The following is a 44,824-nucleotide window of genomic DNA, read 5'->3' on the forward strand; positions in this document are numbered from 1 at the left end:
GACGGCGGGCGCAGTCCCGGGCTATTGACGGCGCGTATTGTACGGTCACGCGCCGCTCGTGCGCGAGCAATTCCCGCTACTAGCTGCAAACGCCTGAAAGCAGACGGTCACGCAGGTTACCGTCGGTCCTGTGTTTGCTGCAGAACGTCGCCAGTTGATCCTCGAAATGGTGCGCGCCAACGGAGCCGTCTCGCTCCGGGAGTTGGCCCGCGTCGTCCAGACCTCCGAAGTGACCGTGCGCCGTGACGTGCGGGCGCTGGAGGCAGAAGGGCTCCTCGACCGCCGGCACGGCGGCGCGGTGCTCCCCGGCGGCTTCAGCCGCGAACCCGGCTACCCGCAGAAGACCCACCTGTCCGCGGCGGAGAAGAGCGCCATCGCGGACCTCGCCGCCGGCCTGGTGGAGGAGGGTGACGCGGTGGTGGTCGGCGCCGGCACCACCACCCAGGAGCTGGCCCGCAGACTGGCCCGGGTGCCCGGGCTGACGGTGGTCACCAACTCGCTGCTGGTCGCCCAGGCGCTGGCGCACGCCAACCGGGTCGAGGTGGTGATGACCGGCGGCACCCTGCGCGGCTCCAACTACGCCCTGGTGGGCAGCGGCGCCGAGCAGTCGCTGCAGGGGCTGCGGGTCACCAAGGCCTTCATCTCCGGCAGCGGGCTGACCGCCGAGCGCGGGCTGTCGACCGCGAACATGCTGTCCGCGAGCGTGGACCGGGCCATGGTGCTGGCGGCCGCCGAGGTCATCGTCCTCGCCGACCACACCAAGCTCGGCGCGGCCGGCATGTTCCAGACCGTCGCCACCGAGACGATCACCCGGCTGGTCACCGACGAGCAGGCCACCGCGGACGACACCACCGCCCGCGAGCTGGACGCGCTCGCCGACTGCGGGGTTCAGATCGACCTGGCGCCGATCGGGGCGGCCCCGATCGGCGACGCCCCGGTGCACGGCACCGGCAGCGGCCCGGTCCACCAGACCCAGCCCGGCCCGCTGGGCCGCCGTGGCGGACCGCCCCCCGGCGGCGCCCCGCTGCCCGGCCAGCGCCGCCCCGGCGCCCACGGCGGGCCGGTCGGCCCCGGCGGGATGCCGGTCCGGCTGGCCGAGCTGGGCCTGCCGCGCGGGCGCTGAGCCGGCCCGCAACCGCCGCCCGCGTCCCCGCAGAACGCGACCGGTCCGCACACCCCTCGGGGTGTGCGGACCGGTCGGTGCTCCGGGGACGCGTCAGTCCCCGAGCGGGGTCAGTCCTTGATCTCGCAGAGCGCGGCGCCGCTGCTGACGCTCGCGCCCACCTCGGCCTTGAGGCCGACGATGGTGCCCGCCTTGTGGGCGTTCAGCGGCTGCTCCATCTTCATCGCCTCCAGGACCACGATCAGCTCGCCCTCGGCGACGACCTGGCCCTCCTCGACGGCGACCTTGACGATGGTGCCCTGCATCGGCGAGGCCAGGGTGTCACCGCTGACGGCCGAGCCGGCCTTCTTGGCGCCCACCCGGCGCTTGGCCTTGGCGGCACCGGCCGCGCCGGCCGCCGGGGCGGCCGCCACGCCCAGCGAGGACGGCAGCGAGACCTCGATCCGCTTGCCGCCGACCTCGACCACGACGGTCTCCCGGCCCTCGGCCTCCTCGCCGTCGCCGGCGGCACCGGTGAACGGCGGGATGGTGTTCTCGAACTCGGTCTCGATCCACCGGGTGAAGACCTTGAACGGCTCGTCGCTGCCGTGCACCTCGGGCGCGAACGCCGGGTCGGTGACGACCGCCTGGTGGAACGGGATGGCGGTGGCCATGCCCTCCACCTTGAACTCGGACAGCGCGCGGCGGGCCCGCTCCAGGGCCTGCTTGCGGTCGCGGCCGGTGACGATCAGCTTGGCCAGCAGGGAGTCCCAGGCCGGGCCGATGACCGAGCCGGTCTCCACGCCGGAGTCCAGGCGCACGCCCGGGCCGGACGGCGGGGCGAACAGCGTCACGGTGCCGGGCGCGGGCAGGAAGTTGCGGCCCGGGTCCTCGCCGTTGATGCGGAACTCGAAGGAGTGACCCCGCACCTCGGGGTCGTCGTAGCCGAGCTCCTCGCCGTCGGCGATCCGGAACATCTCGCGGACCAGGTCGAGGCCGGTGACCTCCTCGGTGACCGGGTGCTCGACCTGCAGACGGGTGTTGACCTCCAGGAAGGAGATCGTGCCGTCCAGCGCCACCAGGAACTCGCAGGTCCCGGCGCCCTGGTAGCCGGCCTCCTTCAGGATGGCCTTGGACGCCCGGTACAGCTCGGCGTTCTGCTCGGGGGTCAGGAACGGCGCGGGCGCCTCCTCGACCAGCTTCTGGTGCCGGCGCTGCAGCGAGCAGTCACGGGTGGAGACGACGACCACGTTGCCGTGCTTGTCGGCGAGGCACTGGGTCTCCACGTGGCGGGGGTTGTCCAGGTACCGCTCGACGAAGCACTCGCCGCGACCGAAGGCGGCGACCGCCTCGCGCACCGCGGAGTCGTACAGCTCCGGGATCTCCTCCAGGGTGCGGGCGACCTTGAGGCCGCGGCCGCCGCCGCCGAAGGCCGCCTTGATGGCGACCGGCAGGCCGTGTTCCCGGGCGAAGTCGACGACCTCGTCGGCGCCCGAGACCGGGTCCGGCGTACCGGCGACCAGCGGGGCACCGGCGCGCTGCGCCACGTGCCGGGCGGTGACCTTGTCACCGAGGTCGCGGATGGCCTGCGGCGGCGGGCCGATCCAGATCAGACCCGCGTCGAGCACGGCCTGGGCGAAGTCCGCGTTCTCCGACAGGAACCCGTAGCCCGGGTGGACGGCGTCGGCGCCGGAGTCGGCGGCCGCCTTCAGGACCTTGGCGATGTCGAGGTAGCTGGTAGCGGGGGTGTCACCGCCCAGCGCGTAAGCCTCGTCGGCCGCGCGGACGTGCAGCGCATCCCGGTCCGGCTCGGCGTAGACGGCGACGCTGGCGATACCGGCGTCCGAGCAGGCCCGGGCGACGCGGACGGCGATTTCCCCGCGGTTGGCGATGAGCACCTTGCGCACTGTGGCTCCCTTCTTGAACCTCGTTGAGTTTATGGATTCCCGGGCAGTACCGGCGAGTAGCCCCCGGTTGTGAACTATCCCACACGCTGGGTGATGGGATCAGGGGCCTCGCTACCGGCCCGTAGGAGACGCCGCAGGTCGCGGCAGGTGGGGGCCTGGCGGCGGGGCCACGGCGGGTGACGGAGGGGCGGCGTGGCGGGACGGTGGCATGGGCCACACTCTCGCCCGGACCGCTCAAGCGGCGCCTGTGCGGGTGTCGGGCCGCCGCAGTGCCTCGGCCGTCACGTCGGCCGCCAGCTCCACCATGTCCGGCCCGTAGGCCTGCGGCTTGACCACCCGCAGGACGAGCGCGAAGGTCCCGTTGCGGCCGTGCCTGCGGGCGAGTTCGCGGTGGTGGGCGACCAGGTAGCGCACACCGGCCTGGTTGGCGGTGCCGGTCTGACCGGAGATCAGGAACACCGGGCGGCCGCCGTCCGGAGTGGCGATCCGGGCCAGCAGGGTGTGCGCCTGGTCCTGGTCGGCGGTGTAGTCACGGTCGCCCACCACGAGCACGTTGCTGCCCGCTCCGGGACCGGAGGTGACCAGCACGCCCGGCAGGCCCCAGGCCAGGTGGGCGGCCATCCGCTCGTTGCTGACCGGACCGCCCAGGCAGAGCTCGGTCTTGGCGCCCAAGCCCCGGTGCGCCGCGTCGTGCGCGACCAGTTCGGGCCGCGCCCCGCACTCCTCGACCAGCCCGGCCAGCCACATCAGGGCGTAGGCGTCCCGCCGGGTGACGGTGTTCGCGTGCGAGCCCGCGCCGATGCTGCGCGGCACCACGATCAGGCACTCGCTGTCGGCGGGCAGCCCGAGGAACTCTCGCACCCGTTCGACCCGGCGGCGCCGCCGCAGGGCCTGGGCGAGCCAGCCGAGGCCGGCGCTGATCGCGCTGGCCACCAGGCCCAGCACCACATTGAGCACGCTGTCGGTCATCGCCGCGTTTCCCTCCCCCGTCCGGACGGCGGCCAGCTTAGAGGGCCAACCGCCGGATGCGGGAGGTCACTTGGTCCACAGATCGACGATGCGGACGTCGAGGTCGGCGAGCAGGCGGCGCAGCAGCGGAAGGGAGAGTCCGATGACGTTGCCCGGGTCACCGTCGATCCCGTCGACGAACGGCGCCGAGCGGCCGTCCAGGGTGAACGCCCCGGCCACGTACAGCGGTTCGCGGGAGGCCACGTACGCGGCGATCTCGTCGTCGTCCGGGGTGCCGAAGCGGACGGTGGTGGAGGCGGTGGCCGAGGACTGCCGGCCGGTCACCGTGTCGATCACGCAGTGGCCGGTGCGCAGCACCCCGGCGCGGCCGCGCATCGACTGCCAGCGGGCCACCGCCTCGGCGGCGTCGGCGGGCTTGCCGAGCGCCTGCCCGTCCAGCTCCAGGACGGAGTCGCAGCCGATCACCAGCTCGCCGCCGGTGAGTTCGGCGGCGACGGCCTTCGCCTTGGCCTCGGCCAGGACGAGCGCGAGCTCGGCGGGGGAGGCGGCGCTGATCGCGTCCTCGTCGACGCCGCTGACCACCACGCGCGGGTCGAGACCCGCTTGGCGCAGCAGCCCGAGGCGGGCGGGGGAGGCGGAGGCGAGGACGAGGGCGCGCTGGTCGGTCATGGCCACCAGGGTAGGGGGTGCCGGCGTCCGCCGTTCAGGTGAACAACCGGGCGATCATCAGCAGGACGGAGCCCACCAGCAGGATGGCGGCGAGCACCTTGCCGGCCCGATGCATCCGCTCCTGCATCCGACGGGCCTCGGGCGAGGGCTCGTCGCGGGGGTCTGACCAGAGCACCCGTCCAGAGTGCGCCGTGCCCGGGGGCGGGCGCCTGAGTATCCGTACTCAGGTTTGGGGCGATCCGGGCGGCGAGTGGGCGAGTAACAGCGCGGGAAGTCGGACGGGCCGACTTCCCGCGCTGCGGGGGGTGCTTCAGTGTGTTCCTGCCGGCCTCAGTGCGCCCAGCCCGAGGTGCGCCAGGCGTGGGCGCCGGGCCGGAGGGCGGGGCGGAGCAGGCGGGAGCGGTCGTTCCAGGGGGCGGCCGGGCCGGCGCCGGCCTGACGCGCCGCCTCGGCGGCGGCCTGCGCGGCGGCGGCCCGGGCCTGGACCACCGCCAGAACGGTGGCCAGCTCCTCGGGGGTCGGCTGCCCGTGCAGCACGTGGATCGGGGACATGGCTGGTTCTCTCCCGACAGGGATGGGGCCTACAGGGGGATGTTGCCGTGCTTCTTCGGCGGCAGCACCTCGCGCTTGCCGCGCAGCGCCCGCAGGCCCCGGACGATGTGCCGGCGGGTCTCGCTCGGCGCGATGACCGCGTCGACGTAGCCGCGCTCGGCCGCCAGGTACGGGTTCAGCAGGGTGTCCTCGTACGAGGCGATCAGCTCGGCCCGCTTCTCCTCGACGTTGCCGGCCGCCTCGGCCTCGGCGATCTCCCGGCGGTGCAGGATGTTGACCGCGCCCTGCGCGCCCATGACGGCGATCTGGGCGGTCGGCCAGGCCAGGTTGAGGTCGGCGCCCAGGTGCTTGGAGCCCATGACGTCGTAGGCGCCGCCGAAGGCCTTGCGGGTGATCACGGTGATCAGCGGGACGGTGGCCTCGGCGTAGGCGTAGATCAGCTTGGCGCCGCGGCGGATGATGCCGTCCCACTCCTGCTCGGTGCCGGGCAGGAAGCCGGGCACGTCGACGAAGGTCAGCACCGGGATGTTGAACGAGTCGCAGGTGCGGATGAAGCGGGCGGCCTTCTCGCTGGCGTTGATGTCCAGGCAGCCGGCCAGGTCCATCGGCTGGCTGCCGACGATGCCCACCGACTGGCCCTCGACCCGGCCGAAGCCGGTGATGATGTTGCCCGCGTACAGCGGCTGGGTCTCCAGGAACTCGCCGTCGTCGACGATGTGCTCGATGACCTTGCGCATGTCGTACGGCTGGTTCGCCGAGTCCGGCACGATCGTGTCGAGTTCGAGGTCCTCGTCGGTGACCGAGAGGTCGGCCTGCTCCGGGTAGGCCGGCGGGTCGGACAGGTTGTTGGACGGCAGGTACGAGAGCAGGCTCTTGACGTACTCGACCGCCTCCTTCTCGTCCGAGGCCAGGTAGTGCGCGTTGCCGGACTTGGTGTTGTGGGTGCGCGCGCCGCCCAGCTCCTCCATGCCCACGTCCTCGCCGGTGACGGTCTTGATCACGTCCGGGCCGGTGATGAACATGTGCGAGGTCTGGTCGGCCATCACCACGAAGTCGGTGATCGCGGGGGAGTACACCGCGCCGCCCGCGCAGGGGCCCATGATCAGCGAGATCTGCGGGATGACGCCCGAGGCGTGCACGTTGCGGCGGAAGATCTCGCCGTACAGGCCGAGCGAGACCACGCCCTCCTGGATCCGGGCGCCGCCGGAGTCGTTGATGCCGATGACCGGGCAGCCGGTCTTCAGCGCGAAGTCCATCACCTTGACGATCTTCTCGCCGAAGACCTCGCCGAGGGAGCCGCCGAAGACGGTGAAGTCCTGGGCGAAGACCGCGACCTGGCGGCCGTCGACGGTGCCGTAGCCGGTCACCACGCCGTCGCCGTACGGGCGGTTCTTCTCCTGGCCGAAGTTGGTCGAGCGGTGCCGGGCGAACTCGTCGAACTCCACGAAGGAGTCCTCGTCCAGCAGCTCCGCGACCCGCTCGCGCGCGGTCAGCTTGCCCTTGGCGTGCTGCTTCTCCACGGCCTTGGCCGAGCCGGAGTGCACCGCCTCGTCCAGCCTGCGCCGCAGGTCGGCGAGCTTGCCCGCGGTGGTGTGGGGGTCGTACGACGCCTCGGTCATCCGGTGGCTCTCCCTGATCCATGGCCGCGACCTGTACGGGTGCGCGCGGACCGAGTGGTGGGGGTCCGCACAAGAGGGCAGGGCGGCGCTACGAACTACCGCTGGGTAGCGTAGCCAGCGCGAAGGGCTATCCGTCATGTCCTGGCGTTATGGCCATCGACACAGTTTTGTTGACGGGCGTTCTGCGGGACGATGGGGCGGCCTACGTCCCACGGGGGTGCCCACGTTCTAGGGTCTTCCCCATGAGCGAGCGAAGCGAGCGGGTCGTGGAGGGGTGCGCGTGGGCGAATGCCCTCGCCGAGCGGAGCGAGGTGGGCGCATGAGTGCTCCCGACACCCCCCGCCGCAGCGGACTGCGCGGATTCGGCCACGCCGGGCCGTCGCCCTGGACCGACCTGGACCGTCCGCCGCTGGACGAGGAGGCGCTGCGCCGCGACCTCGTCGTCCCGGGCGGGCTCTGGACCTCGCTGGACGTCGTCGCCGAGACCGGCTCCACCAACAGCGACCTCGCCGCCCGCGCCCGGGAGGGCGCCGTCCAGGGCGCCGTGCTGGTGGCCGAGGCGCAGAGCGCCGCGCGCGGCCGGCTGGACCGGCAGTGGACCGCCCCGGCCCGCTCCGGGCTGTTCCTGTCCGTCCTGCTGCGCCCGGAGGAGGTGCCGGTCGAGCGCTACGGCTGGCTGCCGATCCTGGTCGGGGTCGCCGCGGCCAGCACGCTCGGCCGGGTCGCCGAGGTCGAGGTCGGGCTGAAGTGGCCCAACGACCTGCAGGTGGAGATCGACGGCGCGGAGCGCAAGATCGGCGGCATCCTCACCGAGCTGTCCGGTGGTGCGGTGGTCGTCGGCCTCGGCCTCAACGTCACGCTGCGGGCCGACGAGCTGCCCGTCCCGACCGCCGCCTCCCTCGAGCTGGCCGGCGCCGCCACCACCGACCGCGGCACCCTGCTGCGGGCCCTGCTGCGCGAACTCGCCGTGCTGTACCGGGAGTGGACGGCCGCGGCCGGCGACCCGCACACCAGCGACCTGCTGCGCGCCTACGTGGACCGCTGCACCACGCTCGGCCGCCAGGTGAAGGTCCACCTGCCCGGCGACACCGAGCTGGTCGGCGAGGCGGTGGCGGTCGACGGCGACGGGCGGCTGGTGGTTCGTACGCCCGACGGCGCACGCCGGGCGGTCGGCGCGGGCGACGTCGTCCACGTGCGCCCCGAAGCCCGCTGAACGGCAGTCTTCACCTCTCCTTGACCCGGGCGGATGCCCCGGATCCGGCGATTCCGTGCGAACATTCCACCTGGCAACGGTGTGAGGCGCGCCACTGCCCGCCCGGGTGGCGGACGGCGCGCCCGGACAGGTAGGACACGAGGCGAGTGCGGCGACCGCACGGGGATGGACCGGTGGCAGAGGACGGCAGCAGCGGCACGACGGCGGGCAGCCACGACCCCACGGTCGCGCTCGAACTGGAACGCCTGATCCTGGACGCCCCACGCCGTTACACGCCGTACCAGGCCGCGCGCGCCGCCGACGTCCCGATGGAGCTGGCCACCCGCTTCTGGCGGGCCATGGGCTTCCCCGACATCGGTCAGTCCCGGGCGCTCACCGACGGCGACGTGATCGCGCTGCGGCGGCTGGCGGGCCTGGTCGAGTCCGGGCTGCTGAGCGAGTCCATGGCGATCCAGGTGGCCCGTTCCACCGGCCAGACCACGGCCCGGCTGGCCGGCTGGCAGATGGACACCTTCCTGGAGAACCTCACCCAGTCCGTCGAGCCCGGGCTGACCCGCGCCGACGTCGCCTACCCGCTGGTCGAGCTGCTGCTGCCGGAACTGGAGCAGTTCCTGGTGTACGTCTGGCGGCGCCAGCTGGCCGCCGTCACCGGCCGGGTGGTGCAGGCCGCGGAGGACCACGAGATCACCAGCGGGCGGCTCGCCGTCGGCTTCGCCGACCTGGTCGGCTTCACCCGGCTGTCCCGGCGGCTGGAGGAGGAGGAGCTCGGGGAACTCGTCGAGACCTTCGAGAACACCTGCTCGGACCTGATCGCCGGGCAGGGTGGCCGGGTGATCAAGACCCTCGGCGACGAGATCCTCTACGTCTCCGAGGACCCGGCGACCGCCGCCGAGATCGCGCTGAGCCTGATCGAGGCGCTGTCCGAGGACGACACCATCCCGCCGCTGCGGGTCGGCATGGCCTTCGGCACGGTCACCTCGCGGATGGGCGACGTCTTCGGCACCACCGTCAACCTGGCCAGTCGGCTCACCTCGATCGCGCCCAAGGACGCGGTGCTGATCGACGGCGAGTTCGCCGCCGCGCTGGAGCAGAACGGCAGCGTGGCCCCGGCGGACTCGGAGGGGCCGGGCCTGGCCGAGGCGCTGTCGGCCGCCGCGGGGATGCCCGCCTCCGGGCTGCCGATGCCGGGGCCGGAGGCCGGGGCCCGGTTCCACCTGCAGCCGATGTGGCGCCGACCGGTGCGGGGGCTTGGGCTGGTCGAGCCCTGGCTGCTGACCCGGCGGCTGAAGGCCGAGTAGGCGCGCGGCAGGCGGTGCGGGCGGGTGCGGGGCCGGGTGCGGGGCGCGGGCGGTGACCTCCGGGTGCCGAACGGTTGAAACCCGTACGGTCCGCCGTGAGGCCATCCGGGCAAACGGGGCATAACCGAACGAAACCGCCATAGTCTTGGTGCAAGCGGCCGGTCGGGTTCGACCGGCCGACGGGGTCTGGCAGGACCGAGCACAGGGAGCGAGGCGAGCCGGTGAGCAGTGAGGCGATCATGACGGACCGCGGCTGCGACGGCGGCGGATCGCCGCACCGCGACCCGCTGCCCGACCTCAGACTGCAGTCCGTGGTCGAGCTCGCCCAGGACATGGCCGGCGCGCTCACCCCGCTGGAAGCCGTCCGGGCCGCCGCCGCCCGGGCCACCGAGGCGCTCGGCGCCACCATGGCCGCCGTCTCGGTCTGGGACCGCGAATCCGGCCGGCTGCGGGTCCTGGTCAACCACGGCGACCTCGCCGCCGGCGAGGAGGAGCTGCCCGAGGACGAGTCGTACCCCGTCGCCGACTTCCCCGAGATCGTCACGTACCTGGAGGAGCGCTGGACCACCGGGCGGCTGCCGCGCGCCTGGCTGCAGACCGCCGAGGACAGCGAACCGCACGCCGGTCACGCGCATCCGACCGCCGGCGCGTACTGCCAGGAACGCGCCGCGGCGCTGCGCCGGCGCGGGCGGGCCTGCTGCGTCGTCGCGCCGATCGTGCTGCACGGGCAGGCCTGGGGCGAGCTGTACCTCGCCCGCTCGGTCGGGATGCCCGCGTTCACCGAGGCCGACGCCGACTACGCGACCCTGCTCGCCGCCCAGGTCTCGGCCGGACTCGCCCAGACCGAGCGCCTCGCCGACCTGCGCAAGCTCGCCTTCTCCGACCCGCTCACCGGCCTCGCCAACCGGCGCGCCGTCGACGCCCGGCTGGAGGGCGCGCTGGAGGCGCACAACCGGGACAACACCGTCGTCTCGCTGGTCGTCTGCGACGTCAACGGGCTCAAGCGGGTCAACGACCAGCTCGGCCACGAGATGGGCGACCGGCTGCTGGAACGCTTCGCCCACCAGCTCTCGCTGGCCGCCGCCAAGCTCCCCGGCAGCCTCGCCGCGCGGCTCGGCGGCGACGAGTTCTGCCTCCTCGTGGAAGGGCAGAAGGCCGACGAGGTGGTCGCCGTCGCCGAAGAGCTGTGCGCCCGGGCGCTCGCGCTCTCCGAGGGCGAGGGCGTGGCCTGCGGGGTCGCCTCCACCGGCGACTCGATCGGGCCCGTCACCACCCCCGACCGGCTCTTCCGGCTCGCCGACGCCGCCCAGTACCGGGCCAAGGCCGCCCGCGCCGCCCACCCCGTGGTCGCCGGGCGCAGCCACGGCCCCGGCTTCTCGCCCGACCCCACCGTGCTACTCGCCGACGCCGCCGACCCGCACCACCGGGCCGACGGGCGGCGCGCACCGAACGGACGGGCCGGCGCGGGCGACCGGCGGCGGTTCCGCGGCGCCGCCCACAGCGCCGATCCGGGTCAGCTGCTCACCGCCGTCCTCTCCGCCCTCGACCAGGCCGCGACCGCCCGGGCCGTCCACCCGGCCGACACCCTCGGCAAGCTCGTCATCGTCGCCGAGGCCTCCGCCCGGCTGCTCGACGCCGTCGGCTGGTGGGTCTCGTACGTCCCGCCCGGCTCCCACCTCATGCGCACCGCCCAGCACGCCGTCTACCGGATGACCAGCGGCCCCAGCAGCACCCGCGCCGAGACCCAGCGCGCCCAGATCGAGGCGCCCGACGCCGTCTTCGACCTGCGCCACTACCCGATGACCCGCCGCGCCGTCCGCGGCGCGGCCTTCGCCCTCCGGGCCGGCGCCGCCGGCAACGACCCGGCGGAGGAGGCCATGCTCGTCGTCTCCGGCTACCGGGGCATGGTCGCCGCCGGCGGCCAGAACCCGGCCGGCGGTTGGCTCGTCGAGCTCTTCGCCGACGATGCCACCCTTCCGCTCGGGCAGGCGGCCTGTGCCATGCGGGCCCTGGTCGCCGTCGCCCTCTCGGGCGCGGCTTCACCGCCGGTGGTGTGAGCCGCGGGCGTGAGCGGGGAGCCGCTGCGGCGCGCCCCTCGGCGTTCCCCTCCCGGTGGCGTCGTTCCGCGGGTCGCCGCCGTCGTGTGCCGATTCGGTGACCGGGGTGTCGCGGGTGGGTCGCGGTCGGGGCCGGGGGGTGCCGCGGGCGGGCGGGGCGGTGGGATGGTGGGGGGTCGGTCGAACGGGAACGGGGGCGCGGGTCGTGGGTAGACGGTTGGTCGGGGCGGCGGTGACCGGGGTGCTGGTGCTCGGTGGCGGGGTGGCGGTGGCCGCTCCGGCGTCGGCGGTGCCGGTGGTCCCGGCGGTGCGGACGGGCGGCGCGGCGCGGCCGGTGCCGGAGCGGACGGTGCCGGAGCGGACGGTGCCGGAGCGGTCGCCGCAGGCGCGGGACGCGGTCAGGGCGCACCGGATCACCCAGCTCGCCGGATCGAAGTCGAAGTCGAAGTCGAAGTCGAAGTCGAAGGCGAAGAAGAAGGCGACGCGCGGCTTCCTCCACGGCTTCTTCCGGGGCTTCTTCGGGTGGCTCGCCACGGGCCTGTTGCTCGCCCTGCTGGTCACCGTCCTGGTCGTCCTCCTGGTCAGGCGGTCGAACCGCCGCGGGGCGTAGCCGGGGCGACGGCGCGCAGCGCGGCGTCGACCAGGTGGTCGGCGTGGTCGTGGGTGAGCGGGCCGAGCCGGTACTGCCAGCGGTAGTAGAGCGGGCCGTAGAGGAGTTCGACGGCCAGGTCGAGGTCGGTGTCGGGGGCGAGCCGGCCGGCCTCGCGGGCCTTGCGGAGCCGGTCGCGGGTGACCTCCAGCAGCGGGTCCAGCAGGCGGGTGCGGTACTCGGCGTGCAGCGCGGGGTCGTTGAGGATCTCGGCGAGGAGCGCGCGGTAGGTGCGGTCGGCGCCCGGGTCGGAGAGTTCGTCACAGGTGGGGCGCAGGACGGCCCGGAAGTCGGCGGCGAGGTCGCCGGTGTCGGGGAGGGCGAGGCTGCCCTCGTGTTCACTGGCCGCGAGGAAGGCGTCGAAGACGACCGCTCCCTTCGACGGCCACCAGCGGTAGATGGTCTGCTTGCCGACGCCGGCGCGGGCGGCGATCGCCTCGATGGTGACCTTGCCGTAGCCGACTTCGGCGACGAGTTCGGTGGCGGCGGCGAGGACGGCGGCGCGTGCGCGTTCGCTGCGGCGGGCGGGGTCCGGGGCGGTTCTGGAAGTCATGGGAAAAAAGTCTATGCCAAACGACGAGACGAGACGTATTGTCTTCTCAAGACATCGCGAGACGGACCGTCTCGTCTCAAGTCGCTACCCCGGAGGTGCCCATGACCCGCCCCGCACACATCCTGATGGTTTCCGTCCCGGCCCACGGGCACGTCAACCCCAGCCTCGCCGTGATCACCGAGCTGGTCGCCCGCGGCCACCGGGTCAGCTACGTCAACGACGCCACCTTCCGGGAGACCGTCGAGTCCACCGGCGCCACCTTCGTCCCGTACCCGACGAAGCTGCCGCTCGCCGACGACGCCAACGGCTGGATGGAGGATCCGGTGGCGATCCAGGAGCTGTTCCTGGACGACGCGCTCTCGATGTGGCCCGTCCTGCTGGAGGCCTTCGCCGACGACCGGCCCGACCTGGTGCTCTGCGACATCGCGGGCTACGCGGGCCGGGCGCTCGGAGAGCGGCTGGGGGTGCCGGTGGTGCAGCTGTCGCCCACCTTCGTCGGCTGGGAGGGCTTCGAGCAGGACCTGGCGGAGATGTTCGAGGCGATCCGCACCGGTCCGGGCGGCGCCGAGCACTACCGCCGCTTCGCCGACTGGCTGGCCGAGGCCGGGGCGGTGCAGCGCGACGTGGACGCCTTCAAGAACCGCCCGGAGCGGGCGATCGCGCTCGTCCCGCGCGCCCTGCAGCCCAACGCCGACCGGGTCGACGAGCAGCGGATCAGCTTCGTCGGCCCCTGCTTCGGCGACCGGGCCCACCAGGGCGAGTGGCAGCGCCCGGCCGGCGCCGAGAAGGTGCTGCTGGTCTCGCTGGGCTCGGCGTTCACCCATCACCCGGCGTTCTACCGGGCCTGCGTCCAGGCCTTCGGGGACCTGCCGGGCTGGCACACCGTGCTGCAGATCGGCGCGCACACCGACCTCGCCGAGCTCGGCGAGGTGCCGGACACCGTCGAGGTGCACCGCTGGGTGCCGCAGCTGTCGGTGCTCGCCCAGGCGGACGCCTTCGTCACCCACGCGGGTATGGGCGGCTCCAGCGAGGGGCTGTTCCACGCCGTGCCGATGATCGCGGTGCCGCAGGCCGCCGACCAGTTCGCCAACGCCGACGCGCTCGTGGGTCTCGGCGTCGCCCGCCGGCTGGACACCGAGGAGGCCACCCCGGAGGCGCTGCGCGCGGCACTGCTGGAGCTGGTCGGCGACCCGGCGGTGGCCGAACGGCTGCGGCAGCTGTCCGCCGCCGGCCGGGCCGAGGGCGGCACCACCCGGGCGGCCGACCTGATCGAGGCGGAGCTGAAGGCCTGACGGGCGGGCACCGGTGGGCGGGCGCGGACGGTCCCGGGCGGCCGCGGGGCGGCGGCGCGGTGGGCCGGGTGGGGGCCGCGGTGTGCGGTGCGGATCCGGGCGACGGAGAATCCGGATGACGGGCAGCTGTTGTCATATCTTCATTCACCTGATGTGATGGTGTATATGGATATGCACAGTGCTGTGGCCCCCGACGCTCCGCTGGTCCTGGTCGGCAAGGCCGACGTCAGCGCCGAGGACGTTCTGGCCGTCGCCCGGGGCAACGCCCGGGTCGAGATCGGTCCCGACGCGCAGGCCGAGATGGCCGCCTCCCGCGCCCGGATCGACGCCCTCGCGGCCGAGCCGCGTCCCGTCTACGGCGTGTCGACCGGCTTCGGCGCGCTCGCCGTGCGGCACATCAGCCCCGAGCTGCGCGCGCAGCTGCAGCGGTCGCTGGTGCGCTCGCACGCCGCCGGCATGGGCCCGGCGGTCGAGCGCGAGGTGGTCCGCGCGCTGATGTTCCTGCGGATGAAGACGCTGGCCTCCGGCCGTACCGGCGTCCGCCCGCTGGTCGCGCAGACCATGGCCGCCCTGCTCAACGCGGGCATCACCCCCGTCGTCCGGGAGTTCGGCTCGCTCGGCTGCTCCGGCGACCTCGCGCCGCTGTCGCACTGCGCGCTGGTCCTGATGGGCGAGGGCACCGCCACCGGCCCGGACGGCGTGGAGAAGCCCGTCGCCGAGCTGCTCGCCGCCGCCGGGATCGAGCCGGTCGAGCTGCTGGAGAAGGAGGGCCTGGCCCTCATCAACGGCACCGACGGCATGCTCGGCATGCTGGTGATGGCCATCGCCGATCTGCAGCGGCTGTTCACCACCGCCGACATCACCGCCGCGATGACCCTCGAGGCGCTGCTCGGCACCGACAAGGTGCTCGCCCCCGAGCTGCACGCCCCGATCCGCCCGCACCCGGGCCAGGCGCTGAGCGCCGCCAACATGCTCGCCGTGCTCAAGGACTCCGGCCTCACCGGCCACCACCAGGACGACGCGCCGCGGGTCCAGGACGCGTACTCGATCCGCTGCGCCCCGCAGGTGGCCGGCGCGGGCCGCGACACCCTCGCCCACGCCCAGCTGGTCGCCTCCCGCGAGCTGGCCGCCTCGGTGGACAACCCGGTGGTGCTGCCGGACGGCCGGGTGGAGTCCAACGGCAACTTCCACGGCGCCCCGGTCGCGTACGTGCTGGACTTCCTCGCCATCGCCGCCGCCGACCTCGGCTCGATCTCCGAGCGCCGCACCGACCGGCTGCTCGACAAGGCCCGCTCGCACGGCCTGCCAGCCTTCCTGGCCGACGACCCGGGCGTGGACTCCGGTCTGATGATCGCCCAGTACACCCAGGCGGCGCTGGTCAGCGAGAACAAGCGGCTCGCCGTCCCGGCCTCGGTCGACTCGATCCCGTCCTCCGCGATGCAGGAGGACCACGTGTCGATGGGCTGGTCGGCCGCGCGCAAGCTGCGTCAGGCCGTCGAGAACCTCGGCCGGATCCTCGCCGTCGAACTGACCGCCGCCGCCCGCGCGCTGGAGATCCGTCAGCAGGCCGACTCGGCCGGCCGGATCGCCCCGGCGACCGCGGCCGCGCTGGCCGTCGCCCGGGAGGCGGGGGTCGGCGGCGCCGGCCGCGACCGCTTCCTCTCGCCGGACCTGGAGGCGGCGGCTGCGCTGGTCGCCTCCGGCGAGCTGGTGCGCGCGGTGGAGAAGGTCACCGGCCCGCTGGCCTGACGCCCCCTCGCCGCGGGGCGACCGGGCCTCAGTCCCAGTCGTCCCGCGGCCGGCGGTCCTCGCGGCCCCGGCGCTCGCCGAACGCGGCGGCGAAGTTGACCCCGACGATCCCCGCCCAGCAGATCAGCAGGCCGGCGAAGCCGCCGCTGCCGGGGCTGCTGGCGATCGCGGTCAGCGGGATGCCGAACGCCATCGAGACCACCGCCAGCCCGTTGCCGGAGCGCTTGTTCCAGCCCCGGCCCTGGTGGCGGGACCGCCTGTGGCGGTCGTGGTGCGGACCGGGCTCGTAGTCGTCCAACCGCTGGGCGACGGAGCGCTCGACCCGGGCGTCCAGGCGGGCGTCGAGCCGCTTCATGAAGGAGTCGACGAGCTCGTCCTCGTACTCCTTGCCGAGCTCCTTGCGGGCCTGCAGGGTGGCGTCGAGGTCGCGCCGCAGGTCGTCCTGGCGAGTGTCCATGGGGTCCAGCCTGGTGGCTGCCGGGTGCCCGGTCCATCCGTTCGCGGGGGAATCCGGGGCGGGCTCAGGGAGAAATCAGGGTTGCCCCCGAGCTCTGCCGCGACCGTCCTCCGGCCTCGCCCCCGACCGTCCGGACACCGCCCGGACACCGTCCGGATACCGTCCTGTCCGATCCCCGGGACGTCCCACGGGGCGTTCCGCCGTACGAGACGTCTTTGCCAGGCGCCGCGCGCTGCTGCACAGTCGTCGTCCGAACCGCTCGCATCCGGAGGTACCGCTGATGACCGCCACCGACGAGACCGGCAGCGTCGGCCCCTCCGCCCGACTGCTCCAGCTGTTCGAGGGGCACCGGCTCACGCCGACCCAGCGTCGGATCGCGCACTCGCTGGTGCGGCACGCCACCGAGGCGCCGTTCCTGTCCAGCGTCGAGGTCGCCGAACTCGCGGGCGTCAGCCAGCCCTCCGTCACCCGCTTCGCGGTCGCGCTCGGGTACGACGGCTACCCGGCGCTGCGCAAGCAGCTGCGCGAACTCGGCGGGGGAGAGCCGGCCGCCCCCGAGACCCCGGACGACGCGGTGCGCAACGAGCACCAGCAGGCCGTGCTCGCCGAGATCGCGCACCTGCGCCACCTCGCCGAACTCCTCGCCGACCCGGAGCCCATCATCCGGGCCGCCCGGCTGCTCGCCGCCTCCCGCCCGCTGCCGGTGCTCGGCCTGCGGGCCGCCTCGGCGCAGGCGCGCGGCTTCGCGTACTTCGCCGCCAAGGTGCACCCGGACATCCGGCTGCTGGACGAGGGCGGCAGCATGCTCGCCGACCGGCTGGAACAGGCCGCCGCGGCCGGGGCGAGCGCGCTGCTCTGCTTCGCGCTGCCGCGCTACCCGCGGGAACTGATGGACGCGCTGGCGGTGGCCCGGGACTGCGGGCTGACGGTGCTCACCGTCGCCGACAGCGCCTTCGCGCCGGTCGCCAAGCTGTCCGACCTGATGCTGCCGGCCGCCGTCGGCACCGGGCTGGTCTTCGACACCGCGTGCGCGCCGATGATGCTCGGCCGGGTGCTGTTGCAGGCCATGTGCGACGAACTCCCGGGCGCGGAGGCCCGGTTGGAGGCGATCGAGCAGTCGGCGGCGGCGCGCGGGCTCTTCTTGGAATAGGCACAGCCGGAACAGTCACAGCTTGGAGCAGCCGCGGGGGAGTACTCGCCACAAACCCGGGCATCCCCTACGTCAGGGGGTGCCGCCCATGCGCGTGATCCACGAGATGAAGTTCGTCGCCCGCCTGTCCTCGGGTGCCGACGAATGGTCCTGCCCCGCTTGCGGACGCCGCGTCACCCTGCGGCGCCTGCCCGAACCCGAACTGGCCGTCATCGACCCGGGCGACGAGTCCGCCGTCCACGTCGGCGTCATCGAGCCTGACGCCCCCTCCGCCGCGGCCGCCGAGAAGTACGGCCTCGGCCCCGTCCAGAACATCCCCCGCCCGCCCTCCCCGCCCACCCCCGATGCCGACGACCGCCGCTGGCTCGCCGAGATCGGCATCGACTGGGACGGCGACGCGGCCGCATGAGAGCCGCCCCCGCGGCCCGTCCCGGCACCGCCGGACGGGCGCTTCGGCGTGCCTGGAGCCCGGTCGAGTCTCCGGCTGTTCCGATGGGTCCGGGGTCTGGTCGCAGACTGAATGTTTGGATATATTCAGTCGAACCGAGCTTGAATGAATCCATCCGCAGGGAGGCCGGGACTATGGTGCAGCAGCAGGCGAGCGGGCCGCGCGAGGTGCGCGCGGCGCGTGGGACGGGGCTGACGACGCAGGGGTGGCAGCAGGAGGCCGCCCTGCGGATGCTGATGAACAACCTCGACCCCGAGGTGGCGGAGCACCCGTCGAAGCTGGTCGTGTACGGCGGCACCGGCAAGGCGGCGCGGGACTGGCGCTCCTTCGACGCGATGGTGAAGACGCTGCAGGGCCTGAAGCAGGACGAGACCATGCTGGTCCAGTCCGGCCGCCCGGTCGGCGTGATGCAGACCCACGAGTGGGCGCCGCGCGTGCTGATCGCCAACTCCAACCTGGTCGGCGACTGGGCCAACTGGGAGGAGTTCCGTCGGCTGGAGAGCCTCGGGCTCACCATGTACGGCCAGATGACCGCCGGCTCCTGGATCTACATCGGTACCCAGGGCATCCTCCAGGGCACCTACGAGACCTTCGCCGCCGTCGCCAACAAGCGCTTCAACGGCACGCTGGAGGGCACCATCACCCTCACCGCCGGCCTCGGCGGGATGGGCGGCGCCCAGCCGCTGGCCGTCACCATGAACGGCGGCGTGGCGATCTGTATCGACTGCGACCCGTCCCGGATCTCCCGCCGGATCGAGCACCGCTACCTGGACGTCGAGGCCAAGAACCTCTCCCACGCCCTGGAGCTGGCCACCGCGGCCCGTGACAAGAAGCAGCCGCTGTCCATCGGCCTGCTGGGCAACGCCGCCGAGCTCTTCCCGCAGCTGCTCGCGATGGACGCCCCGATCGACATCGTCACCGACCAGACCAGCGCCCACGACCCGCTGAGCTACCTGCCGGTCGGCGTCGACTTCGACGACATGGCGACCTACGCCGCCGAGAAGCCCGCCGAGTTCACCACCCGCTCGCGCGAGTCGATGGCCAAGCACGTCGAGGCCATGGTCGGCTTCCTGGACCGCGGCGCCGAGGTCTTCGACTACGGCAACTCGATCCGCGGCGAGGCCCAGCTGGCCGGCTACGACCGCGCCTTCGCCTTCCCCGGCTTCGTCCCCGCGTACATCCGCCCGCTGTTCTGCGAGGGCAAGGGCCCGTTCCGCTGGGCGGCGCTGTCCGGCGACCCGCAGGACATCCACAAGACCGACAAGGCCGTCCTCGACCTGTTCCCGGAGAACGAGTCGCTGCACCGCTGGATCAAGATGGCCCAGGAGAAGGTGCACTTCCAGGGCCTGCCCGCGCGCATCTGCTGGCTCGGCTATGGCGAGCGCGACAAGGCCGGCGAGCGCTTCAACGACATGGTCGCCTCCGGCGAGCTGTCCGCGCCGATCGTCATCGGCCGCGACCACCTGGACTGCGGTTCGGTCGCCTCCCCGTACCGGGAGACCGAGGCGATGCTGGACGGCTCGGACGCGATCGCCGACTGGCCGCTGCTCAACGCCATGGTCAACGTCGCCTCCGGCGCCTCCTGGGTCTCCATCCACCACGGCGGCGGCGTCGGCATCGGCCGCTCGATCCACGCCGGGCAGGTCACCGTCGCCGACGGCACCGCACTGGCCGGGGAGAAGATCCGGCGGGTGCTCACCAACGACCCGGGCATGGGCGTCATCCGGCACGTGGACGCCGGCTACGACCGGGCCGACGAGGTCGCCGCGGAGCGCGGTGTGCGCGTCCCGATGGGCGAGCTGTGAGCGAGCGGTGGGGGTACCCCCGGCCGGAGGCTCGGGGAGAGCGAACCATCGACAGGTGCGCGTTGCGCGAAGCGGCTGCCGAGCGCAGCGAGGCGGGCGCATGAGCGACTCCTTCCTGGAGATGTGGGCGGAGCTGCTCCCCGTGGGCCGCTCCGCCTCCTCCGGCGGCTACCGCCGCTTCGCCTGGAACTCCGCCGACGCCGAGTGCCGCGCCTGGTTCGAGCAGCAGGCCCGCGACCGCGGCCTCGCGTACGAGCTGGACCGCAACGGCAACCAGTGGGCCTGGCTGGGCGACCCGCAGGCCGGCGGGGCCGTCGTCACCGGCTCGCACCTGGACTCCGTCCCGGACGGCGGCGCCTTCGACGGCCCGCTCGGGGTGGTCTCCTCCTTCGCCGCGCTGGACGAACTCCGCGCCCGGGGAGCCGAGTTCACCCGGCCGCTGGCGATCGTCAACTTCGGTGACGAGGAGGGCGCCCGGTTCGGCGTGGCCTGCATCGGCTCCCGGCTCACCGCCGGGGTGCTCTCCCCGGAGGCCGCGTACGAGCTGCGCGACGCCGCCGGGGTCCGGCTGCCCGACGCGATGGAGAAGGCCGGTTACGACCCGACCGGGATCGGCGCGGACGACGACCGGCTGGCCCGGATCGGCGCCTTCGTCGAGCTGCACGTCGAGCAGGGCCGCTACCTCGCCGAGGGGCAGCCGGTCGGCGTGGCGGGCGCGATCTGGCCGCACGGCCGCTGGCGGTTCGACTTCCACGGCGAGGCCAACCACGCCGGCACCACCCGGATCGAGGACCGCCGCGACCCGATGCTGACCTACGCCAACACCGTGCTCGCCGCCCGCAAGAAGGCGAAGCAGGCGGGCGCGCTGGCCACCTTCGGCAAGGTCGCGGTCGAGCCCAACGGCACCAACGCGATCGCCTCGCTGGTGCGCGGCTGGCTGGACTCCCGGGCGGCCGACGAGCGCACGCTGACCGCGCTGGTCGCCGAGATCGAGCAGGCCGCCGCCGAGCGCGGCGAGCGCGACGGCGTCCGGGTCGAGCTGACCCGCGAGTCCTACACCCCGGTGGTGGACTTCGACGGCCCGCTGCGCGACCGGCTCGCCAAGCTGCTGGACGCCCCGGTGCTGCCCACCGGCGCGGGACACGACGCCGGGATCCTGGCGTCCGCGATCCCGACCGCCATGCTGTTCGTGCGCAACCCCAGCGGCGTCTCGCACTCCCCGGCCGAACACGCCGAGGAGGCCGACTGCCTGGCCGGGGTCACCGCCCTCGCCGACGTACTGGAGGACCTGGCGTGTCAGTGACCGCAGCGACCTACTGGGCGCAGTACGCCTGGCTGCCGCACCCCAACGGGCCGGTGGTCGAGCGCGACGTGCTGATCGCCGCCGGCCCCGGCGGTCTGGTCACCTCGGTGACGCCGGACAGCGGGCCCTGCCCGCCCGGCGCCGTCCGCCTCGACGGACTGCTGCTGCCCGGCCAGGCGAACGCCCACTCGCACGCCTTCCACCGGGCGCTGCGCGGGCACGTGCAGGTCGGCTCCGGCACCTTCTGGACCTGGCGCGACACCATGTACCGGTTCGCCGGCGCGCTCGACCCGGACTCCTACCTGGAGCTGGCCACCGCCGTCTACGCCGAGATGGCGCTGGCCGGGATCACCGCCGTCGGCGAGTTCCACTACCTGCACCACGCGCCCGGCGGCGTCCGCTACACCGACCCGAACGCGATGGGCGAGGCGCTGATCGAGGCCGCCGCCCGGGCCGGCATCCGGATCACCCTGCTGGACACCTGCTACCTGTCGGCCGGCTTCGGCGCCGAGCCGACCAAGCCGCAGCAGCGGTTCAGCGACGGCGACGCGCAGGCCTGGGCCGAGCGGGCGGACGCGCTCAAGCCGCGCGAGCACGCCCGGATCGGCGCCGCCATCCACTCGGTCCGGGCCGTCCCGGCCGAGCAGCTGGGCACCGTCGCGCACTGGGCGGCGATGCGCAAGGCGCCGCTGCACGTCCACCTGTCCGAGCAGACCGCCGAGAACGACGCCTGCCTCACCGCGCACGGCGTCACCCCGACCCGGCTGCTCGCCGACCACGGCGCGCTCGGCCCGCGCACCTCGGTCGTGCACGCCACCCACCTCACCGACGAGGACGTCAAGCTCCTCGCCGACTCCTCCACGACCGTCTGCATGTGCCCCACCACCGAGCGGGACCTCGCGGACGGCATCGGCCCGGCCCGCCGGCTCGCCTCGGCGGGCTGCCCGATCACCCTGGGCAGCGACAGCCACGCGGTCATCGACCCGTTCGAGGAGTCCCGCGCCCTGGAGCTGGACGAGCGGCTGCGCACCCAGACCCGCGGGCACTGGACGGCGAACGCGCTGCTGCGGGCCGGCACCGAGGACGGGCACGCCTCGCTCGGCTGGCCGGAGGCCGGACGGATCGAGGCCGGGGCGCTCGCCGACTTCACGGTGATCGCGCTGGACTCGGTCCGCACCGCGGGCCCGCCGCCCCGGCTCGGCGCCGAGATCGCGGTCTTCGCGGCCTCGGCGGCGGACGTGCGGCACGTGGTGGTCGGCGGCCGGCACGTCGTCCGGGACGGCGTGCACCAGCTGGTGGCCGACGTGCCGGGCGCGCTGCGGTCCGCGATCCGCGCGCTGGACTACTGACCCATTTGTTCAACTCCCTTCGGAAGGCGTTGTCTTGAGCACCAGGACCACCTTGATCACGGGCATCGGCAGCCTGGTCACCAACGACCCCGGGCAGGGCACGGGGCCGCTCGGCCTGCTGGCCGACGCGGCCGTGGTGGTCGAGGGCGGCACCGTCGCCTGGGTCGGCCCGGCCGCGCAAGCCCCGGCCGCGGACGAGCGCTTCGACGCCGAGGGCCGGGCCCTGCTGCCCGGCTTCGTCGACTCGCACGCCCACCTGGTGTTCGCGGGGGATCGTACGGCCGAGTTCAACGCCCGGATGTCCGGGCAGGCGTACACGGCGGGCGGCATCCGTACGACGGTGGCGGCCACCCGGGCGGCTTCGGACGCTGAGCTGGACGCCAACCTGGCCGGGTTCGTCCGGGAGGCGCTGCGGCAGGGCACCACCACCATCGAGTGCAAGTCCGGCTACGGGCTGACGGTCGAGGACGAGGCCCGGGCGCTGCGGATCGCGGCGAAGCACACCCCGGAGACGACGTACCTGGGCGCGCACATCGTGGCCCCCGAGTACGCCGAGGACCCGGCGGGTTATGTGGACCTGGTGACCGGCGAGATGCTGGACGCCTGTGCGCCGCACGCCCGTTGGGTGGACGTGTTCTGCGAGAAGGGCGCGTTCGACGGGGACCAGGCGCGGGCTGTTTTGACGGCGGGGATCGAGAAGGGCCTCACACCGCGGGTGCACGCCAACCAGTTGACGTACGGGCCGGGCGTGCAGCTGGCGGTGGAGCTGGGGGCCGCCTCGGCGGACCACTGCACCCACCTGACGGACGAGGACGTGGCGGCACTGGCCGGTTCGGCGACGGTCGCGACCCTGCTGCCGGGCGCGGAGTTCTCCACCCGGGCCGAGTACCCGAGCGGGCGCCGGCTGCTGGACGCGGGGGCGGTGGTGGCGCTGTCCACTGACTGCAACCCGGGCTCCAGCTTCACGAGTTCGATGGCGTTCTGCATTGCCGTGGCGGTGCGGGAGATGGGCATGACGCCGGACGAGGCCGTCTGGGCGGCCACGGCCGGTGGCGCGCACGCGCTGCGGCGCAGTGACGTTGGCACGGTGGCGGTCGGCGCGCGGGCCGACCTGCTGCTGCTCGACGCCCCCTCGCACGTCCACCTGGCCTACCGCCCGGGCGTGCCGCTCACGGCGGCGGTCTGGCGGGCAGGAGTTCGGGAGGTCTGAGCCTTCGGACGACAGACGGCCCCCGCGCCCCCGGGGTGGCGGGCGCGGGGGCTCTTCGTTCAGGGGGTGGTGAGGTGGTCGAACTCGCCGGCTTTGGCAGCCTGGAGGAAGGCCGCGAGGTTGGGGCGGGTGGTCCGGATGATGACATCACCCTCGTCGGACTCCCGGAGCTCGACGATCCCGTCGACGGTACGGACCTCGACGCAGTCAGAGTTGGCACCGGAGCAACTGGACTTCTGCCATGCGGGGCTGGTCATGAGAGCCAGGCTAGCTACCGGCGGCCTCTTGCGGGGAGCAAGAGGCCGCCGGAACGATTCGCTCAGGGGTTGGTGGTGAGGTGGTCGAACTCGCCGGCCTTCGTACCCTGGAGGAACGTGGCGAACTTGAGGCGCGTGGTGCGGACGATGACGTCGCCCTCATCGGACTCACGGAGCTCGATCACCCCATCAGCAGCCCGGACCTCAACGCACGCGTTGCTGGAGCCGGAGTAACTGGACTTCTGCCATTCAGGGCTACTCATGATTGCCCTCTATCTCCTTCTTGATGGATCGGATGAAGTCTCGCGAGTCATCTTCGGAAAGGGCCACAGACGCCATCCTGTCGAGGATCTCGCGGTAACTTGCCAGGTCCGAGGGTGCGTCGAAGAGCGGACACCCGAAGCTGATGTCGATCTGCACGGTGTCCAGCTCAGGCACCGGGCCCGCGATATGGACGAAGTTCTCGCTGGGGCCAGGCAGCGATTCGATCTTAAACGGCACGACTCGAACGGAGATGCCGGGGCTCTCGGAATGCTCGATGAGGGCGCCAAGTTGCTCGGCGAGCGCCTCCGGCCCGCTGAACTGCATCCGCAGTGCGGCTTCATGGATGAACGCCGTGTATGGCGTGGCGCCGTTGCGGATGATCTGCTGCCTCCGCAGGCGGAAAGCCAGGCGGAGATCGACATCGGGCTGCGGCAGTGGCGGGATCGCGCGAGCGAACACCGAAGCGGCGTACGCGGGAGTCTGAAGCAGCCCGGGCAGGAAGGTAATCGAATAGGTGGCGATCCGCTGGGCGTGTGCCTCGATCGCTGCAACGTCGAGCAGCTCGGTGGTCAGCCTCGGGCTGTACTCCTCCCACCAGCCAGTCTCTCGCTCCCGGATCATGTCAGCGAGTGAGGCGATCAGGGGCTCGTTGGTGCACGCGCAGGCCGCCGCGATCTCACGCAGACGTTCCTCGCTGACGGCCGACTTCCCGTTCTCCATCTGACTCACCAAGGCAGCAGTCACCCCAAGCAGACGGGCAAGGTGGCTGCCGCCGAAGCCGGCTTGCTCTCTCATCCTCCGCAGTTCGGCGCCAAGGCGCCGTTGACGGAGGGTGGGGACTCGAAGGGCCATGGCGTCCTCTCAGCTGGTGCAGAGGCCAGTGTGCCGCGCCGGTCGCCGGTGGATCCATCCGGGCTCGGCGGCGCGTGTCCCCCGCGAGGGGGAACCTTCTCCCATCTGTCTTTAATTAAAGAGTCGATGCGTTATCGTCGTTCTCAGATCGATCCGACGGATCGTCAGTAATGCCTGCATCAAGGGCAGCAGGCGCCTGCTGCCCGCGCGCCGAAGAGCAGCCGCCGCCCCGGCCTGGCTCACGGCGGCGACCGTCATCCCCTCTCCTTACTCCCCACACCACAGCCTCACGGAGGTTCCCGTGTGCATCCGTAACACCCCCTCGCTCACCCTCTCCCGGCAGGCCCTGCGGGACGTCCTGACCCGCAACGGCTGGGACGGCGAGACCATCTTCAACGCCGAACTCGCCCTGATGGAGCTCCTCGTCAACGCCTGGCGGCACGGCGACACCACCTCGCCCGTCGTCTGGTTCTCCCTCCTCGACTCCACCCTCCGGGTCACCGTCTCCGACGAGTCCGACGCCCTCCCGCAGCAGCGGACGCCCGCCGACTTCGCCGAGACCGGCCGGGGGCCTCCAGCTCGTCTCCGGACTCACCCACCGCTGGGGCGTCGACCCGCAGAAGCGGGGCAAAACGGTTTGGTACGAGCTGGACTTCGCCTCGTGACCCGCGACCCCGTCGCCCCGGACGACCCCAGGATCTGTGACTACACCAAGCCGCAAATCACCGCCCTGCTCGGCGAGTTGCACCGGCGCGGCCTGCCGCACGGGCTCCTCTGGGGCTCCGCCTCGGCCGGCGAGACGACGCTCGACGGCCGCATCCTGGTCGACTTCGGCAACGCGCCGATCAGTACTCTGCTCAATCTCCTCCACCTGCTCCGCGACCTGGAGAGGGACGAGGCGTGGCACCGGTGAGGTTCTTCGTCGGCGCGGCCCTGGTCGCCCTGCTCGCCCTCGCGATCGCCACCGTGGCCCTCGGCGCCATCGCGGCCCTCAAGATGCCCCACCCCGAGGAGCGCGACGAGCAGCACTGAACCACGCGAAGGCCCTCGCCCACCCAGGGCGAGGGCCTCGCGGGTGCCGCTGTCAGCCGAGGTGAGGGATCGCCCTGTGCTCCAGGAGCAGACGTTGACCTGCTGCCGGACCTCGCCGTCCGAGTACGCGATCACGCGCCGTGGGTCGGTCTACGTGCCGACGAGCCCGGATCAATCGCACTCGCCAACAGCATCCCTGGATGGGCGAGGGCCCGAACACACGTCCTCGGCTCGGTGAATGTGGTCAACTATGCCCACCTGCCGCCTTCCCAGGATGTGATTGCTGATGAGTGCTCAGGCCGATGGGCTCGAGCCGTGGAAGATCTACGGCGACCGCTTGGTCTATGACAATCCATGGCTACAGCTGGCCCTCGTGGACGTTGAGCCTCCTGGTGTGGCGCGCTTCGAGCATCACGTGGTGCGCTTGAAGCGCGTGGCCATAGCCGCGGTGCTGGATTCCGACGACCGCGTGTTGATGCTGTGGCGGTACCGCTTCGTGCCACAGTCCTGGGGCTGGGAACTTCCCGGTGGCATCGTCGATCCCGGAGAGGATGGCCTGGGGGCGGCTCTGCGTGAGGTCGAGGAGGAGACCGGCTGGCGACCGGATCACCTCGACCACGTGGTCACCTTCCAGCCGATGGTCGGCATGGTGGACTCGCCGCACGAGGTGTTCGTCGGTCATGGAGCGACCATCGTGGGCGAGCCGGAGGCCGGCGAGGAGGCCGGCCACGTCGCGTGGGTGCCGATGTCCGAGATCCCGGTGCTCATGGCGGAGGGGAAGCTCATGGGTTCGGGAACCCTGGTCGCGCTCTTGCACATCCTGGCTTCCCGTAAGCAGTGATGCCCGAGGAGACTGCCATCCTCATCGCGATGCTCCGAATTTCTCGACCAGTTGGTTGACTCGGGCGCGTTGGCGGGCTGATCCAGTGCGATTGGCCAGCAGCCGTGCCTGCCGTAAGTGGTTCACCGCCTCGTCCTGTTCCTCTCGGGCGAGGTGCGCCTGGGCGAGATCGCAGTGCAGGCCGGCGGCCGCTCTGGTGAAGGTGGCGTCCATGGTGGCGAGAGCGCCGTATAGGTCACTCATCGCGGCGTCGTCTCCAAGGCGGGCGAGGATGTTGCCGCGCCACCGGGCCAGGTGGCTGTCGTTGAGGAAGATGCTCAACATGTCGGGGTCGCGGTCCGACGTTCCAGCTGGGAGAGCGGCCGCTGCCAGGTCCAAGGACCGTCGGCAGGCGTCTGCCTGGCCTGCCTGGGCAAGGAGTTCGGCCTCGGCGACGTACAGCCATGCGGCCAGCCGAGCGGAGGCCTTGGTGCCGACGGAGCGGTGCGCCTCCTGAACGAGCTGTACGGCGAGTTCGGTCTTCCCGGCGGCCGACAACACGTACGCCTGCTCGGCCATGGCGTGCGCCAGGTACATCGGCTCCTTCGCCTCGGCTGCGGCCCGCTTGCCCAGCTCGTAGTGACGCCAAGCTCGTTCAGTTGCACCGACGTCGAGCGCCTGTCACGCCGCCAACGTGGCTGCCCCGGCGAGCGCCAGGGCGATGGGTTCCCTGGTGGTGGGCAACACGGCGAAGGTCAGCGATTCTTCCAGGGCTGTCAGGTGTGCCTGCATCTGGTCGACCAGCGCGGCCGCCCCCACCTGGCGGTCCACCGTGCGCAGGAGCTCGGTCTGGGCCATGAAGGTCTTCACCATGCCAAGGCTGAGGCTGTGGGCCGCCTCGATGCGGCTGACCAGTTCGTCATAGCCGGCAACGGTCAGTGCCTGGTCACCTGTCGCGTGGCCGCCGAGGAGCTCTCGGTTGGTGAGCCCGAGCAGCGTGCGAAGCAATGAGGCGTACAGGGGGCCGATCGGTCGGCGGCCGTTCTCCCATTCCGAGACGTAGACGCGCAGGCTCGCGGTCGAGGCGATGTCGAGGAGGTGCTGCCGGGCGTGCCGCTCCATCTCGTGGACAAGCCGCTCTTGTGACCAGCCCCGCTCCTTTCGCGCCTGCCGCAACTGAGCTGACATATCCCTCGGCCCCATCCCGTGATCGTGGCAACTGATGCGTCCTGACCGTGTTGCCACAGGTCAGAGAGGGTTAACTCGTAGACGTTAACGGCGGTTGGCTACTGATCTGGCGTTACGTCAACTTTCATTGTTCTCAGGCTAATCACCGAGTCGGTTGTCGATCCGAGGTTTCGATCGATCGAGGCTTCATCTCTCCGGCGGAACGGCTCGGGGCTGCCGCCGACGCCTGAAAGGGCGCCATGACGCCCATGCACACCTCGAAAGGAAGGAGCGCCACGTGGACGACACCACGAAGAATCCGCCGACGAAGACGAGCGGGCTGCTGGTCGCGGTCGAGGAGCTGATCGCTGTCCAGGACAGGTACGACAGCCTCCGCTCCGACAACGCCGGATCGTCCGGCGACGCGCCGTGGCCCGGTGGTGACGGCAACCTGACCGACGTCGCGTAGGACCCGGTCATCCCCAGGGGCGGGAACTCGTGCACCGCGCGAGTTCCCGCCCCGCTCCAGCACACTCCTACGGAGGTAGCAGTGGAACACCGACTGGTCACCGCCATCGAGACGGCCCTGGGCTGGCGCAGTTCCGAGCCGCTCGGCACCGGCTTCGTGCTCGGGCGGATCGAGGACGACGCGCTCCTGTCGCGCATCCTCACCCCGAACAAGCTGCTCGACATCGCGATGCGTCGCAGCCTCAACCGGCCGCAGTTCCGAGCGTTTCAGAAGGGCGAGGAAGTCCACCCGGCCGTGTACTTCACCGACACCGTGAGCCCGCGCGGGCAGTCCGTCCCGATGGCCAACATGCACCGTCTCGGCGACCTGCTCCGCCAGGGGGCGACGCTCATCATGGACCAGGTCAACGTCTTCGACCCCACCGTGGAGATCACCTGCCGAGCCTTGCAGTGGTGGGCGCACGAGCGCGTGCAGGTGAACGCGTACCTCACCACCAACGACGCCGCCGGGTTCCCGCTGCACTGGGACGACCATGACGTGATCATCGTCCAGCTTTCGGGGGAGAAGGATTGGGAGGTTCGAGCTACCTCCCGCACCGCTCCTATGTACCGGGACGCGGACCCCAACAGCACGCCCAGTGAAACCGTGATCTTCAACGGCACACTCCAGGCCGGCGACGTCATGCACATTCCGCGCGGCCACTGGCACCGGGCCACTCGCACCGGAAGCGGCGCCGGTCACAGCCTCCACGTCACCTTCGGCATCACCAAGCGCACCGGCGCTTCCTGGATGGCCTGGCTGGCCGACTGGTGCCGCGAGCAGGAGGTCTTTCGTATTGACCTCGACCGGAGGGGCGCCGGTAGTTCGGCCCTTGTGGAAGCTGCCACCCGCCTCGCCGGCCAGCACGGTCCGGAGGAGTTTCTCACCACCTACGGGCAGCAGACCACCCCCGGGCGTCACGTGCCCTTCCTCGGCATCTTCGGCCCGCCTCGTGCCGTGGTGTGCACCACCCACTTCCCGCCCCGGATCGAGGAGAACGGGGACACCGTGGATGTCACGGCGGCCGGGAAGAAGCTCACCGTCGCAGCCAAGGCCCTCCCCGCCCTGCGGCTGCTGCTCAGCGGCCGGCCGGTCCTGCTGGAACAGGCGGCGGCGACCGTCGGAGACGAGATCCACGAGGTTGCCGAGATCCTGATCAAGGAGGACCTGTGCGCACCGCTGACCGACGAGCTGTCCTCGGGCTACACCGGTCTCGTCACCAACGCGACCTCCTGAGCGGCGCCCTGGACCTCGGCGTCACCACGATCGACACCGCCTCGAACTACCTCGGCCATCGCTCCCACCGGACCCTCGCGGCAGTTGCCGGCGACCTGCTCCCGAAGTTCTCGATCTCGACCAAGGTCGGATACTTCGAGGACGGGCACAGCCTCCTCCCGGTACGGCTTCGTCGCGCTGTCGAGAAGACGGTGAAGGATCTCGGCCGCGAACCGGACACGGTCCTCCTGCACAACCCGGAGCATTCCGCCCCGACCGCCGAGACTTTGACGCACGCGTGCGCGGTCCTGGCTGAGGCGGCAGGGACCGGGCTGTGCGGGCGCTGGGGGATCTCCACGTGGGACCCGCGCGCGCTGGTAGGCCTCGACGTACCCCGACCGGACGCCCTGATGGTCCGCTCCGGCCTTCTGGTCGGCAACAGCGTCCTCGACGCCGCCGAGGCACTGGTGGCCGGGTGGCGACCGGCCGCAGTGTGGGGCATGAGCCCGTTCGGCGGCAGCACGCCCGCACCCATATGGGCAAGGGTGGATCCGAGGACGTTCCTACGGGTACCAGCTGCCACGGCGGTGCAGGCAGCATTCCGGGTCGCCTTCGTGCTCCCCAGGGTGGACGCGGTGGCGGTGGGCACCGACGATGTCGTGCACCTACGGGAACTGCTCGGTGGTCTGGCGTACGAGATCGACACCGAGGTGCTCCGGTCGTACCGGCAGCTCCTGCGTCAGTCGGCCTGAAACTCCTTCACCACCCGCTCCGCCAACACTCGGGCGGCCTCACGGCGGGGGTCCTCCGGATGCGCGTGTGGGCCGAGGATCTTCGCCGTGACGAACAAGGTCATCAGCTTGCCGTCCCGGCTCGCGAAGTCGCGGCTCCGCTCGATGCGAACGCGATCGGCCAGCGCCGGTACGGCAAGCGATGCCGCCCACAGCGTGGCAGCGTCCAGACCGCGTGGGGCCATGCCCCAGTCTTCCCAGTCGAAGACACAGAACTCGGGCGCTGTCACGTTCGCCCAGTTCAGATCCGCGTGCGCCGGACACCACTCGCGCACGGTGGCATCGACACCCGGAAACACCCGGCGGATCGTCTGAGTCACCAGCTCCTGGGTGATCGTCTCCGTGTCCGGCGTGGCGATCCGGTTCGTCCGCTGGCCGGCGAGCGCATCGAGCGAGGCGCTCAGCTCCGACCACCATCGGGGCGGCAGCCTGGGTTCCTCGGCCACCACTGCGGATCCTGCTGGGGTGGAAGGCAGCAGTTCGGTCTCATCGGCCCGCCACACCACCGGCTCGGCCTCGTCCCGCCAGGCGACGCCGGCGAGCCACGCGGGCTTCGCGATCCCCCGCAAGGCCTCAGCGGAGGGAGTGCCGTCCCCGCCCTGGACGCCGATCCGGTCGAGCCCTCGTCGCTCGATGCGCACCCACGTGCCACGCTCCGTGCGGGCGCCCACGGATCGGCGTTTGCGGACCACCGTCGCCCTGTCGAGCTGCGTCCCCAAGGCCGTCTCGACACGTACCAGCACCTCGTCCACCGGTGCCCGGCGCAGATCCGTCATGGGACAACGGTAGCGATGCCCGGCGGAGTTGGAGCCGCTCTCCGAAGGACGAACCTCGCCATCGCACAGACCGGCCCCGGCGCCCTCATGGGCCGCCAGGCGATCGGGCGTAGGGAGTCGGCCGGGCCGACTTCCTACGCGTCAGCGACCAGGCTGCGGTGTTTCGGCGGCGTTGGCCTCGCTCACTCCATGTCCAACGACCGGCGCAGGAAAGCCAGTTCGTGCAACAGTAGGTTCTCCGCCACCGCCTCGTCGGTTGGCCGGTGCCCGGTGCCGCGCAACGGCAGCACCTCGTGCGGGCGGCCGGCGGCGAGCAGGGCGGCAGAGAGCCGCAGGGTGTGGACGGGGAAGACGTTGTCATCCGCCAGGCCTTGAATCAGCAGAAGGGGGCGGCTCAGCTTCGGTGCCTCGTTGACGAGGTCGCAGGAGTCGTAGTGCTCGGGGTGCTCGTCGGGGTGGCCGAGGAAGCGTTCCTGCCAGTGGGTGTCGTACAGCCGGTGGTCGGTCGGGGCAGCCCCGGCGGAGGCGGCGTGGAAGACGTCCGGGCGGCGCAGCACCGCCAGGGCGGCGAGGAAGCCGCCGTAGGACCAGCCACGGATGGCGACCCGGTGCAGATCGAGCAGCCCCGGCCGCAGTCGGGCGGCCTCCCGCAGACCCTCGACCTGGTCCTCCAGGGCCGGCCCGGCCTTGTCACCCCAGATGGTCTTCTCCCAGCGCGGCCCGCGCCCCGGGGTGCCGCGGCCGTCCACCACCAGCACCGCGAAGCCCTGGTCGGCGAACCACTGGGACACCTGCTCGTACCAGGCACCGCCGGTGGTGACCTTCTGCATGGCCGGGCCCGCGTACGGGTCGAGCAGCACGGGCAGCGGCCGGTCGTCCGGGCGGTGGCCGGTGGGCAGCAAGAGGTGGGCGCGTAGCTCGCGCGGGCCGAGGCGGAGCAGCTCGGGCCGGGCGGTGACGGCGGGCGGTTCGGCGTACGAGGTGAGCGGGCGGGCCGGAGCGCCGTCCCGCAGAACGGTGGTGACGGCGCCGCCGGTGAGGACCAATGTTCCGCCCCGCTCGACGCCGGTGTGCAGGCCGGGGCCGCTGCTCAGCTTCCGCAGGCCGACGCCCGGTTCGTACGTCCAGAGGTGGGTCTCGGTGGGCTCGTCGGAGGCGGTGAACAGCACCCGCTCACCGTCCGTCCCGAGGACTGCCCGCAGTTGCAGTCCCGCCGGGGTGACCGGCTTGCCGTCGACGGTCAGGTGTCGGGTGTCGCCGAGATCGGCGCTGTCGACCAGCGCGCCGCCCGTCGTCCGGACCGGCAGTCCGGGGAGGAGTTCGATCCAGTGCGGGTCGTCACGTTCGGCGAGCACCCGGGTGGCGCCGTCCGGTTCGATCGCCAGCGTCCGGACGGTGCGCTGGTCGCGGCTCTGCACGGCGGCGTACGGGCCGTGGTCGTCCCAGCCGGCGGCGGTGAGGTACTCGAAGGCGGCGCGGTCCCAGCGGACCTCCGTGCGGGTGCGGCGGCCGTCGAGGTCGAGCAGCCAGAGCGAGACGTCGGCGTTGGCGGTGCCGGCCGGCGGGTAGCGGATGGCGCGGGGCGGTTGCCGCGGGTCGGTCGGGTCGGCGAGGAACCAGCGGGTGACCGGGCGCTCGTCGACCCGGGCGACGAGCAGGGCGCTGCCGTCGGGGGACCACCAGTACCCGCGGTCGCGGTATATCTCCGCGGCGGCGACGTACTCGGCCAGGCCGTACGTGACGTCCTCGGCCTCGGGCTCGGCGAGTGCCCGGTCGTCCGTACCGTCCGCGCCGACGACCCGCAGGGCTCCGCCGCTGACGTAGGCGATCCGGCGGCCGGTCGGGTCGAGCCTCGGGTCCGCCACCGGGCCGCCGGAGGCGACCGCCCGCACCGAGCCCGTACGGGTGTCGGCCAGCCACAGCGCGCTGTCCAGCGCGAAGGCGGCCCGCGAGCCCGAGGCGTCGGTGCTGTACGCGGTGATGCCGGTGCCGGTGCCGGTGCCGGTGCTGGTGCCCAGCGCGGCCGGGTCGGCGACCAGCCGCTCCGCGCCGGTCGCGGTGTCCAGCGCCCAGAGGCAGCTGAGCGGGTCGGTGCCGCCCCTGCTGCGCAGGAAGAGCACGGTGGCGCCGTCGGCGGAGGGCCGCGGCAGGGTGGGGGCGCCGAGGGTGAACCGGCGGGTGCGGGCGAGCCGGCGCGGGAAGGAGTCGGTCGTCATGCCCGGACCGTAGGCACAAAACGGCCGGGGCCGCCGTGGATCTCAGGAATCCACGGCGGCCCCGGAGTCGTGAGCCTGACGTCAGCGCGTCAGTGCACGCCGCCCATGAGGGACTGGACACGCTTGCGGCCCATGTAGACCGCGACGCCCGCGAGGACCGCGAGTGCGGCCTGCAGTGCGATGATCCCGGTGCCGTCGAGGTTGACGCCGGCCAGCGAGAGCAGGCTGGTGGTGCAGTCACCGGCGGTGACGGCGAGGAACCAGACGCCCATCATCTGGGAGGCGTACTTCTGCGGTGCCATCTTGGTGGTGACCGAGAGGCCGACCGGGGAGAGGCACAGCTCGCCGATGGTCTGGATCATGTAGATCGAGACCAGCCACATCGGGGAGACCTTGGTGCCGTCGCCCGCCATGTTCATCGGGACGATGAAGATGAAGAACGAGGCGCCGATCAGGACCAGGCCCATCGCGAACTTCACGATGGTGTTGGGCTCCTTGTTGCGGCGGGACAGCCACAGCCACAGCCAGGCGAAGACCGGCGCGAGCGCCATCACGAACAGCGGGTTCAGCGACTGGTACCAGGTGGCCGAGAAGCCGAAGCCGAGCACGGAGTCCGCGGTGCTCTTGTCCGCGAACAGCGAGAGGGTCGAGCCGCCCTGGTCGTAGATCATCCAGAAGATGGCGGCCGCGGCGAAGAACCAGATGTAGGCGCTCATCTTGGACTGCTCGCCGGCGTTCAGGTCCTTGTCGCGCTTGATGCGGGTCAGCACGACGATCGGGATGAGCAGGCCGGCCACGGTGAGCGGGACCAGGGCCCAGTTCAGCGTGTAGACGCCCAGCGCGACCACGGCGCCGTAGAAGACGGCGATGGCGAGGACCGCCGCGCCGGCCTTGACCAGCAGGCTCTTGCGTTCCGCGGGCAGCAGCGGGTTGGGGACCAGGCTGCTCTTCGGGCTCAGGTGGCGGGTGCCCAGCAGGAACTGGAGCAGACCGAGGCCCATGCCGACCGCGGCCAGCGCGAAGCCCAGGTGCCAGTTGTACTCCTTGCCGACCGTTCCGATGATGAACGGGGCGGCGAAGGCACCGAGGTTGATGCTCATGTAGAAGACGGTGAAACCACCGTCGCGGCGCGGGTCCTCGGGGCCGTCGTAGAGGTGGCCGACCATCGTGGAGATGTTGGCCTTCAGCAGGCCGGAGCCGAGCGCGACCAGGAGCAGACCGACGAAGAACGCCGCCTGGCCCGGGACGGCCAGTGCGAGGTGGCCGGCCATGATCACGAAGCCGGCGACGGTGACGGTCTTGCGGGCACCCCAGACCCGGTCGCCGAACCAGCCGCCGGGGTAGGCCATGAGGTAGACCATGGAGACGTAGACGGAGTAGATCGCCGTCGCCATCGTCGCCTTCATGGCGAGGCCGCCGCCCTGGCTGCCGGCTGCAGCGTCGACGCCGCCGGAGACCAGGTAGTAGATGAGCAGGGCGCGCATGCCGTAGTAGGAGAAGCGCTCCCACATCTCGGTCATGAACAGCGTGGCGAGACCTCGGGGGTGGCCGAGGAAGGTCTTGCCGCTGGGGGGAGCCGACGCGAGGTCGGCGGCCCGGGTCGTAGACGCCATGTGTAGTGGTTCCTTGCCTGACAGCGTCCGCCTAGGGGGGTGGCGGCGGACGTGGACGAAACCACTCTACGTGGCGATATTTGGCTCTATCAGATGACAAAAGCCACAGATAAGGTATGGGAATGGCAAAGTGATCCACAGATCTTCCCGATTGATCCATGGTAGATGTCGCCGTCTTCCTTCGGATTCAAGATCCAGGGGGGGATTCTTCGCCGAACCGGCGGTCTGCAACGACCCGTTGAGTTCAGTCGGATGCTTGTATAACGATCACGCTCTGTGAACTACCTCACAGGGCGTACGGGTATACCCCGGCGGACTACCATCACCACATGACCTGTGTGCTGCTTGCCGAGGACGATCCGGCGATCTCCGAACCGCTCGCGCGGGCCCTGCGACGCGAGGGCTACGAGGTGCTCGTCCGCGAGGACGGTCCGACCGCACTGGCCGCCGGCCTCACCGAGGAGGTCGACCTCGTCGTCCTGGACCTCGGCCTGCCCGAGATGGACGGCCTGGAGGTGTGCCGCCGCCTGCGCGCCGACGGCAAGAGCTGCCCCGTCCTGGTGCTCACCGCCCGCGCCGACGAGGTGGACACCGTGGTCGGCCTGGACGCCGGTGCCGACGACTACGTCACCAAGCCCTTCCGCCTGGCCGAGCTGCTCGCCCGCGTCCGGGCCCTGCTCCGGCGCGGCAACGTCGACCAGCTCACCACCGGCGCGCACGGGGTGAAGATCGACATCGAGTCCCACCGCGCCTGGCTCGGCGACGAGGAACTCACCCTCTCCGCCAAGGAGTTCGAGCTGCTGCGGGTGCTGGTCCGGGACGCCGGCCGGGTGGTCACCCGCGAGGAGATCATGCGGCAGGTCTGGGACACCACCTGGTGGACCTCCACCAAGACCCTCGACATGCACATCTCCTGGCTGCGCAAGAAGCTCGGCGACGATGCGGCCAACCCGCGCTACATCGCCACCGTGCGCGGGGTCGGCTTCCGGTTCGAGAAGAATTAGCCCGGACGGAGACGGGTCCGGCCACGGCCCCGTACGGAGATCGGGGCCGGGCGACGGCCGGTGAACGGAACACCTCGGGGAGCGGCAGCGTGAAACGCCGGATGATCAACTCGCTGCTGGGCGTCGTCCTGGTGGTGGTCGCGGTGTTCTGCGTGCCGCTCGCCCTGGTCGAGAAGCGCACCATCGTCAGCTCGGCCCAGGACCGGGTGGACGCGGCCGCCGTCCGGGTGCTCGCCCTGGTCGAGAGCCGGATCGCGGCGGGCGAGTCGGTCACCGAGGCGCGGGCCTTCGAGAGCCAGGTCACCGAGGGCAGCTACGTCGAGGTGCAGGTCCCCGGCCAGCAGGTCGTCTCGGCCGGCGCTCGCCCGGCCGGCGACCACCTGCTGAAGGCCGTCGAGCGCGGCAACAGCGGCGAGACCGTCACGGTCGAGCAGTCCCGCGAGGACGTCGACCACGAGATCGCCAACAACCTGCTGCTGCTGGGCGTGGTCGCCCTGCTCGCCGTCCAGGCCGCCGTCGCGCTCGCGGTCTGGCAGGCCAAGCGGCTCGCCCGGCCGCTCACCGACCTCGCCGAGACCGCCGAGCGGCTCGGCTCCGGCGACCCGCGCCCGCGCGACCGCCGCTACGGGGTGCCCGAACTCGACCGGGTCGCCGAGGTGCTGGACACCAGCGCCGAGCGGATCGCCCGGATGCTCACCGCCGAGCGCCGGCTCGCCGCCGACGCCTCGCACCAGCTGCGCACCCCGCTCACCGCGCTCTCCATGCGGCTGGAGGAGATCACCGCCCTCGCCGAGGACCCGCAGACGGTCCGGGAGGAGGCGACCATCGCCCTCCAGCAGGTCGAGCGGCTCACCGACGTCGTCCAGCGGCTGCTCACCACCCAGCGCGACCCGCGCAGCCCCACCGCCGTCGCCTTCGACCTGGACGAGGTCATCAAGCAGCAGGTGGAGGAGTGGGGCCCGACGCTGCGCGAGAAGAGCCGGGTGCTGTCGCTGGAGGGTCTGCACGGGATCACCGCGGTCGGCACCCCGGGGACGGTCGCCCAGGTGCTGGCCACCCTGATCGAGAACTCCCTGATGCACGGCGCCGGGACGATCACCCTGCGGATCCGGCCGTCCGGCACCTCGGTGGTGGTCGAGGTGCAGGACGAGGGCCCCGGAGTGCCGCCGGACCTCGGCAACCGGGTGTTCGAGCGCGCGGTCAGCGGGCGCAACTCCACCGGCATCGGCCTCGCCGTCGCCCGCGACCTCGCGGAGGCGGACGGCGGGCGGCTCGAACTCCTCTCACTGAAGCCGGCGGTGTTCGCGCTCTTCCTCGGCCGCAGCCACGAGGACTGAGCGGGTCAGGCGCCGGGCATCATGCCGAGCTGGCGCATCAGGCTCATCACGTCCCACTGCCACCAGCCCTCGCAGATCTTCCCGTCCTTGAAGCGGAAGGTGGTCGTGCCGCGGCCGACCACCGACTTGCCGGTGTTCGGCACGCCCATGAAGTCGGCCTTCTGGGTGGCGTGCCAGGTCCACCGGGTGGCGACCTCGTCGCCCTCGGCGATCTGGCTCTCGGCGTCGAAGGTGAAGTCGAAGGCGGACACGTAGCCGCCGCAGCGCTCCCGGAACGCCGCGACGCCCACCGCGTCGCCCTCGCTGCCGTAGTCGTGGTCCCGGTAGTCGGCGGTCATGCACTCGTCGATCACGTCGAGGTTGCCGCGGGACAGCTCGTCGAGGACCCGGCTCGCGGTGGCCTTGTTGAACCGGGCGTCGCGGACCACGTCGAGGTCCGTGAAGGTCGGCGGCGCGTCGCAGAGCGCCACCATCTCGTGGAAGATCCGGTCGGTCTCGGGCAGGTCGGAGTTCTTCATCGCCTCCTCGTAGGAGGGGAACTCCACGATCTCCACCACGTGCTTGCTGCGGGAACGGTCGGTGCCGACCACCGCGTGGGAGGCGGTCCGCCGGCCCTTGGTCGCCTCGACCCAGCTGTCCATCAGCCGGTTGAGGTCGTCGAGTTTGTCGGTCTGGCAGTCGATGATCTGGACGAACGTCATGGCGAGCCTCCTGGACCCCCCTCGGCCACGATCGTTCGCCGGCCGCACTCGCCCTCGGTAACCACTGTCCTCCGGTGGCGGCGGACGGGGCAACCGAAAGCCCCGGCGGGCCGGGTTCGGCCCGCCGGGGCCGGAAGTCTGCGGGGCTGGTTCCCGGGGCTACTTGGCCTTGGCGTAGCGGATCTGCTCGGCGGCCGGCGTCGGCTCGGCCGCCTCCTGGCCGTCGGCGGCGCCCGCCGGCGGCTGGGCCGGGATCCCGACCGGCTGCTCCGGCGTGGCCTTGAACACCCAGGTGCGGTACGAGACGAAGCGGAACACGGTGGCCACCGCGAGGCCGATCACCTTGGCGCCCAGCTGCTCGTAGTGCGAGTCCAGCTTCAGCACGTACACCGAGAAACCGAGCACGCCGGTCTCGATCAGCATGCCGATACCGCTGTAGACCAGGAAGAGCGTGATCTCCCGCCGGCGGGAGGCGGCGTCGCGGTCCCGGTACAGCCAGTACCGGTAGCCGAGGTAGTTGGTCGCGATCGCGATCAGCGTCGCGGCGATGTTGGAGCGCAGCGAGGCCAGGTGAAGTCCGTTGATGCAGACCCAGAAGACGGCGAAGTTGACCACCACGCCGCTCAGGCCGACGATGCCGAACTTCACGACTTCACCCGTGAGCCCGCGCAACTTCTGCGCGAGCGAGCGTTTCGAAGCTGCGGTCGTGGCCATACCGAAATGCCTCCATGTGCGTGCGGGGTCGAAAGGGTGGGCCGCGGCGCGGCGCCCCTTGAGCCCTGCGTGCACGCACATGATCGGACCGCGTAGACCAGGACCTGGCCGCCCAGGCTACCCGCTTCAACCGAACGGATCAGCCCCCAGCGTCCACGGTTGACGTCTACGCGCGTCCGTCCCCGAGGGCCCGCCCGCGGCTCCACCACCCCCCACCGGCCCGGATATCCTGGCCGGGTGACTTCCCCGGGCAATGTGAATTTTCCAGTGGTGGGCATGATCGGTGGCGGGCAGCTGGCCCGCATGGCACACCAGGCGGGAATCCCGCTCGGGGTCAGGTTCAAACTCCTCGCCGACACGCCCCAGGACTCCGCCGCGCAGGTGGTCTCCGACGTCGTCCTCGGTGACTACCGCGACCTCGACACCCTGCGCCGCTTCGCCGCCGGCTGCGACGTGATCACCTTCGACCACGAGCACGTCCCGACCGAGCACCTGCGGGCCCTGGAGGCCGACGGCATCGCCGTCCGCCCCGGCCCGGACGCGCTCGTCAACGCCCAGGACAAGGGCGTGATGCGGGCCAAGCTCGACTCCATCGGCGTGCCCTGCCCCCGGCACCGGATCGTCGCCGACCCGGCCGACGTCACCGCCTTCGCCGAGGAGGGCGCCGGCTACCCCGTCGTCCTGAAGACCGTCCGCGGCGGCTACGACGGCAAGGGCGTCTGGGTCGTCGACGACGAGCAGGAGGCGCAGGCCCCGTTCCTCGCCGGCGTCCCCGTGCTGGCCGAGGAGAAGGTCGACTTCGTCCGCGAGCTCGCCGCCTCCGTGGTGCGCTCGCCCAGCGGCCAGGCCGTCGCCTACCCGGTCGTGGAGAGCGTCCAGGAGAACGGCGTCTGCGCCGAGGTCACCGCCCCCGCGCCCGACCTCGACCCGGCCCTGTCCGACGAGGCCCAGCAGCTCGCCCTGCGGATCGCCGGCGACCTCGGCATCGTCGGCCACCTCGCCGTCGAGCTGTTCCAGACCCGCGACGGCCGGATCCTGGTCAACGAGCTGGCCATGCGCCCGCACAACTCCGGGCACTGGACCCAGGACGGCAGCGTCACCTCGCAGTTCGAGAACCACCTGCGGGCCGTCCTCGACCTCCCGCTCGGCGACCCCCGGCCGCGCGCCAAGTGGACCGTCATGGTCAACGTCCTCGGTGGCGACTACCCGGACATGTACCACGCCTTCCTGCACTGCATGGCCCGCGACCCCGGCCTGAAGATCCACATGTACGGGAAGGCCGTGAAGCCCGGCCGCAAGGTCGGCCACGTCAACGTCTTCGGGGACGACCTCGAAGACGTCCGCGAGCGCGCCCGCCACGCGGCCGCCTACCTGCGAGGAACGATCACCGAATGAGCGCCTCCCCCCAGCCCCTCGTCGGCATCGTCATGGGCTCGGACTCCGACTGGCCCGTCATGGAGGCCGCCGCCCAGGCCCTCGACGAGTTCGAGATCCCGTACGAGGTGGACGTCGTCTCCGCCCACCGGATGCCGCGCGAGATGGTCGCCTACGGCGAGAACGCCCACCGGCGCGGCCTGAAGGCGATCATCGCGGGCGCCGGCGGCGCGGCCCACCTGCCGGGCATGCTGGCCTCCGTCACCCCGCTGCCGGTCATCGGCGTGCCGGTGCCGCTGCGCTACCTGGACGGCATGGACAGCCTGCTGTCGATCGTCCAGATGCCGGCCGGTGTCCCGGTGGCGACCGTCTCGGTGGCCGGCGCGCGCAACGCGGGCCTGCTCGCGGTGCGGATGCTCGCCGCCTTCGACCCCGAACTCACCGAGCGGATGAGCGACTTCCAGGCCGAGCTGAACAGCCAGGCCACCGAGAAGGGCAAGAAGCTCCGCGCCAAGGTGGCCGGTTCCTCCTCCTTCGGCTTCGGCAAGTAATCACGGTCACGGGCGTGGACACGGGGGTGGGGTAGAACAGCTCGCATGACCTCTGAGCCGGAGACCCCCACCCCGCTGGACCACCTGGACCACGCCCGCGCCCTGCTGCGCACCGCCCCCGTGGTGGACGGCCACAACGACCTCCCCTGGGCGATGCGCGAGCACGCCGGGTACGACCTCGGCGCGATCGACCTCGCCGCCGACCAGAGCGACCGCCTGCACACCGACCTCGCCCGCCTCGCGGAGGGCGGGGTCGGCGCGCAGTTCTGGTCCGTCTTCGTCCCCGCCTCGCTGGCCGGCGACCACGCGGTGAGCGCCACCCTGGAGCAGATCGACTTCGTCCACGCCCTGGTCGAGCGCTACCCCGACCGGCTCCGCCTCGCCCGTACCGCCGCCGACATGGAAGCCGCCCGCGCCGAGGGCCGGATCGCCTCCCTGATGGGCGCCGAGGGCGGCCACTCCATCGACTGCTCGCTCGCCACCCTGCGCGCCCTCTACGAGCTGGGCGTGCGCTACCTGACGCTCACCCACAACGACAACGTGCCGTGGGCCGACTCCGCGACCGACGAGCCGGTCGCCGGCGGGCTGACCCGCTTCGGCGAGGAGGTCGTCCGGGAGATGAACCGGCTGGGCATGCTGGTCGATCTCTCGCACGTCTCCGCCGACACCATGCGGGACGCCCTGCGGGTCACCGAGGCGCCCGTCGTCTTCTCGCACTCCTCCGCCCGCGCGGTCTGCGCCCACCCGCGCAACGTCCCCGACGACGTGCTCGCCCAGCTGCCCGCCAACGGGGGCGTGGCGATGGCCACCTTCGTGCCGAAGTTCGTCCTGCCTGCCGCCATCGAGTGGACCGCCCGCGCCGACGAGAACATGCGCGCCCACGGCTTCCACGCGTTCGACACCACCCCGGCGGCCATGGAGCTCCAGCAGGCCTTCGAGGCCGCCAACCCGCGCCCGATCGCCACTCCGGCCACCGTCGCCGACCACCTCGACCACATGCGCGAGGTCGCCGGCATCGACCACATCGGCATCGGCGGCGACTTCGACGGCACCGCCTTCCTGCCGGACGGCCTGGACTCGGTGGCCGGCTACCCCAACCTCGTCGCAGAACTCCTGCGCCGCCACTGGTCGGAGGCCGACCTGGCCAAGCTCACCTGGCACAACGCCGTCCGCGTCCTGCGCGACGCCGAGTCCGTCGCCGCCGGGCTCCGCGCGAGCCGCCGACCGTCCATCGCCACCATCGCCCAGCTGGACGGCTAAGGCCTAATCCAGCAGCGGGATCTCGATGGCCGGGCACTTGTCCATCACCATGGCGAGCCCGGCCTCCCGCGTCCGCTCGTACGCGGCCTCGTCCACCACGCCCAGCTGGAACCAGACCGCCTTCGCGCCGATCGCCACCGCCTGGTCCGCCACCTCCCCGGCCAGCGCGCTGTTCACGAACACGTCCACCACGTCGACCGGGAACGGGATTTCGGCGAGCGAGGCGTAGCCCTGCTCGCCGAGGACCGTCTCGGCCTTCGGGTGGACCGGCACGATGCGCTTGCCGTGGCGCTGCAGCACCCGGGCCACGCCGTGGGCGGCCCGGGCGGTGTTGGTGGAGAGGCCGACCACGGCCCAGGTGTCCCCGGTGCCGGTGAGGATCCCGCGGACCGTTGCTTCGTCGCCGTAGCTCGTCATGCCGGTACCAACGACGGTCGGGGGTGCGGGATTCCGGCCCGGGCTCAGGCGTCGAAGGCCCGGAGCCTGACCCGGGCGGTGCCGTCGGCCTCGTAGGTGGCGTCCAGGTAGACGAACATGGCCTGCCCGCCGGGGCGGGACGCGTTCGTCTCGTGGGCGTTGCTGAAGCTCAGGCCGGTGGCGTTGTCGGTGCCGAGCCGGACGCGCGGGAAGGCGGCGGCCAGCCGGGCGGCCAGTTCGGCCCGGGGCATCCGGAACTCCACGGTGTAGCCCTGGTCCAGCCAGCCGCCGTCGTCCGTGCAGACGGCCCCGGTGGCCTGGGCGGGCATCGAGCCGCCCGCGAACTCCACCGCCTTCGAACAGGCGGCCGCGTGGGGCTTGCCGCCCTCGGTCAGGAGGAGTGCGAAGAAGCCGACGCAGGCGAGCGGCGCGATCAGGGCGGCGCCCAGGACGGTCAGCGCCAGCCGGGTGGCCCACCTGGCCCGCCTGGCCCGCTTGTCGGTCTCGCCGGCCCTGTCGGCACGTTCGGCGCGCATGAAGAACCCCCCGGTTTCCCCGTACCGGCGCGACCGCGGTGGCCAGATCCTCGCACACACCTTGAACGCGTTCAAATCTCCGGCTCGGGGCAAACGGAAGCGCCCGCTCCCGGGATCGGGGGCGGGCGCTCGGAGGGGAGGGGTCAGCTGGGGCGGCCGAGGGCGCGGTAGGTCCAGCCGGCGGCGCGCCAGGCTTCGGCGTCGAGGACGTTGCGGCCGTCGAGGAGGCGGCGCTCGGCGACCACGGCGCCCAGCTCGGCCGGGTCCAGCTCGCGGAACTCGGCCCACTCGGTGAGGTGGAGGACGACGTGGGCGCCCTCGGCGGCCTCCATGGCGGAGTCGGCGTAGGCGAGGGAGGGGAACATCTTGCGGGCGTTGTCCACGGCCTTCGGGTCGTAGACGGTGACCTGGGCGCCCTGCAGCTGGATCTGGGCGGCGACGTTGAGGGCGGGGGAGTCCCGGATGTCGTCCGAATTGGGCTTGAACGCGGCGCCGAGGACGGCGATCCGGCGGCCCAGGAAGCCGCCGCCGCACTGTTCGCGGGCCAGCTCGACCATCCGGGAGCGGCGCCGCATGTTGATCGAGTCGACCTCGCGCAGGAAGGTCAGCGCCTGGTCGGCGCCGAGCTCGCCGGCCCGGGCCATGAACGCGCGGATGTCCTTGGGCAGGCAGCCGCCGCCGAAGCCGAGGCCGGAGTTGAGGAACTTGCGGCCGATCCGCTCGTCGTGGCCCAGCGCGGTGGAGAGCAGGGTGACGTCCGCACCGGCCGCCTCGCAGACCTCGGCCATCGCGTTGATGAAGGAGATCTTGGTGGCCAGGAAGGAGTTGGCGGCGGCCTTGACCAGCTCGGCGGTCGCGTAGTCGGTGACCAGGAACGGCACCCCGGCGGCGATCGGCTCCGCGTACACCTCGCGCAGCAGCCGCTCGGCCCGCTCGCTCTGGGCGCCGACCACGATCCGGTCCGGCCGCAGGGTGTCCTGGACGGCGAAGCCCTCGCGCAGGAACTCCGGGTTCCAGGCGAGTTCGGCGCACTCGCCGACCGGCGCCAGCGCGGCCAGCCGCTCGGCCAGCCGGGCCGCCGAGCCGACCGGGACGGTGGACTTGCCGACCACGAGGGCCGGGCGGGTCAGGTGCGGCGCCAGCTCGTCGATCGCGGTGTCCACGTACGACATGTCGGCGGCGAACTCGCCCTTGCGCTGCGGGGTGTTGACGCAGATGAAGTGCACGTCGCCGAACTCGGCGGCCTCCTGGACGGAGGTGGTGAACCGCAGCCGCCCGGTCGAGCCTTCGTGCCCGGCCACGTGCTTGAGCAGCAGCTCGGACAGTCCCGGCTCGTACATCGGGACGCGGCCCGCGGTGAGCATGGCGATCTTGTCGGGGTCGATGTCCAGACCCAGCACCTCGAAGCCGAACTCGGCCATCGCGGCGGCATGCGTGGCGCCGAGGTAGCCGGTGCCGATCACGGAGATGCGGAGGGTCACGGGTTCTCCCTGGAGGCGGACTCGACCGGCCGGGGTGCTGACCTCGACCGGTACGGATGCCCCTGATGCTATCCGCCCGCCCAGGGCGCGAAGGGATCGGCCGCACGCCCGGGACGCCCGCCGGAACGCTAGGCAGCCGCAGGTCGGAGCCCTAGGATCTCTACTGAACGGTAGTTAACACCGGATTCGACGTCGATCGGACCGGTTCGATCGGACCGGATCCGACGTCGGTCACTGGACTGCGGTACTGGACTCCGGACACTGGACGACGAGGCAGGCATCATGGCGGGCAGCGCAGGGGCGGCTGACTTCGATCTCTTCCGCATCTCCGAGGAGCACGAGATGCTCCGTGAGGCGGTGCGTTCGCTGGCCGAGGCGAAGATCGCTCCGTTCGCGGCGGAGGTGGACGAGCAGGGGCGGTTCCCGCAGGAGGCGTTGGACGCGCTGCAGGGCAACGACCTGCACGCGGTGCACGTGCCGGAGGTGTACGGCGGTGCGGGTGCGGATGCGCTGGCGACGGTGATCGTGATCGAGGAGGTCGCGCGGGTGTGCGCGTCCTCGTCGCTGATCCCGGCGGTGAACAAGCT

General features: G+C 72.1%; 43 protein-coding genes and 3 pseudogenes. 25 read left to right on the forward strand and 21 right to left on the reverse strand.

What is annotated here, in order from left to right:
• The first annotated feature begins 166 nt into the window (after positions 1 to 166).
• Complete coding sequence (locus ACZ3TI_RS02410) at positions 167 to 1,123, forward strand: DeoR/GlpR family DNA-binding transcription regulator (protein WP_465722507.1); 957 nt, start codon at positions 167 to 169, stop codon at positions 1,121 to 1,123.
• Positions 1,124 to 1,233: 110 nt separating this feature from the next.
• On the opposite strand, the gene ACZ3TI_RS02415 is transcribed toward ACZ3TI_RS02410, so the two are convergent.
• From ACZ3TI_RS02415 to ACZ3TI_RS02440, 6 genes are all read right to left on the reverse strand, one after another.
• Entirely contained in the window at positions 1,234 to 3,009 is a 1,776-nt protein-coding gene (locus ACZ3TI_RS02415) for an acetyl/propionyl/methylcrotonyl-CoA carboxylase subunit alpha (protein ID WP_465722403.1), read from the reverse strand.
• A gap of 234 nt (positions 3,010 to 3,243) precedes the next feature.
• On the reverse strand, positions 3,244 to 3,978 hold the full coding sequence (locus tag ACZ3TI_RS02420) for a hypothetical protein (RefSeq protein ID WP_465722405.1): 735 nt from the start codon (positions 3,976 to 3,978) through the stop codon (positions 3,244 to 3,246).
• Positions 3,979 to 4,044: 66 nt separating this feature from the next.
• Positions 4,045 to 4,647, reverse strand: a complete 603-nt coding sequence (locus ACZ3TI_RS02425; RefSeq protein WP_465722407.1) for a nucleoside triphosphate pyrophosphatase — start codon at positions 4,645 to 4,647, stop codon at positions 4,045 to 4,047.
• 34 nt (positions 4,648 to 4,681) lie between these two features.
• Positions 4,682 to 4,822, reverse strand: coding sequence for a morphogenic membrane protein MmpB (mmpB, locus tag ACZ3TI_RS02430; RefSeq protein WP_465722409.1), 141 nt, complete (start codon positions 4,820 to 4,822; stop codon positions 4,682 to 4,684).
• Positions 4,823 to 4,977: 155 nt separating this feature from the next.
• Positions 4,978 to 5,199, reverse strand: a complete 222-nt coding sequence (locus ACZ3TI_RS02435) for an acyl-CoA carboxylase epsilon subunit (protein WP_465722411.1) — start codon at positions 5,197 to 5,199, stop codon at positions 4,978 to 4,980.
• 29 nt (positions 5,200 to 5,228) lie between these two features.
• Positions 5,229 to 6,818, reverse strand: a complete 1,590-nt coding sequence (locus ACZ3TI_RS02440) for an acyl-CoA carboxylase subunit beta (RefSeq protein ID WP_465722413.1) — start codon at positions 6,816 to 6,818, stop codon at positions 5,229 to 5,231.
• A 319-nt stretch (positions 6,819 to 7,137) separates the two neighbouring features.
• Here ACZ3TI_RS02440 and ACZ3TI_RS02445 point away from each other — a divergent pair, with 319 nt between their 5' ends.
• The 4 genes and pseudogenes from ACZ3TI_RS02445 (at position 7,138) to ACZ3TI_RS02460 (ending at position 11,996) form a co-directional block, all read left to right on the forward strand.
• Positions 7,138 to 8,031: a biotin--[acetyl-CoA-carboxylase] ligase gene (locus tag ACZ3TI_RS02445; RefSeq protein ID WP_465722415.1), complete on the forward strand. Its 894-nt coding sequence runs from the start codon at positions 7,138 to 7,140 to the stop codon at positions 8,029 to 8,031.
• A 173-nt stretch (positions 8,032 to 8,204) separates the two neighbouring features.
• The gene (locus ACZ3TI_RS02450) at positions 8,205 to 9,329 is read left to right on the forward strand and encodes an adenylate/guanylate cyclase domain-containing protein (RefSeq protein ID WP_465722417.1); all 1,125 of its coding nucleotides are present in this window, start codon (positions 8,205 to 8,207) and stop codon (positions 9,327 to 9,329) included.
• Positions 9,330 to 9,661: 332 nt separating this feature from the next.
• A pseudogene (locus ACZ3TI_RS02455) lies at positions 9,662 to 10,819 on the forward strand (GGDEF domain-containing protein); the annotation flags it as partial.
• 772 nt (positions 10,820 to 11,591) lie between these two features.
• Entirely contained in the window at positions 11,592 to 11,996 is a 405-nt protein-coding gene (locus tag ACZ3TI_RS02460; RefSeq protein ID WP_465722419.1) for a hypothetical protein, read from the forward strand.
• Here ACZ3TI_RS02460 and ACZ3TI_RS02465 read toward each other — a convergent pair.
• Positions 11,968 to 12,588, reverse strand: coding sequence for a TetR/AcrR family transcriptional regulator (locus tag ACZ3TI_RS02465; protein ID WP_465722421.1), 621 nt, complete (start codon positions 12,586 to 12,588; stop codon positions 11,968 to 11,970). The two genes, ACZ3TI_RS02460 and ACZ3TI_RS02465, sit on opposite strands and share 29 nt — an antisense overlap.
• 101 nt (positions 12,589 to 12,689) lie before the next feature.
• On the opposite strand from ACZ3TI_RS02465, the gene ACZ3TI_RS02470 reads away from it, so the two are divergent.
• Together ACZ3TI_RS02470 and hutH are read left to right on the forward strand one after the other, a co-directional pair.
• Entirely contained in the window at positions 12,690 to 13,880 is a 1,191-nt protein-coding gene (locus ACZ3TI_RS02470) for a macrolide family glycosyltransferase (protein WP_465722423.1), read from the forward strand.
• A 171-nt stretch (positions 13,881 to 14,051) separates the two neighbouring features.
• Positions 14,052 to 15,629: a histidine ammonia-lyase gene (gene hutH, locus ACZ3TI_RS02475; protein WP_465722425.1), complete on the forward strand. Its 1,578-nt coding sequence runs from the start codon at positions 14,052 to 14,054 to the stop codon at positions 15,627 to 15,629.
• 28 nt (positions 15,630 to 15,657) lie between these two features.
• Here hutH and ACZ3TI_RS02480 read toward each other — a convergent pair whose 3' ends face one another.
• Positions 15,658 to 16,086, reverse strand: coding sequence for a hypothetical protein (locus ACZ3TI_RS02480; RefSeq protein WP_465722427.1), 429 nt, complete (start codon positions 16,084 to 16,086; stop codon positions 15,658 to 15,660).
• Positions 16,087 to 16,366: 280 nt separating this feature from the next.
• Between ACZ3TI_RS02480 and ACZ3TI_RS02485 the strand changes: the two genes are divergently transcribed.
• The 6 genes from ACZ3TI_RS02485 (at position 16,367) to hutI (ending at position 23,351) form a co-directional block, all read left to right on the forward strand.
• Positions 16,367 to 17,236 (forward strand): MurR/RpiR family transcriptional regulator, encoded by an 870-nt coding sequence (locus tag ACZ3TI_RS02485; protein ID WP_465722429.1) that lies wholly within the window; start codon positions 16,367 to 16,369, stop codon positions 17,234 to 17,236.
• An 88-nt stretch (positions 17,237 to 17,324) separates the two neighbouring features.
• Positions 17,325 to 17,645: a hypothetical protein gene (locus ACZ3TI_RS02490; RefSeq protein WP_465722431.1), complete on the forward strand. Its 321-nt coding sequence runs from the start codon at positions 17,325 to 17,327 to the stop codon at positions 17,643 to 17,645.
• Positions 17,646 to 17,818: 173 nt separating this feature from the next.
• A complete protein-coding gene (gene hutU, locus ACZ3TI_RS02495) occupies positions 17,819 to 19,489 on the forward strand; it encodes a urocanate hydratase (protein ID WP_465722433.1) in 1,671 nt (556 codons plus the stop codon).
• Between the two features lie 100 nt (positions 19,490 to 19,589).
• The gene (locus ACZ3TI_RS02500) at positions 19,590 to 20,792 is read left to right on the forward strand and encodes an allantoate amidohydrolase (RefSeq protein WP_465722435.1); all 1,203 of its coding nucleotides are present in this window, start codon (positions 19,590 to 19,592) and stop codon (positions 20,790 to 20,792) included.
• Positions 20,783 to 22,141, forward strand: a complete 1,359-nt coding sequence (locus tag ACZ3TI_RS02505) for a formimidoylglutamate deiminase (protein ID WP_465722437.1) — start codon at positions 20,783 to 20,785, stop codon at positions 22,139 to 22,141. The genes ACZ3TI_RS02500 and ACZ3TI_RS02505 overlap by 10 nt, the downstream gene beginning before the upstream one ends.
• 34 nt (positions 22,142 to 22,175) lie before the next feature.
• A complete protein-coding gene (hutI, locus tag ACZ3TI_RS02510; protein ID WP_465722439.1) occupies positions 22,176 to 23,351 on the forward strand; it encodes an imidazolonepropionase in 1,176 nt (391 codons plus the stop codon).
• A gap of 59 nt (positions 23,352 to 23,410) precedes the next feature.
• Here hutI and ACZ3TI_RS02515 read toward each other — a convergent pair whose 3' ends face one another.
• The 3 genes from ACZ3TI_RS02515 to ACZ3TI_RS02525 form a co-directional block, all read right to left on the reverse strand.
• Positions 23,411 to 23,608 (reverse strand): DUF397 domain-containing protein, encoded by a 198-nt coding sequence (locus ACZ3TI_RS02515; RefSeq protein WP_465722441.1) that lies wholly within the window; start codon positions 23,606 to 23,608, stop codon positions 23,411 to 23,413.
• A 62-nt stretch (positions 23,609 to 23,670) separates the two neighbouring features.
• On the reverse strand, positions 23,671 to 23,871 hold the full coding sequence (locus ACZ3TI_RS02520; RefSeq protein WP_465722443.1) for a DUF397 domain-containing protein: 201 nt from the start codon (positions 23,869 to 23,871) through the stop codon (positions 23,671 to 23,673).
• The gene (locus ACZ3TI_RS02525; RefSeq protein WP_465722445.1) at positions 23,864 to 24,724 is read right to left on the reverse strand and encodes a helix-turn-helix domain-containing protein; all 861 of its coding nucleotides are present in this window, start codon (positions 24,722 to 24,724) and stop codon (positions 23,864 to 23,866) included. The genes ACZ3TI_RS02520 and ACZ3TI_RS02525 overlap by 8 nt, the downstream gene beginning before the upstream one ends.
• Before the next feature lie 301 nt (positions 24,725 to 25,025).
• Here ACZ3TI_RS02525 and ACZ3TI_RS02530 point away from each other — a divergent pair, with 301 nt between their 5' ends.
• Positions 25,026 to 25,637 carry an ATP-binding protein gene (locus ACZ3TI_RS02530; protein ID WP_465722447.1) on the forward strand — a complete coding sequence of 204 codons (612 nt, stop codon included), beginning with the start codon at positions 25,026 to 25,028 and terminating at the stop codon, positions 25,635 to 25,637.
• Positions 25,625 to 25,756, forward strand: coding sequence for a hypothetical protein (locus ACZ3TI_RS02535; protein WP_465722449.1), 132 nt, complete (start codon positions 25,625 to 25,627; stop codon positions 25,754 to 25,756). The genes ACZ3TI_RS02530 and ACZ3TI_RS02535 overlap by 13 nt, the downstream gene beginning before the upstream one ends.
• Positions 25,757 to 25,843: 87 nt before the next feature.
• Here ACZ3TI_RS02535 and ACZ3TI_RS02540 read toward each other — a convergent pair.
• Positions 25,844 to 25,927 (reverse strand): annotated as a pseudogene (locus ACZ3TI_RS02540) (DNA mismatch repair protein MutT); the annotation flags it as partial.
• Between the two features lie 115 nt (positions 25,928 to 26,042).
• Between ACZ3TI_RS02540 and ACZ3TI_RS02545 the strand changes: the two are divergent.
• Positions 26,043 to 26,597, forward strand: coding sequence for an NUDIX hydrolase (locus ACZ3TI_RS02545; RefSeq protein ID WP_465722451.1), 555 nt, complete (start codon positions 26,043 to 26,045; stop codon positions 26,595 to 26,597).
• A 21-nt stretch (positions 26,598 to 26,618) separates the two neighbouring features.
• On the opposite strand, the pseudogene ACZ3TI_RS02550 reads toward ACZ3TI_RS02545, so the two are convergent.
• Positions 26,619 to 27,698, reverse strand: a pseudogene (locus ACZ3TI_RS02550) (XRE family transcriptional regulator).
• Between the two features lie 343 nt (positions 27,699 to 28,041).
• Here ACZ3TI_RS02550 and ACZ3TI_RS02555 point away from each other — a divergent pair.
• The 3 genes from ACZ3TI_RS02555 to ACZ3TI_RS02565 all read left to right on the forward strand — a co-directional run bounded on the left by ACZ3TI_RS02555 (position 28,042) and on the right by ACZ3TI_RS02565 (position 30,218).
• A complete protein-coding gene (locus tag ACZ3TI_RS02555; protein WP_465722453.1) occupies positions 28,042 to 28,212 on the forward strand; it encodes a hypothetical protein in 171 nt (56 codons plus the stop codon).
• Positions 28,213 to 28,293: 81 nt separating this feature from the next.
• Positions 28,294 to 29,487, forward strand: a complete 1,194-nt coding sequence (locus ACZ3TI_RS02560; RefSeq protein WP_465722455.1) for a JmjC domain-containing protein — start codon at positions 28,294 to 28,296, stop codon at positions 29,485 to 29,487.
• Complete coding sequence (locus ACZ3TI_RS02565) at positions 29,421 to 30,218, forward strand: aldo/keto reductase (protein WP_465722457.1); 798 nt, start codon at positions 29,421 to 29,423, stop codon at positions 30,216 to 30,218. Before ACZ3TI_RS02560 ends, ACZ3TI_RS02565 begins: the two co-directional genes overlap by 67 nt.
• On the opposite strand, the gene ACZ3TI_RS02570 is transcribed toward ACZ3TI_RS02565, so the two are convergent.
• The 3 genes from ACZ3TI_RS02570 to ACZ3TI_RS02580 form a co-directional block, all read right to left on the reverse strand.
• Positions 30,206 to 31,033, reverse strand: a complete 828-nt coding sequence (locus ACZ3TI_RS02570) for a hypothetical protein (protein WP_465722459.1) — start codon at positions 31,031 to 31,033, stop codon at positions 30,206 to 30,208. The two genes, ACZ3TI_RS02565 and ACZ3TI_RS02570, sit on opposite strands and share 13 nt — an antisense overlap.
• Positions 31,034 to 31,215: 182 nt before the next feature.
• On the reverse strand, positions 31,216 to 33,249 hold the full coding sequence (locus ACZ3TI_RS02575) for a prolyl oligopeptidase family serine peptidase (RefSeq protein WP_465722461.1): 2,034 nt from the start codon (positions 33,247 to 33,249) through the stop codon (positions 31,216 to 31,218).
• A gap of 89 nt (positions 33,250 to 33,338) precedes the next feature.
• Positions 33,339 to 34,862: a peptide MFS transporter gene (locus tag ACZ3TI_RS02580; RefSeq protein WP_465722463.1), complete on the reverse strand. Its 1,524-nt coding sequence runs from the start codon at positions 34,860 to 34,862 to the stop codon at positions 33,339 to 33,341.
• 329 nt (positions 34,863 to 35,191) lie between these two features.
• Here ACZ3TI_RS02580 and ACZ3TI_RS02585 point away from each other — a divergent pair, with 329 nt between their 5' ends.
• Together ACZ3TI_RS02585 and ACZ3TI_RS02590 are read left to right on the forward strand one after the other, a co-directional pair.
• On the forward strand, positions 35,192 to 35,866 hold the full coding sequence (locus ACZ3TI_RS02585; protein ID WP_030058577.1) for a response regulator transcription factor: 675 nt from the start codon (positions 35,192 to 35,194) through the stop codon (positions 35,864 to 35,866).
• Positions 35,867 to 35,955: 89 nt separating this feature from the next.
• Positions 35,956 to 37,203, forward strand: coding sequence for an ATP-binding protein (locus ACZ3TI_RS02590; protein WP_465722466.1), 1,248 nt, complete (start codon positions 35,956 to 35,958; stop codon positions 37,201 to 37,203).
• A 5-nt stretch (positions 37,204 to 37,208) separates the two neighbouring features.
• On the opposite strand, the gene ACZ3TI_RS02595 is transcribed toward ACZ3TI_RS02590, so the two are convergent.
• Complete coding sequence (locus ACZ3TI_RS02595) at positions 37,209 to 37,904, reverse strand: ester cyclase (RefSeq protein WP_465722468.1); 696 nt, start codon at positions 37,902 to 37,904, stop codon at positions 37,209 to 37,211.
• A gap of 159 nt (positions 37,905 to 38,063) precedes the next feature.
• Complete coding sequence (locus ACZ3TI_RS02600) at positions 38,064 to 38,618, reverse strand: GtrA family protein (protein WP_465722470.1); 555 nt, start codon at positions 38,616 to 38,618, stop codon at positions 38,064 to 38,066.
• A 255-nt stretch (positions 38,619 to 38,873) separates the two neighbouring features.
• On the opposite strand from ACZ3TI_RS02600, the gene ACZ3TI_RS02605 reads away from it, so the two are divergent.
• From ACZ3TI_RS02605 to ACZ3TI_RS02615, 3 genes are read left to right on the forward strand one after another with little or no spacing between them, the layout of a single operon-like run.
• The gene (locus ACZ3TI_RS02605; protein WP_465722472.1) at positions 38,874 to 40,013 is read left to right on the forward strand and encodes a 5-(carboxyamino)imidazole ribonucleotide synthase; all 1,140 of its coding nucleotides are present in this window, start codon (positions 38,874 to 38,876) and stop codon (positions 40,011 to 40,013) included.
• Complete coding sequence (gene purE / locus ACZ3TI_RS02610; RefSeq protein WP_465722474.1) at positions 40,010 to 40,543, forward strand: 5-(carboxyamino)imidazole ribonucleotide mutase; 534 nt, start codon at positions 40,010 to 40,012, stop codon at positions 40,541 to 40,543. The genes ACZ3TI_RS02605 and purE overlap by 4 nt, the downstream gene beginning before the upstream one ends.
• Positions 40,544 to 40,588: 45 nt before the next feature.
• Positions 40,589 to 41,803 (forward strand): dipeptidase, encoded by a 1,215-nt coding sequence (locus ACZ3TI_RS02615; RefSeq protein WP_465722476.1) that lies wholly within the window; start codon positions 40,589 to 40,591, stop codon positions 41,801 to 41,803.
• 3 nt (positions 41,804 to 41,806) lie between these two features.
• Here ACZ3TI_RS02615 and ACZ3TI_RS02620 read toward each other — a convergent pair whose 3' ends face one another.
• The 3 genes from ACZ3TI_RS02620 to ACZ3TI_RS02630 all read right to left on the reverse strand — a co-directional run bounded on the left by ACZ3TI_RS02620 (position 41,807) and on the right by ACZ3TI_RS02630 (position 44,237).
• Positions 41,807 to 42,220, reverse strand: a complete 414-nt coding sequence (locus tag ACZ3TI_RS02620; protein WP_465722478.1) for a CoA-binding protein — start codon at positions 42,218 to 42,220, stop codon at positions 41,807 to 41,809.
• A gap of 44 nt (positions 42,221 to 42,264) precedes the next feature.
• On the reverse strand, positions 42,265 to 42,756 hold the full coding sequence (locus ACZ3TI_RS02625; RefSeq protein WP_465722480.1) for a hypothetical protein: 492 nt from the start codon (positions 42,754 to 42,756) through the stop codon (positions 42,265 to 42,267).
• Between the two features lie 143 nt (positions 42,757 to 42,899).
• The gene (locus ACZ3TI_RS02630) at positions 42,900 to 44,237 is read right to left on the reverse strand and encodes a UDP-glucose dehydrogenase family protein (RefSeq protein ID WP_465722482.1); all 1,338 of its coding nucleotides are present in this window, start codon (positions 44,235 to 44,237) and stop codon (positions 42,900 to 42,902) included.
• 282 nt (positions 44,238 to 44,519) lie between these two features.
• Here ACZ3TI_RS02630 and ACZ3TI_RS02635 point away from each other — a divergent pair.
• Positions 44,520 to 44,824: acyl-CoA dehydrogenase family protein (locus ACZ3TI_RS02635; protein WP_465722484.1), on the forward strand; the 305-nt coding region annotated here is incomplete at its 3' end.

Source organism: Kitasatospora sp. NPDC023120 (assembly GCF_055560835.1).

What these genes read in the sequence shown, in the direction of transcription:
- ACZ3TI_RS02580 (WP_465722463.1), bottom strand. Translation starts at nt 34,862, where the DNA reads ATGGCGTCTACGACCCGGGCCGCCGACCTCGCGTCGGCTCCCCCCAGC.
- ACZ3TI_RS02520 (WP_465722443.1), bottom strand. Translation starts at nt 23,871, where the DNA reads ATGAGTAGCCCTGAATGGCAGAAGTCCAGTTACTCCGGCTCCAGCAAC.
- ACZ3TI_RS02410 (WP_465722507.1), top strand. Translation starts at nt 167, where the DNA reads ATGGTGCGCGCCAACGGAGCCGTCTCGCTCCGGGAGTTGGCCCGCGTC.
- hutU (WP_465722433.1), top strand. Translation starts at nt 17,819, where the DNA reads ATGGTGCAGCAGCAGGCGAGCGGGCCGCGCGAGGTGCGCGCGGCGCGT.
- ACZ3TI_RS02575 (WP_465722461.1), bottom strand. Translation starts at nt 33,249, where the DNA reads ATGACGACCGACTCCTTCCCGCGCCGGCTCGCCCGCACCCGCCGGTTC.
- ACZ3TI_RS02585 (WP_030058577.1), top strand. Translation starts at nt 35,192, where the DNA reads ATGACCTGTGTGCTGCTTGCCGAGGACGATCCGGCGATCTCCGAACCG.
- ACZ3TI_RS02470 (WP_465722423.1), top strand. Translation starts at nt 12,690, where the DNA reads ATGACCCGCCCCGCACACATCCTGATGGTTTCCGTCCCGGCCCACGGG.
- purE (WP_465722474.1), top strand. Translation starts at nt 40,010, where the DNA reads ATGAGCGCCTCCCCCCAGCCCCTCGTCGGCATCGTCATGGGCTCGGAC.
- ACZ3TI_RS02435 (WP_465722411.1), bottom strand. Translation starts at nt 5,199, where the DNA reads ATGTCCCCGATCCACGTGCTGCACGGGCAGCCGACCCCCGAGGAGCTG.
- hutH (WP_465722425.1), top strand. Translation starts at nt 14,052, where the DNA reads ATGCACAGTGCTGTGGCCCCCGACGCTCCGCTGGTCCTGGTCGGCAAG.
- ACZ3TI_RS02595 (WP_465722468.1), bottom strand. Translation starts at nt 37,904, where the DNA reads ATGACGTTCGTCCAGATCATCGACTGCCAGACCGACAAACTCGACGAC.
- ACZ3TI_RS02545 (WP_465722451.1), top strand. Translation starts at nt 26,043, where the DNA reads ATGAGTGCTCAGGCCGATGGGCTCGAGCCGTGGAAGATCTACGGCGAC.
- ACZ3TI_RS02600 (WP_465722470.1), bottom strand. Translation starts at nt 38,618, where the DNA reads ATGGCCACGACCGCAGCTTCGAAACGCTCGCTCGCGCAGAAGTTGCGC.
- ACZ3TI_RS02465 (WP_465722421.1), bottom strand. Translation starts at nt 12,588, where the DNA reads ATGACTTCCAGAACCGCCCCGGACCCCGCCCGCCGCAGCGAACGCGCA.
- ACZ3TI_RS02615 (WP_465722476.1), top strand. Translation starts at nt 40,589, where the DNA reads ATGACCTCTGAGCCGGAGACCCCCACCCCGCTGGACCACCTGGACCAC.
- ACZ3TI_RS02490 (WP_465722431.1), top strand. Translation starts at nt 17,325, where the DNA reads ATGCGCGTGATCCACGAGATGAAGTTCGTCGCCCGCCTGTCCTCGGGT.
- ACZ3TI_RS02515 (WP_465722441.1), bottom strand. Translation starts at nt 23,608, where the DNA reads ATGACCAGCCCCGCATGGCAGAAGTCCAGTTGCTCCGGTGCCAACTCT.
- ACZ3TI_RS02485 (WP_465722429.1), top strand. Translation starts at nt 16,367, where the DNA reads ATGACCGCCACCGACGAGACCGGCAGCGTCGGCCCCTCCGCCCGACTG.
- ACZ3TI_RS02425 (WP_465722407.1), bottom strand. Translation starts at nt 4,647, where the DNA reads ATGACCGACCAGCGCGCCCTCGTCCTCGCCTCCGCCTCCCCCGCCCGC.
- ACZ3TI_RS02500 (WP_465722435.1), top strand. Translation starts at nt 19,590, where the DNA reads ATGAGCGACTCCTTCCTGGAGATGTGGGCGGAGCTGCTCCCCGTGGGC.
- ACZ3TI_RS02445 (WP_465722415.1), top strand. Translation starts at nt 7,138, where the DNA reads ATGAGTGCTCCCGACACCCCCCGCCGCAGCGGACTGCGCGGATTCGGC.
- ACZ3TI_RS02625 (WP_465722480.1), bottom strand. Translation starts at nt 42,756, where the DNA reads ATGCGCGCCGAACGTGCCGACAGGGCCGGCGAGACCGACAAGCGGGCC.
- ACZ3TI_RS02480 (WP_465722427.1), bottom strand. Translation starts at nt 16,086, where the DNA reads ATGGACACTCGCCAGGACGACCTGCGGCGCGACCTCGACGCCACCCTG.
- ACZ3TI_RS02525 (WP_465722445.1), bottom strand. Translation starts at nt 24,724, where the DNA reads ATGGCCCTTCGAGTCCCCACCCTCCGTCAACGGCGCCTTGGCGCCGAA.
- ACZ3TI_RS02420 (WP_465722405.1), bottom strand. Translation starts at nt 3,978, where the DNA reads ATGACCGACAGCGTGCTCAATGTGGTGCTGGGCCTGGTGGCCAGCGCG.
- ACZ3TI_RS02570 (WP_465722459.1), bottom strand. Translation starts at nt 31,033, where the DNA reads ATGACGGATCTGCGCCGGGCACCGGTGGACGAGGTGCTGGTACGTGTC.
- ACZ3TI_RS02620 (WP_465722478.1), bottom strand. Translation starts at nt 42,220, where the DNA reads ATGACGAGCTACGGCGACGAAGCAACGGTCCGCGGGATCCTCACCGGC.
- ACZ3TI_RS02440 (WP_465722413.1), bottom strand. Translation starts at nt 6,818, where the DNA reads ATGACCGAGGCGTCGTACGACCCCCACACCACCGCGGGCAAGCTCGCC.